The following is a 54,549-nucleotide window of genomic DNA, read 5'->3' as shown; positions in this document are numbered from 1 at the left end:
CCCGTTCCACGGTCACCCTCGCCGACGCCGCCAACGAGCCGTGGATCCTGGGAAGCCCCGGAAGCACCTACCACCACCTGGTGCGCACGGCCTGCGCGGCCGCCGGGTTCACCCCCGACATCGCCCACTACGCCGACGAGTGGGACACCGGTACCGCCCTGGTCGCCCACGACTTCGGCATCATCCTCGTGCCCCGGCTCGCCCGGCTCCACGAGAGCTGGCCCGTCGCGCGCATCCCCCTGCACGGCGACCCCGCGCCCGTCCGCCGCATCATCGCCGCCACCCGCCTCGGCAGCCGCGAGCACCCGGTTGTCACGGCCGCCCTGAACACCATCACCACCACCGCCACCGCACTGGACCCCTCACCCCGGCACCCCGGGGATTAGGTGTACTGACCACAGAGGTTGAGTACAGCCCGGACTGGGCTTGACAACAAGAGAGGGCCTCCGACATAGGTGTGAATCGACCAAGACCAACACCTGACGTAGGTCAGGGAGTGGGGTGCCTCGTGTTTTCCGGACAGAGTGCCAATACGATGGTTCTGAAAGGAAACGAGGGAAGCATTGGGCAAGGCAAACGCATATTCGCCGGAGTTCCGTGATGAAGCGGTGAAACATGTCATCGAGAGCCAACGCTCTATCAACCGGGTTGCCAACGAGCTCGGGATCAGCTCGGAAACACTACGGAACTGGGTGCGCAAATACAGGAAAGAAACTCCCGACGATGCACCGTCACTGGATACGACCGAGCGGGCCCGGCTGCGTGAACTGGAACGACTCAACCGCGAGAAGGACATGGAGATCGCTTTTTTGAAAAAAGCGGCCGCGTACTTCGCGAAGGATCGTCCGTAAGCGACATATACGAGTTCATCGAGACGATGCGGTTCGATGAACACGCGGAGTACGCTTTCCCCGTTGATTTCATGTGTGCATGCGTGAACGTCTCCCGGTCGGGTTACTACGAATGGCGGTCCCGGCCCGAATCCGCCACGTCTCAGCGCCGCCAACAGTTGCGGCTACTGATCCGCACCGCCGTAGACCACGCCGACGGCACCTACGGCCACCGGCGGATCCGCGCCCAGCTGCAACGCTGGGGCGTTGCGGTGGGAGTGGAGCTGGTGCGTCTGTTGATGGGCGAGATGGGGCTGCATCCCTGCCAACCCCGCCCCCGGCGCAGCTCGCTGACCACACCAGCGGATACCGGTGCGATCCCCGACCTCGTGGGCCGCGACTTCACCGCACCCATGCCCAGTGTGAAACTCGTCGGGGATATCACCTATATCCCGACATGGAGCGGGTGGGTGTATCTGGCCACCGTCATTGATTGCTGCACGAAAGAAGTCGTTGGTTATGCGATGGATGACAACTACCGGACTCCGCTGATCATCCGGGCTGTCGCTCATGCGACACGCAAGGGAAAGGTTCGTGCGGGGGCGGTGTTCCATTCGGATCGGGGGAGTAATTACACGTCCCGGGAGTTCGGTGATTACCTTGCTTCGGTCGGGATGACACGGTCGGTGGGGCGAACCGGGATTTGTTTCGACAACGCGATGGCGGAATCATTTTTCGGGGTGTTGAAGAATGAGCGTGTGAACCAGATGGTGTATCCCACGCGAGAACGAGCACGACGGGACATTACACGATACATCGAGCACTGGTATAATCACAGGCGTCTTCATTCCGCACTGGGATACAACACTCCATCAGAGATCTATGCGGAACATGAGAAACAGCGCCTAGCTGCGTAAAATCACCGGCTCACTCCCTGTCCGGAATCAGCAAGGCCCCTCAATCACTACCGGTTGGCCGCTTCCGGCCACGGGGTGTTGCCCGTTCCGCGCGCGGGGTACGGAGCGAGTGAACGGTCCCCGAGGCGTGGAGGATCAGTATGGATACCCGTGGCGGTCCGGATGGGTGAACAGACCCCAGCCGGACCGGAACGGTTGGCCGAACTCACCGACGACGACGCGTGGAAGCAGGCACTACGGGACGTGCCGCGACACATGTTCACCCCCGAGACCGCGCTGGCGTTCCCACCGATGGAATGGCTGGACCGAAGTGTGGATCCGGATGCCTGGTGGGCGGCGGTTTATCGGAACACCTCACTGATTACCCAGATCGATGACGGCGCGACCGAGTTAACGCGAGACTCAGCCACCCGCAAGGTGTGGGCGTGGTCGAGTTCACTGTCCGAACCTGGTGCGGTGCTGGCCTTTCTCGATCTCCTCGACCCTTATCCCGGCGACCGGGTGCTGGAGGTCGGCACCGGAAGCGGATGGACGGCAGGGCTCCTGTCGGCACGGCTCGGCAGTGACAACGTGACCTCTGTCGAGGTTGACGAACAGCTCGCCAAGACTGCCGCTGCCAACCTCGCCGAATCCGGTTTCGAACCCCACCTCAGGATTGGTGACGGGGCGCAGGGATGCGCCGAACAAGCACCGTTTGACCGGGTCCATGTCACCTGTGGTGTGGCGAGCATTCCCTACCCCTGGGTGGAACAGATGCGGCCGGGTGGAGTGCTCGTGGCGCCGTGGATGCATGGCGCGCGCGAAGGGTTCCGAGTGCGCCTGGTCAGCGTGGGCGATGCTGCCGTGGGACGAGTCTGTGGCGGAGCGTCCTACATGATGTTGCGGTCCCAACGTGCCCCCCTGTCACCGATCGAGGGCGATAAACGCAACGCGGCGACGCGTGTCGATCCCCGGCGGATCGATCAGGCGAACTCGGGATTCTCCCTGGCGCTGGCGGGATTGCTGCCCGGCGTCTCGATCAAGGGAGGAGTTATCAACCGCACCGATGACACGTTCCGCATGTCACTACGCGAGCTCCACAGTGACTCGCACGCGATAGTGATTCAACCCGCCTCGGGCGGAGAAGCCGAGGTTTCGCAGACCGGTTCACGCAACCTGTGGGACGAGTTGGAAGCGGCCTATCTGACATGGGTGGGCTGGGGTGGCCCGGACCAGGACCGGTTCGGACTCACCGTTGATGCCACTGGACAACACGTGTGGCTGGATTCTCCCGACAACCGGATAACGGAGGTGCAGTAATGGCCAAACACCGCCAGGAACCCGCGCCGTGCCCCGTGTGCGGCGGGAGCGGAGAAATAAGTTCCGGTCACGATGGTTCCAAGGGGCAAAGTTCGGAAACCACCCGGTGCGACGCTTGTAACGGCAAAGGAACTCAGCCGTAGAACGGCAGCAGCAAAGGATCCGCACAGACGAATCGCTAGCCTTTATCCTCCCAATGAGCTATCCTACTCTTGGGATTATCGAGTTTAAGAAGCCCCCGGCTGGCCACGGCCGGGGGCTTCTTAGGCTATGGATCAAAGGGGTTGATCTTCCTTGATCGCAGAGACCAAGGCCGCCCACTCAGAGGAGTTGAACTGAATAGAACCTAGTTCCCGGTTCTGTGTATCGCGCACAGCCGAAATACCAAGAACATCAGCAACCTCAACACAGTTTTGAGATTTGGCCTGACTGTACGTGGACTTGCGGAACAGCTCATCTGGGATCATCGAGTTTGTCCTAACCAATCATCTTGTGGAGGCGTTCGACAGTGCCTTCTGGGGACAACGCGGATATACGCACATGACCGAATATGTGACGGTAGCGTGCTACCTCCGCGTACTCTTCGAGGTACAGCCCACTAGTATCAGTTTCCAGATAGACCACTGACGGATCGATAGTGTTGGGGAAATTCATGATGACGAACGACCCCGCCATGCCTGGATTAAGGGTAGTGTGCGGCACCATCTGAATCGTAGTGTGGTCCGGCCGCTCGGCCGTTTCGATCAGGTGCTCGACTTGTCGGCGCTGTACATCTGGGTACTCCGAGAGGGCCAACAGGGCACCCTCTCCGAAGACGGCCCATAGCTCAGGTGGGTCTTGACCCAGGATGACCCGCTGTCGTTCGATGCGTGCATCGACGGTGCGTTGAATGTCTTCCGGATCGCGCACGAGTGACGCTTTGGCGATGATCTCGGTGTACTCCGGGACCTGCAACAGGCCAGGGATGACCAACGGTTCCCAGTTGCTGATGACTGACGCTTCGGTCTCGAAGCCGATGAAGCGTCCATGGAGAACGTCGCGATAGCGGGTCCACCAGCCGCGTTCACGAGACTGGCGACATAGAGTCAGGATCGCTTCACGTTCCTGAGTTTCGGTCACGCTGTAGGCGTCCAGCATCGCTTTGATCTCGTTGACCTGCGGACGCTTCTTCTCGCCAGACTCGATGTTGCTGATCGTGGTACGTGAGATCTCTGTCTCCGTAGCGGCGTCGTCCAGCGTCATGCGGGCTTGTAGCCGTCGACGGCGAATCTCATCAGACAGTCTGCGGCGGCGAACTGTCGGGCTGTACCTGTTCGTCATGGGCTCCCCTGCGTCACGTCTCACCTGATCATAGTTCCATCACAGTGGATGGGACATTTCGGAACTTCCACTCCCGTAGTTCAGGGTTGTATTGCAATCCTGAATTTCAGGATGCACTATGAGGTCAACTCGAAATCCTAGGTCCATCAGAGGTGGACCAACCGCACTACGAGGTGAGCTATGCGCAACCTCGCGTCCCTATGGACGCTGCTCCTGATGCTGACCATCGCCCTGGTCGCACCGACCCGTGGGCGCCATGAGCACCCGGTCCCCGTGTGGACACCGCCGCCCCCGCCCCGGCGCCATGCCACGGCGCGCCGGTTCACCGTCCCGCCGCCCCGATCGTCGGAAGTACTCCCGGAACCGGTCACAGACACGTTTCCCGAACCCGAACTGCTCGACCCCGAGGAGCACAGCCCCGTGCGGCCCTACGTGACCGAGCTCGAGCGCCTCCGCCAGGCGCGAGAGGAAGAGGGGCACTGCCCCGCCTGTGGTGCTGCCGTCCCCGCGCCGGACCCTTCCGCCCCGCCGGCATACGGCGACGGGTTGGACGACGTGCGCGCGGAACTGTCCCCGCTGGTGCGCCAGTGGCTGTCCCAGCGCGAGCAGGCGAACGCCGTGGGGGTGGTCCGGTGAGTACCCCCGAAAACTGGCCCTCTCAACTGCTTCGTCCCGGCGACGTGGCCGAGATGTTCGGCGTGACCACCTCCACCGTCAACACCTGGGTTCACCGGGGGCACCTGATTCCGGCGGTTGTGACCCCGGGTGGGAGCCGTCGGTTCGCGCCCGACCACGTCCAGGACCTGTTGGATACCACCCACCACCAGAACGGGGGAGGTGATGACACGTGAACCTCACCCCGCAGGAACGCCAAGAGCTACGTGACCTGGTGGAGCAGCTCGCCCAGGCCATGGACGGCAACGCCCTGTGGCCCAACCAGATCCGCGACATCCTCCGGGAACTGCACGCACGCGTGGTTGCCTGGCTCGGCGACGAGGACACGGAGACGGTTTCCCACCAGCACAGCGCTGGGGGAGGTGGTGGCCCGTGCGAGGAGTAGAGCCCGGGTGGGAGCCCGGCATGTGGGTGCGGTTCCCCCACGAGGAAGATGGCACCACCCCGTGGGATGTCGTCACACAGCAGGCTGACGGGATGCTGCGGATCGCTCCCCGCGACACGGTCGGCGACGCCCACACGGTCACCGTCCACCCCGACACGGTGGAGCGGCTCTCCAGCGGGGATCTGTCGTATCTGCAATGCCGGTGGCCCGTGGGGTTGCGGGTGCGGCTGCACGGGGTGGGTTCCACCGTGCACGTGGTCACCGGCCACACACCCCAGCCCGGCACGGATCAGGGTGACGTCCTCGTACGGCCCGTCAGGGGTGGCCCGGTGCGGCATGCCAACCCCCGCATCCTGACCGACTGGATCCCGGTCGAACTCCAGGAATAGAACCACCACGAAACGCGTGCCTTTTCTCGACCGGGCGCGCGACGGGGGTGTGCGTGGCGGCGCACACCCCCGTCCCCGGGTGCTGCCACCATCTCCCAGCACCCGGGGTCACACTCCACCCCGGGCGTCCTTCCTCTTCATCGTGCGTCCGGGAGCGGCCGGATGTCCGTGTTCCCATAGGGGCGTGTACACAGCGGTGGAACGGTATGGTCAGATCCTGACCGCATTCACCGGAATACCGGCCATGTGGAATCACAAAAGAATAACGCCGCGCATTACCGCAGGTCGTATTCGTGATCCCCACGCACGTGGGGATGGACCGCTTCGCCAGAACCCCGGGAAGTGGGCACGCATGTGATCCCCACGCACGTGGGGATGGACCGTGCATCTTGATCGCGGCCACGAGGTCCGGGATGTGATCCCCACGCACGTGGGGATGGACCGGAGTACGTGGGACGAGAGGAGGGCGCCGCGTGGTGATCCCCACGCACGTGGGGATGGACCGACGGTGTTGCACGGTGGGTGTGGTATCCCCACGTGATCCCCACGCACGTGGGGATGGACCGATCTTCAATGGAACGTCGGCCGCGATCGACTCGTGATCCCCACGCACGTGGGGATGGACCGAATTGCGTCGAATGTCCGCCTTACGGCGGCATGTGAGCCCCACGCACGTGGGGATGGACCGACGAAGCGGACGGCGCGGCCCCGACCGGACCGGTGAGCCCCACACACGTGGGGATAGGTGACGGCGGGAACCGGTCGGGCAGCACGCGAAAAGAGCGCCCCCGCCCAACCGTGAGGTGAGCGAGGGCGCTACGTCGTGCGGAACAGCTCAGGCTGCGACGTCGTAGCGGGGCTTGTGGCGTGAGGCCAGCATGACCCGGCCCACCCGCTGCCACCGCTGCGGCAGGTACTCCTCGGCGAACCGCGCCAAGCCGTAGTAGACGGCGGCGACGCCGGCCGCCACGACCGGGGTGACCACTTCGGTCAGCGCGCTCTCGGGTAAGTCGATACCGGCGTAGGCCCCACCGTCACCAGGGCACCCACCACATAGGGCACCACAGTGCGGATGCAACCCCTGGCGCCTGGTTTGGTGAGAGAGATGCAGCCCTTGTAGTAGTTGTCGGGTCCACCAAGACTCGATCTTTTCTACAAGGGCTGCTATGTCTGATTCTGCCATGACGCATGCCTGCGGTGCGCTGGCCGCGGGACACCTGGGTGAGTTGACCCAAGTCGTTTCGTTCGATCCCGTTGACGAGGCCCTGGCTTGTGGCGGTGGCCTGCAGCGCCGGACACGGCGGCTGCCCTCACGTGTGGCGGCGCCCCGCCGGGCGGGCCCCTACTCGTTCCGGTCCACCCGGGTCAGCACGGCCCCGTCCGCCGCGAGCAGCCGTCCCACCAGGTCGGGGTCGTAGTCGGCCAGTCCCGCGTCGTTGAGGACACGCATGTCGGCCGGGTGGGGAAGGACCTGGTGGGGGTGCGCCTGGCGGAGCTCGGCCACCCCGGCCTCACCCGCGGTGTCGTGCTCCAGCTCCCCGGTGGGGCACTGCCGCAGCGCGCGGTAGACGTGCAGTCGGACCTGGTAGGGCTGCCCGTCGTCGTGGCCGCGTATCTCGTAGATGCCGGTGGGCGCGAGGGCGCCGGTGCGGACGCCGGCCTGCCACGCCGCGTGGCGTCGCGCCGCCTGCTCGGCGCTCTCCTCCGGCGCGAGATCGCCGCGGGGCAGCAGCCAGTGGCCGGAGTGCACTCCGCGGTTGCGCAGGACGAACGTCAGGGTCCAGTCCGGGCCGGGGACGATGGCGGCCGCGGCGGTGGTCGGGCCGGACCCGTCCTCCTGGTTCGGGGGGATCGTCAACGGTGGGTTCCTCGGGCGGTTGTGGTGCGGAACGGTCGGGTTCTTACTGTGGTGCATCCCGGCGCTGAGTGGTAGGGGATGCGGTGGCGGGACGCGTCTCAGCCGCTCGTCGGCGGGGCGGTGCCCGCGCCGGACGGTTGCCGCCCCTCCTCGGAGCGGTGCGGGGCGGGCCGATCCCCGGCCGGGTCGTAGCGGCGCAGGACCAGCATGCCGGCCGCGGTCAGGGATGCGGGGAGCAGACTCATTCCGAGCAGGATAGCCAGCAGGGCGCTGTCGGGCTGCGCCGCGTCGGAGGCGGCGGTGGAGGGGACGAACCCTCCAACGGACAGGACCAGTGCGAACAGTCCGGCCCCGGCGGCCATGGCCAGGGTCTCGCCCGCGGTCCACAGTCCGGTGAACATGCCGGCGCGCCGCTTCCCGGCGTGGGCGGCGTCCAGCGCCATCGTGTCGGACAGCATCGAGAGCGGCAGCATCTGGGCCCCGGCGAAGCCGACCCCGACGACGAGCAGGCACAGGTAGGAGTACGGTGCCGTGTAGGGGTGGCCGAACAGCGGGGTCGCGGCCAGTGCGAGGGTGCCGGCGGCGAAGACGGCGGAGGTGAGCAGCAGCGCGGCGCGTTTGCCCAGGCGGCGGGAGGCACGCAGCCACAGGGGCATGGTCGCGACGAGCGGCGCCATCAGGCAGGCGTACAGCGGGGTGATCGCCCCCGCGTCACCCACGATGTAGGTGGCCAGGTACTGCGACCCGGCGAGCATCGTCCCGGCGTGCGTGGTGAGCAGCGCGTGGGTCACCAGCAGGCGCAGGAACCGGGGGTTCCGGCGGGCCACCGCCACCTGGGCGCGCAGCGAGCCGCTGGGGTCGAGCCGCTCGGGCAGGGGCGCCGAACGGGTGCCGAGGAACGTCGCCAGGGTGCCGACCAGCAGCACGCCGGCGAGGGCGGCCGCCATCACCCGGTAGGCGTCCACGTCCCCGCCGAGGTGACGCGCGAGGGCCGGCGCGCCCCCGCCGGCGAGAAGGATCGCGACCCCGGCGAACAGCATCCGCCACGACATCAGCACCGAGCGTTGGTCGCGGCTGCCGGTGATCTCGGCGGGGAGCGCGATGTGCGGTACCTGGAAGGCGGTGTAGGCGGTGGTGGCGAGCACGAACGCCACCGCGACGTAGCCGGCGGCGGCGTTCCCGGACAGCGGCGGTGCCAGGAACATCGCGGCGAACGTCACCGGAAGGGTGAGCACGCCGGCGAGGAGCCAGGGGCGGCGCGGTCCCAGTGCCGAGGAGGTCCGGTCGCAGAGGACGCCGGCGTAGGGGGTGATCAGCACGTCCCACACCTTGGGCAGGAACACCACCAGCCCGGCCGTGTGCGCGGGAACGCCGAGCACGTCGGTGAGGTAGTACAGCAGGACGAGCCCCGGAACCATGGTGAACGTCGAGGTCGCCAGGGCGCCCATGCCGTAGCTGACGTGCAGGGAGCGGGGGAGGGGTGGCTCTTCCGGCATCCGCGACATTAGACCACGTTCCGGGCGCCCTGTGGGACGCGCCTCCCGTGTGGGGGATGCCCGGTTCCGGAGGCGGAAGCCGGAACCGGGCACCCGGACTCAGATACCCGCTCGCGGGGTCACAGCAGAATCCGCATCGGGTTCTCCAGGACCTGGGCCAGGTCCCGGAGGAACTCGGCGCCGACGGCGCCGTCCACGGCGCGGTGGTCCACCGACAGCTCCAGCGCGATGGTGTTGCGCGCGACGACCTCACCGTCCCGCACCACGGGCTGCTGCTGCATCGCGCCGACAGCGAGGATCGCCGACTCGGGCGGGTTGATCACGGCCTGGAAGCTGTCCAGCCCGTACATCCCCATGTTGCTGACGCTGAACGTGCCGCCGCTCATCTCCTGGGGCTTGAGCTTGCCGTCCCGTGCCTTGGCCGCCAGGTCCCGGGACGTGGTGGCGATCGTCGACAGCGGGGTGGTGTCGGTGTCGTGCAGCACCGGCACCATCAGACCCGCGTCCGTGGCGACCGCCACACCGATGTTGACCCGGCTGTGCTGGAGCAGCTTCTCGTCCACCCACGAGGTGTTGACCTCGGGGTGCTGGCGCAGCGTGGTGGCGCACGCCTTGACGATCAGGTCGTTGAAGCTGACCTTGACGCCGGTGTCGGCGAGCTGCTCGTTGACCTGGCTGCGGAAGGACCGCAGCGCCTCGGCGTCGATGGTGCGCCGCAGGTAGAAGTGCGGGACCTCCTGCTTGCTCTCGGTCAACCGCCGCGCGATCACCTTGCGGATGTTGCTGACCTTGAGCTCCTCGGAGCCGCGCACCTCGTCCGCGCCAGCGGCGGCGGGCTGGCCGCCGCCCGCGGGCTGCGCCGCTGCGGGTTGTTCGGTCGGGGCCGGGGCCGCGGCCGGCTGCTGGCTGACCGCCGCTTCGACGTCGGCGCGCACCACCCGGCCCTTGGGGCCGGAACCCTGGACGTTCTCGATGTCCAGGCCGTACTCGCGGGCCAGCCGGCGCGCGAGGGGAGAGGAGCGCGGACGCACGGCACCGTCGGTGGACGGCGCCGCCGGGGCGGCGGCGTCGGCGGTCGCGGACCGCTGCTCGCCTGAGGGCTCCGGCTGGCTCGGCTCCTGGGGCGCCGGCTCCGGTTGGGCGGCCGGTTCGGGCTGGCCGGAACCGGACTCCTCGGGGACGGCGTCCGGGCTGTCGCCGAGGATCCCGATGACGGCGCCGATCGGGACCGTGTCCCCCTCGCTCACCGACTGTTTGACGAGGTAGCCCTCGTCGTAGGCCTCGTACTCCATGACGGCCTTGTCGGTCTCGATCTCGACGAGAACCTCGCCGGCGTTGACCTTGTCGCCGACGTTCTTGCTCCAGGAGCTGATGACGCCCTCCTCCATGGTGTCGGAGAGGCGCGGCATGTAGATCTCTGTCATTCGTGCGTATCCCCTCTAGCCGACCCGCCGGCCCACGGCGTTCAGGGTCTCCTTGATGGCGGTGGTGACCGATTCCACCGACGGCAGGGCCGCCGTCTCCAACGGTTTGGCGTAGGGCAGCGGCACCTCCGCCATGGCGACCCGGCGCACCGGCGCGTCGAGGAAGTCGAAGGCGCCCTCCTGGATGGAGGCGGCGATCTCGGCGCCGATGCCGTAGGTGAGCCAGTCGTCCTCGGCGATGACCGCGGACCCGGTCTTGGCGACCGAGTTCACGATCGTCTCCCGGTCGAGGGGGCGCAGGCTGCGCAGGTCGATGACCTCGACGCTGATGTCCTGCTCGGCGAGCTCCTCTGCGACCTGGGTCGCGAGCGCCGCCATGCGGGAGTAGCCGATCAGGGTGATGTCGCTGCCCTCGCGCAGCACCCCGGCGCGCCCGATCTCGGCGACCGGCCCGCTGTCGTCGGCGTAGTTGTCGGGAACCTCGCCCTTGGAGTTGTACAGGCCCAGGTTCTCCAGGAAGAGGACCGGGTCGTCGTCGCGGACGGCGGCGCGCATCATGGCGGCGGCCTCGGCGGGAGTGCTGGGTGCCAGTACCTTCATGCCGGGGATGAAGGAGTAGAACAGCTCGATGTTCTGCGAGTGCGTGGCACCGAGCTGCTGCCCCCCGCCGCCGGGGGTGCGGATGACCATCGGGACGCTGGTCTGGCCCCCGAACATCCCGTACACCTTGGGGGCGTGGTTGATGATCTGGTCGGCGGCGATCAGGGAGAAGTTGATCGTCATCAGCTCGACGATCGGGCGGAGGCCGAGCATCGCCGACCCGATGGCGGAGCCGACGAACCCCTCCTCGGAGATGGGGGTGTCGCGTACGCGGCGCTCACCGAACTCCGTGAGCATCCCCTCGGTGATCTTGTAGGAACCCTCGAAAACGCCGATCTCCTCGCCCATGAGGAAGACGTTCTCGTCGCGGTGCATCTCGGCGCGGATGGTCTCACGCAGCGCCTGGCGGTAGGTGATCACAGACATGTCGTCGAACCCTTCCTAATCTGCGAACACCGGGTCGGCGGGCATCCGGGTCGACTCGTTGGCGACCGGCGACGCGTAGGTGTAGTCGAACAGGGTGGAGGCGTCGGGGTGCGGGCTGTTCTCCGCGAAGTCGGCGGCGTCGGCGACTTCCTGGCGCACCGCGTCGGCGATCTCCTTCTTGCGGTCCTCGTCCAGCACGCCGGCTTCCTCGAGCTGGCTCTCGAACGCCGCCAGGGGGTCGTTGGAACGGGCCTCCTGCGCGTCCTCCTTGGAACGGTACTTGGCCGGGTCCACGACCGAGTGCCCCTTCATCCGGTAGCTCATCGTCTCCATGAGGAAGGGGCGCTGCTCGGAACGGGCGCGTTCGACCAGGTTGCGCGCCGTGTCCCGCACGGCGAGGACGTCCTGGCCGTCCACGCGCTCGCCCTCGATCCGGAAGGCGCAGCCCCGCTTGTACAGGTCGGGTTCGGCCGAGGACATGTCAACGGTGGTGCCCATGCCCAGGTAGTTGTTGATCACCACGTAGACGATGGGCAGGTTCCAGAGGGAGGCGATGTTCAGTGACTCGTGCCAGGCTCCGATGTTGGTGGTGCCGTCGCCCATCTGGCACATGACGACCTCGTCCCCGCCCCGGTAGGACACGGCCATGGCCGCACCGGTGGCCATGGGGAGCTGGCCGCCGACGATGCCCCACCCGCCGAGCATGCGGGCGTCGGTGTCGTACATGTGCATGGAGCCGCCCCACCCTTTGGAGGTTCCGGTGGAGCGCCCGTAGAGCTCGGCCATGACCCGGCGCGGTTCGATGCCCTTCTCGATCGCGTAGCCGTGGTCCCGGTAGTTCGCGAAGAGGTAGTCGCGCTCCTGCAACGCGGTCATCAGGCCGACGACGGTGGCTTCCTCGCCCAGGTTCAGGTGACAGTAACCACCGATGCGGGCCTGGGTGTAGGCCTGACCGGTGCGCTCCTCGAACCGACGGATGAGCAGCATCCGGCGGTAGTACTCGCGGAGCACCTCGGGGCTCTCGTCCGCTACGGCGGTGGGTGTGCCTTTCCGGCTGCGCCGGCGGCCGCCCGAATTCTTGGCGGCGCTGCCGCTTTTCGGCTTGGCCGTGTCAGCCATGGTGGTGCCTTTCTACGCGCTCAAGGCGGCCTCCCCGCGCCGGGTGGGGCGCGGGGACGCCGAAGCCGGGAACCGCTGTCGGGCGGCGCCGCGGCGTGCGCCACCACCCGGCTCAATGGCGGTGGCGCGGAAGTGGCTGTTTCGTGTTTTGTCCCGGCGGAGCCCGTACACGTTCGCTTCCCACTGTCGAGGAGCCCATACGTCGGTGGGCCGGGTGGTTCGCGGCGTGTCGTGACCCCTGTCGTGTGACGTGCGTCGCGCACACTCTACGTACTGATCGATGATCGATCAATACGACTTTATCGGGTGGTTTCGGAAGTCGTCCGCGTCCGGCCTGCGCAGCGGCTTCCCACCCGGTCAGTGGGTCTTGTCGTGGGAGCGCATCGCGGCGTGCACGTAGTTGAGCACATGGTCGCTGAGCATCCGCCCGACGTTGGGGTCGCGTTTCTCGAACGCCTGGACGATGTGGGCGTGGTCGACCGCCTTCGCGTGCAGCTCCATGTCGAGCCAGCGCACCGACAGGGCGGTCCAGATCTCCACCCCCAGCGACTCCCAGGTGTGCGACAGGGTGGCGTTGTCGGCGGCCAGTACGACCTCCCGGTGGAAATCCACGCTGTGTTTGATCTGACCCTCTATGTCGCCGGCCGCGGTGGCCTGCTTGAGCGCCTCGACCTCACGGTGGAGCGGCCGCGGGTCCGCCGCCAGCCGGGGGGCGGCGATCTCGGCCGCCATGAGCTCGAGGCCGGCCCGGACCGGGTAGATCTCGGCCATGTCGGCGACTCCGAAGTCGCGTACCCGGGCGCCCTTGTTGGGCACGGACTCGATGAGCCGCAGGGCGGTCAGTTCGCGCAGCGCCTCTCGGACCGGAGCCTGGCTGACGTTGAGCTCGGCCGCGATACGTCGCTCGACGATCCGTTCCCCGGGTTGCCAGCGGCCGGAGAGCAAACCGTCCACCAACACGCGCCGGATCTGCTCGCGCAGCGGATTGCGGGCCAACTGGGACGGGTCGTCCGGCCTCTCGGGGAGGTCGCCCATCAACGTCCTTTCTGGTTTCGCCTTGTGCGGTGTGGGAAGGGTCGCATGACAGGTGCTGGTCACAGTCCGCCCCGTGCACGAGGAGGGTGTGCGGCGCGCCTGAGCAACAGGTGGAGCGTGGGGCACGACGATCGTAGTCAATGGGTCGTCGGGTCGGGGCACGCGGCGGACCGTTATGGTTGATTGTCGAAAATGCTCAGCTAAAGCTAGCTAGCATGGAGCGGTGGTTCCCGTGCCGGTAACAGCGGATGGCGGGAGGCGCCGCTGTCCGCCCTGGCCACAGCGGCGAGGACTCCTGGCGGCGGATCACATCGACAATCCAGAAATCCCGGCTACGCGGACGCGCTCCTGCCCGTTCCGAGCCGTTCACCCCGATTTCAGCGGCGAGCTTTCCCCCCGACGCACGATCGTGCCGCAGGCCATACCACAATTTGTGAGACAGCACTGAGCACATGATGCATCCATCACGGATACGGCCACGACCGTCGGACCGGGCCGAGAAAACGAACATCTCCCCATACCGGGTCGGGGGCCCCGCCTCCCCGAAACGCCGCGACTCGGCGGAACACGAATCCGCGGAAACCGCGGACGCACACGGTTCCCGCCGGGCTGTCTGGCCCAGCGTGAGCGAAATCGCATGGGGACTGGCGTCGGACAAGATCGCGATCTTTCTCGCGGTGGCATTGATCACTCTGACCGTTCTCTCCGCCGGCCCCCTCCACCCCCTGGACAATTGGGTCAACACGGCACCGCGTCCATTGTGGGACGAGCTCCGTTCGTTTCTGATCCTGTGGGTCGACGTTGTCGCGTCCCGGTTCGTCGCGCTCCCGGTACTGGGAGTGACGGCCCTGCAACTGGCCTACTGGTTCCGTTCCTGGCGCCCGATCATCCTCGGCGTATGCGGCGTGTTCGGCATGATGAGCCTCGTCGCCTCGATGAAGCTCCTGTTCATGCGCAACCACCCGCGCTCCTACGACCCGTCGTTCTTCGGCGACGCCGTCTCCTTCCCGTCCGGCCACGGCGCCAACGCGATCCTGATCTACGGGCTGGTGCTGTTCCTGATCATCCGGTACTCGGTGGCGCGCCCGCACGTCGTGCACCGGCTGGCCTACTGCATTGTGGGAATCGCGTTACTCCAGGGGCTGGTGTCCTCCTATCTGCATTTCCACTGGTTCACCGACCTCCTCGTCGGCATGGTCGCGGGCGGATTCGCGTTACGGCTCACGATTCGGCTGGACCGGATCATTCCCCACGGCCGTACCGTCTACTGGTGGCCCTGGTACGGCCGTAAACTCTGGAGCGGGGAGCAACGGAAACCGGAAACGCCTGATTCCCGGTGAACGGCGCCGTCGCACACTCCCGCAATCGCTTTCCGTAACCGGATGGTTTCTCGCGGTAGTCCGCGTTTTCCCGAAAAACCACTCATGTTTTCCGGTTATGTGGGTAAAACGGTGGTAAAGAAAGACCATGTTCGGGTAAAAGAGCGGACATGGCTATTTGTTCATCCGAACGTGTCGTGCGCTACACGGCCCGGACGCTGGCTCTGGCACTGTCCACCCTCGCGGTGACCGGAGCCGGGGCGGCTGTGGGGGGTATGGCCCCCGCGGCGGCCGGCGGCGCCGTGGCCCACGCCGCGCCCTCCCCTGCGGATTCCCCCTCCGACCTGTTACTCAAGGGCGACTCCGGACCCGAGGTGGAAGAGCTCCAGGAGCAGCTGCGCTCCCTGGGGTACTGGGTCGGCCCGGTCGACGGCGAGTACGGCGAACTCACCGTCCAGGCCGTCTACGCCCTGCAGAAGACGGCCGGCATCGCCCGGGACGGCGTGGTCGGCCCCGACACCCGCGCCGCCCTGGACGACGGCACCGCCCCCGAGGCGACGGCGTCGGGGGACGTGGTCGAGGTCGACCTGGACCGCCAGCTCCTGCTCGTGGTCTCCGACGGCGAGGTGGAGCGGGTGTTCAACACCTCGACCGGCTCCGGCGAGATGTACGAGTCGCAGGGCGAGCTGCGCCGCGCGGTCACCCCCACCGGCGAGTACACCGTCTTCCGGGACGTGGACGGTGTGGACAGCGGCCCGCTGGGCGACCTGTACCGTCCCAAGTACTTCAACGGCGGCATCGCCGTGCACGGTTACTCCTCCGTCCCGCCCTACCCCGCGTCGCACGGCTGCGTCCGCGTCAGCAACGCGGCGATGGACTGGCTGTGGGACGAGGGCAGCCTCGACTACAACTCCCCGGTCCACGTGTACTGAACCAACCTCCCCCGCCGGCCGGGTCCCCCTCCGGCCGGCGCCCACCCACGATCATTCCGCCGCGCCGCCCGTGCCGCTTCCCTCCCCGCGGCCGCGGAGCACCGCCGTGGCCGTGCGGACCGCCATCACCGCGAACGGGACGAGTACCGCTGCGGGTGTCGCGCCCCACAGCAGGACCGCCTTCCCCAGCGAGGACGGTTGCAGGACCGAGGGGAGCGGCGCGGCCGCGACGAGCACCAGACCCGCGGCGCTCATGACACGCCCGCCCACGGTGTGGCTCGCGCGCCACGCTTCGGCCACCAGCCGCAACCGGGGGTGCTCCGGCAGCGCGGACGTCCGGGCGAGGACCGGAAGCACGGCCCCCAACGTCGCCAGGAACACGCCGAGCGTCACGAGCGCGAGCGGGAGAACGGGAATCGGCGCCCCCGCGTACAGGGCGGCGACGATGACGTGCAGTGCCAGGAACAACGCGGAGAGGAGCACGAGCACCAGTGTGAGCGTCCGCGTTTTCGCGGCGGTGTCACGCTCACCGAACTGCAACCCGGACCGGCGTTCCACGGCGCGTTCGGCCGGAGCGGCAGCGAGCACGACGGAGACGACGAACACCTCCGCGGCGGGGAGGATCGACAGGAGGACCCACCTGGGAACCTCGGCGGCCGCACGGTGACGGGTGGCCTCGCGGGTGGTGACCAGCTCGGGGATCCTGTCCCACGCGACCGCGGACACGGCGACCATGGCGAGCAGGCACAGCGCTACCGCGAACAGTCCGGCACGCGGCGGCTCCACTGTCCTGGGGCCGTCCGGTGGGGAAGCCATCCGTGGTGTTCTCCGTTCGCTCTCGTGGCGTCTCCGCCGGCCCTCGTGGTCGTTCTGCGCCGTGCCGGCAGTGGCGACGCGGCGGGGGCCGGGCCCTGTCCGACGAACAGCGTCCCTCGGACAGGGCCCGGGGCCGGGGGCAGGGGCGGCACTGGCCGACCGGTGCGGAACCGGCCCGTCGCGTGGCGACCGGCCCCGGAGAATCTAGGCAACGGACCGGATGCCGGACATCCCCCCGAAGTCATGGACACGTCAGGGGAACGGTGCCCGCGGAGAAGACCAGGGGCACAGGACCGCGCCGTGACCCCTCCGGTGTGTGGCGCCTACTGTCGCCCCATGGTGGCGAGCGCGTACAACCACAGCCTGCTCCACTGGTTGGAGTTCAGCGAGAACCGTCCACCCCGCATCCTCAGCGTCTTCTTCTGGGGAACGATGGCGCTCACGGCGCTGATGGTGACAGCGACGGCGATCACCAGCGGGACGCAGGAATGGGCGGGGAACGGGAAACTGCTCGGTATAGCGGTGACGGGCGCCGCGAGCGTGTGCGCGCTGTGGCTGGTGATCCCCTGGTCGCCGGCTGTCGCCCCGCGACGGAAGATCCTCTCCGTGCTCTTCCTCGTCGGAACCGTGATCAGCATGATGCTGGGGAACTTCACGGTTTTCGTACTGATGAGCCTGGCCATCGGGAACACGCTCATCGTCTTCGGAACGCCGGCCGCCATCGGCTACATCGCGGTTGTCGTGCTGTTCCACTCCGCGGCGAGTCTGGCCAACCCGAAACAGTCGCTCACCGACACCGTGTTCAACGCGTCGATGGCACTGTTCCAGTGCGCCGCGGTGGTTCTGGTGTTCCTCGCGTTGTTCGAGGCGTCGCGCAGTACCCGGGAGACACGGCGCCTGTACTCCGAGCTGGAGACGGCCAACATCCAGTTGCGGCGCTACGCCGACCGGGTCCAGGAGCTGACCGTGGCCGAGGAGCGCACCCGCATAGCGCGCGAGATGCACGACTCCATCGGGCACCACCTCACGGTGATCAACATGGGGCTGGAGAACGCCCGGCGCTTTCGCGCGACACGGCCGGAGGACGCGTGGGAGGAGGTCACCCAGGCGCAGCGGCTGACCCGGGAGGCGTTGGAGGACACACGCAGGTGGGTGCGGGCGCTGCGTCCGCTCCGGCTGGAGGGGCGCGCGGGCTCGGAGGCGATACGCGAGCTCGCCGAGTCGCTGTCGGGGGAGGAGACACGCGTCACGTTCACGATGCGCGGCACGTGGCCCCGACTCGACGACGAGGTCGAGGCCGCCTGTTACCGGGTGGCGCAGGAGGGGGTGACGAACGCGCTGCGTCACTCGGGGGCGGGACTCATCCGGGTCCGTGTGGAGGGCGGCGCCGAGGTGACGGTCGACGTCTCCGACGACGGCGCCGGCGCCGATCCGAAGACTCTGCACCACGGGCTGGGGCTGCGGGGTCTGCGGGAGCGGGTCGCCTCCCTCGGCGGGAGTTTGGAGGCCACCCCCTCGGGGCCGTCGGGCGGTGTGGTGCTGCGTGCCGTCCTCCCGGCGCGGGGGCGGAACCACGAGGACGGGCTGGCGCACCGGAATGTGCGGGAGGAGGAGCGGGGCTGAACCGGCGTCCCCGGCGCGGGTGCCCGTCCGGTTTCGGTCGGAAGAAAAACCTGGTTTCGGATTGGGTTTTTCACGTCGGAACCGGGTTCTCGTTCCCTTCGGTGGCCGCATCCGGCCAGGGCGGTATGGCGGCGGGCGCGCGCCGGGTACAGGGCGGTTGTAAGTCCCCCACAGCTGGAAGTCGCACCGGGTGCGCGGCGCGCGGGCGGCGGCCCCACGCCCGGTACGCCGGGAAGGTTTCTGCCGGATACGGACCGGCGGCGAGGAGGTTCCCCCGTGTCATGCGACCATGATTGGCAGAGTAATGGGCGATGCTGTAAGTGCGGAGCGACATACCCCGGCTAGGAGTTCCCTCGATGGCCGACAGCTCGACACGGCGGACGCAATGTATCCACGACTGGCAGGCCGACGTGCTCTGCTGCGCGTGCTGGCCGGGTGAGGGCCACCCGCACGACTGGCAACCCAACGGACGCTGCTGCCGGTGCGGTGCTGAGATGGAGGTCCCGCACTGGGAGGACGTCATGCCCATGCCGGAGTAGTTCCGGACGGTTCGCCCGCACCGGGATCGGCGACAGCCGCGTGTGCGCGGCGCGCGTGGCGCGGCTGGCACCGGGACCGGCGGTCGGGCGTCACTCCGGAGCGGGGGCGGAGCCCTCCGAACCGGGGAAGATCCCCTGGCCGGGGGTGAGGACGCTGGCGGGGTCGTGCTCCCGTTTCGCCTCGGCCAGCAGGGGCCAGCGCTCCCCGAAGTGCTCGCGCCAGTCCCGTGTCTCCATCGGGATGCTGCCCACCGGGTACTGCACCCCGCCGTGGGCGCGCACCCGCTCGTACAGCGCGCGGTTGGCGCGCACCATCTCCTGGGAGCTGGGAACGCCCGGCTCGGGGGTGGCGGTTCTCAACAGCGAGAACAGGAACACCACCGGTTCGTCCGGGACCCGGAGCAGCGGGGTGTGCAGCCGGTCGCGGAATAGCGGGTACAGCAGTGCCATGCCGGTCGGCCCGACGTCGGCGGGCCGCAGCCCGGCCATGGTTTCCGGCACGGCCGCGTCGACCGTGCTGTCCGGGAGGAACGCGTTCCACCACGGGTGCGGGTCGTGCCAGGCCCCCACCGACTCCAGGTAGGCCACGTCGGGCGCCATCCGGTCGGCGAAGTCCAGGTAGGGCAGGTCCTCCACCTCGTCCGGGCCGGGGCGGCACCCCAGGCCGGCCAGCTCCTCCTCGCCGCCCGGGGCACCGCTCAGCGGGGAGACCGCTTCGAGGGTGTAGCGCCACCCCTCGGGCAGTTCCGCATCCGGGTGGGCCTGCCCCTCCACGTAGGAGAACGCCCCACTGCGGATGAGCCGCCGCTGGGTGGCCGTCAGTGCCGTGGCGGACGAGTGCGGGATGCGGTAGCGCCGGACCGTCTCCGGGGCGGGAGCCAGGCGGAGCGTCGCGCGGGTGATGACCGCGCACTGGCCCAGACCCGCCAGGACGGCGCGGAACAGGCCGGGCTCGCGGTCGGGGGAGCACACCGTGCGCCGGCCGGAGCCGGTCACCACCTCCAGCTCCGTGACGGTGTCGGTCTGGGCACCGTGCTGGTGGGCCGCGCCACCGAGGCCACCCACCGACAGGGTCCCGCCCACGGAGAGCTCCAGGTAGTCGGTCAGTACCGGCGGGGTGCGCCCCTGCGCCAGGGTGGCCCGGACCAGCTCGCTCCAACGGGCGCCCGCGCCCACCACGGCGGTGTCGCCGTCCAGGTGGATGCTGTCGAGCGTTCCGGTGTCGACGACCAGTCCGCCGGGAGCCTGCGCCTGGCCGAACGTGGAGTGTCCCTGACCGCGGGGAGCGACGGGGATCCGGTTGTCGCGGCAGTAGCGCAGCATGGCGGCCACGTCGTCGGCCGAACCGGGGCGGAGCACGAACGAGGGGTGCCCGTGCGGGAGCCCACCGAAGTCCCCGGCGGCCGCCGCTCTCGCTTCCGGGGCGAGGGTCAGTTCCCCGTCCAGTTCCGGGATGCCTCCCGCTCCCGCGGCCGCCTCCTGGACGCTCCGGTACGCCTCCATGCCCGGTTATCCCCTTTTGTCTACTGGTTCGCGTGCTTCTTCCGGAGCATTCTCCCATGCCCCGCCTGTTCCTTATGAAGCACATCACAGCACAGTTGTATGCTCTGTGATAGTTCCACTGCTTTATTCGGGTATGCCTGCTGATGTGTGTGCGTGCCTGGGGCAGGTCCTGTTCGGCGGACAGTGTCCGTCGGAAAGGAGCCAGCACCGTGCGGCACCGGCGACCCAGACGAGGGAAACATGAGGATGACCGAGAACGACGCCGCGGGCGTGGAGACTCCGGATTCCGGCGCCATGTCCTGGGAGGAGCGCGAGTCCGCCCAGGCGGCCGCCTATGACGCGATCGGTGACCGCTACGACGAGGCGTTCCCGCACAAGGACGGCCAGATAGGGATGGTGGAGCGGCTGCTGCCCGACCTGCCGCCGGGGGCGCGGGTGCTGGACCTCGGCTGCGGGACCGGCACGCCCACCACCCGGCAGCTTGTCGACGGCGGGTGCCGGGTCACCGGGACCGACATATCCCCGCGCATGCTGGAGGTCGCCAAGCGCAACGTCCCCGAGGCGCGCTTCCTGCTCCGGGACATGGTCGACCTCGACCCCGAGCGGGAGACCTACGACGCCGTCGTCTCCTGCTTCTCGCTGCTGCACCTGACGCGGGACCGCATCCCGGTGGTGCTGGACCTGGTCCGGCGCGCGCTCGTGCCCGGCGGCCGGTTCGGCCTGGCCATGGTCGAGGCCGACGTGGACGACGCCCCCATACCGTTCCTCGGGCAGACCCTCAGGGTGACCGGCTACTTCCGGGACGAGCTCCGGGGGATGCTGCACAGTGCCGGGTTCACCGTCGAGCACGAGAGGACCCTCTCGTACGCTCCCGCCTCGACCCAGGCCCGTCCCGAGATCCAGATATTCATGATCTGCGGGAACGGGGAGGAGAGAGGAACAGCCTGAGACCGGAGAACCGACCCGCACCCGTCGCGCCGGGCCGGCGCGTCCGGGTGCCCGACGCCACGCAGGGAGCCTTGCACCGATGGATTCGTTGAGCGGATTCCGGGACGCCGTCCCCGGGGACGCCTCGGCGGCCGAAGCCACCCCGCACGCCGACGACGAGCGGCTCCCGCTCCTGCACGGTTCGCTCGCGTTCCTCAACGAGGCGACCGCGCGCATCGGTGCCAGCCTGGACAAGGACCACATCGTCGGCGAGCTGTGCGACGTGCTCGTTCCCAGGATCGCCGACTTCACCGCGGTGCACCTCACCGAGACCCTGGCTGCCGAGAACCAGCTCGACACGGTCTTCCCGGAGGTTCCCGACCCCCGGCTCGCGGCGGTGCGTCGGGTCGCGGTCGCCCACGACGGCGACCACCAGCGGTGGAACCCGGGAGCACCCCAGGGCGCCGTCCACATGTTGCGGTCCACCAGCCCCCTGCGGCGCGCCATGGTCACCGGGGAGTCGGTGCTGGTGTCGCGGGTGGACGTGGCTGCGGCGGCGGAGCTCGCCGAGGGGCACCCCACCGGTGACTCGGCGGCGCTGATGCGCGGCTGCTCCCTGCTGGCGGTGCCGCTGCGGGTCCGGGGGCAGACGTTGGGTGTCGTGTTGCTGCTGCGCCGCCCGGAACGCCCCCCGTTCCACGACACGGACGCGCTGATGGCCGGGCAGCTGTCCATGCAGGCCGGACTCGGCGTGCACAACGCCCACCTGTACCAGACGCAGAGCACGGTCGCCGATGCCCTGCAGCGCAGCATGCTGCCGACCCTGCCGTCGTGGCTCGCCGGGGTGGAGATCGCCAGTCGCTACCTGAGCAGCAGCGACACGGCACAGGTCGGCGGGGACTGGTTCGACGCCATCCCACTGCCGGGCGGCCGGGTCGCCTTCGTCGTCGGTGACGTGATGGGGCACGGTATCCGGTCGGCGGCGGCGATGGGCCAGTTCCGCACGGCGGTGCAGACGCTGGCCGCGCTCGACCTCCCGCCGCACCAGGTGCTGCGCCACCTGGACGACCTGGCGCAACAGCTCGGCGACGACTACCTGGCGACCTGCGTCTACGTCGTCTACGACCCGGTGGCCCGCCGGTGCACCTTCGCCAACGCGGGTCACATCCCGCCGGGGATCATGCACCGGGACGGGAGGGCGGAACTCCTCGACCTCCCGGCGGGTGCCCCGATCGGGCTGGGCGGGGTCGCGTTCGAACCGGTCGAGGTGCCGGTGGACGACGGGGACGTGCTGGTGCTGTGCACCGACGGGGTCGTGGAGGAGCGCGGCCACGACCTCGGGGACCGGCTGGAGCGGATGTGCGCGAGCCTCGGTGAGCCCGGCCAGCGGCTGGACGCGTTGTGCGAGGGGTTGCTGGAGGCGTTGCGCCCCGCTGACCGGGAGGACGACGCCGCCCTGCTCATGGCGCGGCTGCACGGCATCTCCCAGGGCAACGTGGCGCACTGGTACCTGCAACCGCGCGACAGTACACCCGCCCGGGTCCGGCGACTGGTGCGCACCACGCTGGAGGCGTGGGGGCTGTCGCTGTGCAGTGAGGTCACCGAACTGCTGGCCACGGAACTGGTCACCAACTCCATCCGGCACGCCTCCCGTCCGATCGAGCTGCGGCTGCTGCGTACGGACGCCCTGCTGTGCGAGGTCGCCGACGACGACCACCACCGGCCGGTGCTGCGCCGCGCGGACGCCACCGACGAGGACGGCCGGGGGCTGCAGCTCGTCAGCAACCTCGCGCGGCGCTGGGGAACCAGTGCCACCCCCACGGGGAAGGTGGTCTGGTTCGAGCAGGACATTCCGGAACAGGACACCGGCCTCTCCTAGGCCTCGGCGCTTCCCACCGGGGCATCGGCCTGGCGGAACGTCGCGGCCACCGCCAGCACCAGCAGGACGCAGGCCACCGCGGCCGCGACGAAAACGCCCCGGATGCCGAAGGGTCCCGCGAACGCCCCCAGCAGCATCGGCGAGGCGAACTGTCCCAGCAGCATCGTCGAGTTCAGGGTGGAGGCGGCCCGGCCCTGCATCCGTTCCGGTACCGCCTGACTGACCAGGACCGGAGCGGCGGGCATGACCAGCCCCGCACCCAGGCCGAACAGGACCGGCCCAGCGAGCAGCATCCACGGTTGGCTTCCGGCGGCGAGCGTCACGAGTCCCGCCAGGGGGAGCGCGGTTCCGGCGGTGAGGAGGGAACGGTAGCTCCGGTTGCGGCGCAGACGGCCGTAGAACAGGCCGATGACGCCGGTCGCGCCGGTCATCACCGAGATGAACACGGACACGGTCATGGTGTTGGACACGCCGAGCTGCGCCAGCCGCTGGGGGAGGAACACCACGATGCTGTACTGCAGCGTGGCCATCGCGAAGAGCAGCAGGTAGGGCCACAGCAGCGCCGGCTGGTTCCGCAGCAGGGTCCACACACCCGGCGAGGTGCTGGCTCCCCGGGTTTCGGACGTACTCGCGCGGTCCGGCGCGGAGGAACGCGTCTCGGGAACGAGCAGCGCCGTGCCCACCAGAACGAGCAGCGCCACCAGGTACACCAGGAACGGTCCGCGCCAGCTGATCTCGCCGAGCGCGCCGCCCAGCAGCGGCCACACCACACCGCCGATGCTGCTGGCGGTGGCACGGTATCCCATCACGGCGTCGCGGGCCGGCCCCTGCCACAGGTTGAGCAGGCTCACGGTGAGGCCGTTGACCACGCAGGCGGCGGCGACGCCGAACAGCGCGCGGGAGGCCAGGAGCAGCGGGTAGGTGTCGGCCAGTGCCGCCCCGCCGCCGAACAGGGCGTAGGCCAGCAGGCCGGTCATGAGCACCCGCCGGGTGCCGATCCGGTCGATGACGGTTCCGACGAGGGGGCCGGAGAGCGCGATCAGCAGTGAGTGGGTGGTGATGACGAGCCCGGCCTGGTCGGACGACAGGTCCAGGTCCTCGCGGATCAGGGCCACCACCGGGGAGATGACCGCTCCGGCCATCACCACGAGGGTGGCCGAGGCCAGCAGGGCGAACATGGTGCTCCTGCTGGGCGGGGGCGGGCTCGGCGGTTCCGGAGGCTCGTCGCGCGGGAGGGTGTGTGTCTGGCGCATGGTGGCTCCTCAGCCGGAGAGGAGTGGGGCCGGCGGTGGCCGCCGGCCCCACGGGGCGGGGTGAGGTCCGGTCGACAGGGTCCGGGTCCTGGTTGCGGACGCTTGTCCTGCTGCGCGTCGCCCCGGCGCACCGCCCGGCGGCGTTTTCGTCGGTCGACGGAGGATCCGCTCCGCATCCCGCCTCGGGGCCCGTGCCGGGCGGCACCGGAAGACGCCGCCCGCGGCGAACAGCGCCCGGCGACAGGACCTAGTCGTCGACGAACTCGAGCGTGTTGCCCTCGGGGTCCCAGGCGGTGAAACCGCGGCCGTTCTTGTGAGGGCGGAGTTCGCTTGGGCTGAGGTCGGAGAGGTCGGCGCGTGCCGCCTCCACGTCGGTGTCGGTGAAGCCCAGCCGGAAGGGCGGTTCGTCCTCCTGGCCGCTGAACACGAGCTCGCCTCCGTTGCCGGTACGCAGAACGGTGGCCTGCGGGTGTTCCTCCAGCACGGGGAAACCGAGCCGGTCGCGGTAGAAGGCGACCATCTCGGCGTAGTTCTCGCAGTGCACGATCGTGACGGAGAGGTTTCCGAGGGTGGGCATTGTCCGTGTCTCCTTCGCTGTGGTGGGGGGCGGCGGGTCACACGTCGTAGGGGTGGTCCCGCTTGGCGTCGCGCAGCGTGGTGCCCCACCAGACGAGCTGGTTGAGCATGGTCGTGGCCGCCGCCGCGACACCGTCCGGGTTCGTGGGGTTCCCGTCGGCGTCGAACTCCTTCCAGTAGTTGGGGAAGCTGACCGTGTCGCGCATGGTGACGGCGTGCAGCTCGGCGAACACGAGCCGGAGTTGTTCCACGGAGCGCAGTCCGCCCGCGAGGCCGCCGTAGGAGACGAACCCGACCGGTTTGGCGCGCCACTCCGGGTGCACCGAGTCGATGGCGAGCTTCAGCGGAGCGGGGAAGGAGTGGTTGTACTCGGCGGCGGCGACGACGAACGCGTCGGCGGCCGCGATACGGGAGGCGAAGGCGCGCACGTCGGGTGAGGGGTAGTGGCCGGTGTAGACCGGGTGGGCCTGCTGGACGGTGGGCAACGGGGTTTCGGCCAGGTCGATCACGTCGAGGGCGAGGTCGTCGCGCTGTTTCGCGTGGTCGACGAACCAGGCCGCCGGATTGGGGGCGAAGCGGTTCTCGCGGGTGCTGCCGACGAGTACGGCGGTGTTCAGTGGGGTGTCGGTCATGGCGGTCTCCAGGGGTGAACACGGGATCGTTCTCAATCCCGTTTCTTATGAAACTAAGTGTCAGATTAAACCAAGGATCTAAAGGTAGCAAGTAGTAAAAGGTTTCCTGTCTTTCTTGTTTCCCGGTGTCTCATCGATAGACTGGAGGGATGAAGGACTCCGAGGAACCCGTGGTCGACCTGTCCGCCCTGCCGCCCGAGGAGCGGGAGAAACTCACCCTGATGGGGCTCGGCCCGCCCAGCGAGTGCCTGCCGCTGCGGGAGCGCAAGAAGCTCCGCACCCGGCGCGCGCTCGTCGACGCGGCGATGCGGATGTTCCTCGAACAGGGGTTCGACGCGGTCACCGTCGACAACCTGGCCGAGAAGGTGGAGGTCTCCAAGAGCACGTTCTTCCGCAACTTCGAACGCAAGGAGACCGTGGCGATCGAGGGGGAGACCGTCATCTGGTCGGCCTACCTCGCCGTGCTGGCGGGGCGCCGGATCTCAGGCCCCGTACTGACGGAACTGCGCGCCACCATGACCGAGACCGTGGCCGCCCTGCCCGCGGAGTGGGACGAGCACTACGTCGCCACGCGCCGCCTCGTGAACTCCTGCCCGGTGGTGCAGGCCCACACGGCCCACTACCGGACCACCGTGCACCAGCGGATCGCCACCTGCCTGGCGGGGAAACTCGGGATGGCCCCCGATGACATGCGGCTAGCGATCCTCGCGGAAACGACGGCGACCGCCTGGAGCGTGGCCGCCCGTACCTGGGTGTACGCCAACGCCGAGGGCGGCAGGAACGCCCTCCTGCACCGGCTCGGGCGCGCTTTCGACGCCATACCCGAGAGCCTGTCGCTGTCGGGAACGGGCGAGAACCGGGAGTGAACCCGGTGCTGGTAAGAGACGCCGGTCAGGACGGCGGCCGGTTGATCCACACGTCCACGCCGTCGTGGTGGGAGCACGTGCCGCGCCGGTGGTCCGAGTAGGAGTAAGTGCCGTCGTTGCACCGAGCCGTCGCTCCGGCCGGATGCTCGGGTTCCTCGGGTTCCGGCTCCGGCGCGGGCTCGTCCCGCGTGTCCTCCCCGGAATCCGTGCCCGAGTCCTGGCCGCCGTTCTCCGGGGGCGTCTCCTCGTTCGGTTCGTCCGTCTCCTCCGCGGGCTCCGTAGTCTCGGTCTCCTCCGTGGCGGAAGCCGTGCTCTCCAAGGGAGAGGTGGCGGAGACGGAGGCCGACGGAGGGGCGGGGGAGCCCTTCGGGTCGTTCTCCGAGGAGTCGGACATCCCGCCGATGAGGGCGACCAAAGCGACGAGGAGGAAGACTCCGTTGAGGACCGTTCCCGCTATCGCCATCCCTGTCCGCGACGCCGTCCCTACCTGGCGTCCCGGATCCCGAGGGCACCGAGTACGATCCCGACGATCGGGGGGATGAACAGCAGGAACAGGCACAGGACATTGGCGAGTCCCAGGACGAGGCTCGCGACGGCGAGCCGGCTCCGGGGCGGTTGTGCCGTTCCGGCGAAATTCGGGGGATGGCTCAACGGTGCTCCAACCGTCGCGGATGTGGCGGAAGTTTAACGATGCGTGTGGCATAACGGAACGAATTCCGTTAAATCGTCCTATCCGTTGACACGGCACCTTGAAGAGTGACAGCACCGTGGCTCCACCCCACCTCGCCTTCACCAGGCTTCGGGAAAACTCTTCGGAATTTTTCCTCCGGGGGTGTCGAATCCGGCCGGGCGCGATCGACGCGTGGGTAACGAGCGGAAACGTTCCGCCGTGACCGGGCGGGACACGACACGAGAGAGGCGACGCGCCATGCGGTTCATGATGATGATCAAAGGGGACGCGAGCACCGAGGCCGGGGTCATGCCCACCCAGCAGGAGCTCGACGCCATGACCGCCTACAACGAGGAGCTGGTCCGGGCCGGCGTGATGCTGTCGGGTGAGGGGCTGCACCCCACGTCGGCCGGGGCGCGGGTGCGGTTCTCGGACGGGCAGGCCACGGTGGTGGACGGCCCGTTCTCCGAGGCCAAGGAGGTCGTCGCCGGGTTCTGGCTGCTGGAGGTGGCCTCCCGGAGCGAGGCCCTCGAGTGGGCGCGGCGCTGCCCCGTCGGAGGGGAGGGCGAGATCGAGGTGCGGCAGGTGTTCGAGGCCTCGGACTTCGGCGAGGAGTTCACTCCCGAACTGCGGGAACGGGAGGAAAGCCAGCGCGCCCGCATCGCCGACCAGCACTGAGCCGTCTTCAGGGCCGGCGGCGCCTCTCCGCGGGAGAACGGCACCGGAGCGCGGCCGGCCCGTCCCACGTCGTGGGTGTTGCTTTGCCGGGGTGTCCGTGCGGTTATATATCCGGTTGTGACTGATGACACTGGTGCGCGGGTCGAGGCGGTGTGGCGGATCGAGGCTCCCAAGGTCATCGCCGGACTCGCCCGTATGGTTGACGACATCGGGCTGGCCGAGGAGTCGGCCCAGGACGCGCTGGTCGCCGCGCTGGAACAGTGGCCGCGTTCCGGTGTTCCGGAGAACCCGGGCGCCTGGCTCATGGCCACTGCCAAGCGTCGCGCGATCGACGCGCTGCGCCGACGGCAGCGGTTCGACCGGAAGCTCTCCGAACTCGGCAACGAGCTGGAGACCCAGCAGCCGGACGTGGCGCGCGACGTCGCGGCCGCCCTCGAGGAGGAGATCGGCGACGACGTGCTCACCCTGGTGTTCACGGCCTGCCACCCGGTGCTGTCCACCCCGGCCCGGGTGGCGCTCACCCTGCGCGTCCTCTGCGGTCTGACCACCGGAGAGATAGCGCGGGCGTTCCTCGTTCCGGAGCCGACCGTCGCGCAGCGCATCGTGCGGGCCAAACGCACCCTCGTCGACAGGGGAGTGTCCTTCGCCGTCCCGTGCGGTCAGGAGCTCACCGACCGGTTGCCCGCCGTGCTGGAAGTCCTCTATCTGGTGTTCAACGAGGGGTACACGGCTACTTCCGGAAACGAGTGGAGCCGTCCCGAGCTGTGTGAGGAGGCGTTGCGGCTCGGACGGATGGTGGCCGAACGCATTCCCGGGGAACCGGAGGCGCACGGGCTCGTCGCGCTGTTGGAGCTCCAGCACTCCCGTAGCCGCGCACGCGTCGGGCCGGGCGGGGAGGCGGTGCCGCTGTTGGAACAGAACCGCGGCCGTTGGGACCAGCTGCTGGTCCGCCGCGGGTTGGCGGAGCTGGAGCGCGCGCACACGTTGGTCCGGAAACGCGGCGCCACCTCGGGTCCCTACGTGTTGCAGGCCGACATCGCCGCCTGCCACGCCCGCGCCCCGCGTCCGGAGGAGACGAACTGGCCCCGCATCGCCGCCCTGTACACGGCGCTCGCGGGTGTCGCACCCTCCCCCGTCGTGGAACTGAACCGAGCGGTCGCCCTCGCGATGGTTTTCGGGCCCGAGCGGGGGCTGGACCTCGTCGACGAGCTCGCCGGGGACCCCGCGCTACGGAACTACCACCTGCTGCCGAGTGTGCGCGGCGACCTCCTCGTCCAGCTGGAACGGTTCGGTGAGGCCCGCGCCGAGTTCGAACGGGCGGCCGACCTCACCCGCAACGAGCGGGAGCGCGCCCTGCTGCTGGACCGCGCCGCCGCGTGCGCCGCCGGAACCGCCACGTCCGCGGCCGCCCCGCCGCCCACCCCGTCTGACTAGACGCGGGAGGTGTCCCCTCGGTACGTCGCTGCTCCGGACACGAGCTGTCCGCGGGACCGTCGCCCTCTCCGCGTCGGTACGTCGGCGTGTGCCCGCGGCATCAGTCGGCCTCCCCGGAGGAGACCGGTTCCTCCCCTTGCGGGTTCGCGCTGGAGCGGTGGTGGCTCTCCCGCACGAAGCGCTCCAGCCCGGAGACGAACTGCTCGGCCTGTTCGCGCGGCCAGGAGGCGAGCTGTTCCCCGAACATCCCGGCGAGGCGTTCCCGCAGCAGCCCGACGACGCGTTCGCCCTCCTGGGTCAGGACGAGCAGGGAGTTGCGCGCGTCGTCCGGGTCCTGGCGCCGGTAGACCAGTCCACCCGTTTCGAGGCGGCTCGCGTGGCGGCTGACACCGGAACGGTCGAGTCCCACCTCGGCTCCGAGAGTTCCGGCTGTGACGGGGCCCAACCGGGCGAGGCCGCTGAGGATGGGGTAGGAGGTGATGTCCACCCCGCGGCCGATTCCCGCGACCAGCTCCTCGTAGAGGGTGACCCGCATCCGGCGTTGTAGCAGCGTCCCTAGGGCTGTCTCGCAGCGTTGTCCCAGTTCGTAGCTCATATTCCACCAACCTACTCCATGATGCGTGCAATCCGCACGGGTGTCGTGTAGCCTCAAATGCGTGCGAAATGCACGCGTTGGAGGAGGTTTGATGGCTCGGTACCGATCCGGGACGGAACCCGCTTCGTCAACCACGCGGTTGGACCCCGACACTCGTAGGCTCGTGGCGGTCTTCCTGGCGGGAGCGGTCCTTCCACTGCTGGACACGACGATCGTCAACGTCGCCCTGGACCGGCTCGCGGCCGTTTTCCACGCGCCGGTGTCCACGATCCAGTGGGTGGTCACCGGCTACGCCATGGCGACCGCGCTGGCGATCCCGGTGAGCGCGTGGGCGGTGCGACGGTTCGGCGGCAGGCGGATGTGGCTGTTCTCCCTGGCCACGTTCCTGGCCGGCTCCGTGCTGTGCGGCCTGGCCCCCAACGTGGGGATCCTGGTCGCCTCCCGGGTCGTTCAGGGGATCGGCGGGGGTATGTCCATGCCGGTGCTGCAGACGCTCCTGGTGAGATCGGCGGGCCAGCGGCAGGCCCGGCGCGCCATGGCCGCCATCGGCTTCCCCACCGTGATCGCTCCGGTGGTGGGTCCGGTCATCGGCGGAGTGATCGTCGACGGAGCGAGTTGGCGCTGGGTGTTCCTCGTCAACGTGCCGGTCTGCCTGGTCGCGCTCGTCTGGGCGTGGAGGGGCGTACCCCCGACCGAGTCGGACGGGAGCGCCCGGCTGGACGGTCCTGGCCTGGCCCTGCTCGCCCCCGGACTGGTCGCGCTGGTCTACGCCCTGTCCCGCGCCACCGGGCCGGAGGAACTGGCGGGCTGGCCGTTCCTGCTGTCGTTCGCCGTCTCCCTGGTGCTGCTGGCGGTGTTCGGACGTTACGCGCTGCGAACGGTACGGGAACCGGTCATGGACCTCCGGTTGTTCACCGTGCCCAGCTTCACCGGCGCGGCCCTGACACTGTGGCTGTCCGGAATCGTCTTCTACGGCAGTCTCGTGCTTCTTCCGCTGTACTACCAGCAGGTTCCCGGTTACTCGGTGCTCGGGGCAGGGCTCGTGCTCGCCTCGCAGGGCGTCGGGGCCCTGCTCGCGCGGTCGCTCTCCGGGAGGGGCACCGACCGGGTCGGGACGAGGGCCATCGTCCTGGCGGGCCTGGTCGCCGCGGTCATGGGGACGCTGCCCTTCGCCGTCCTCGACGGTGGCCTACGGGCCTGGCTTCTCGCCGGACTCGTCGTGCGTGGTGCCGGTCTCGGGATCGTGACCGTCTCGGTCATGGGGGCCGCTTACCACGACGTGCCCCGGGAATCGGTCGCGCACGCGAGCGCTGTCAGCCGCATCCTGCTGCAGCTCGGCGCCGCGCTGGGGGCCGCCGCTGTCACCACCGTGCTGGCCTGGCAGGTCGACGCCGGAACAGCGGCAGACCTGGAGCACGCCTACCAGGTCACGTTCCGGTGGCTGCTCGTGGCGACCGCCGTGACCGCCGTCCCCGCCCTGGCACTGCCCGGACGCCACCCGGGAGGACGGTGAGCGGGATTCGTGCGCGGGCCGGCACCGCGCCCGAGGCGGCGGAGGCGACCATTCCCGGAGGGGTGCGCACACGCCGGGCCCGGTAACGCGCGGTCGCGGTACCGGGCCCGGGCGCACCGACATCCGCGGTCAGATGTCCACGCCGAAGATCGTCTCGATCGTCTCCTCCACGATCTCGCCGGTGTCGCCCTCGGCGATGGCTTCGGCGAGTTCCGCCACGTCCTCGTTCTCCGGGTCCATAGTCAACCTCCCGCAACTGGGGCGTGTGCCGGGCGACCGGGACGGCCGCCGCGTCGCGTGCCGGTGTGCACTCTGCCACAGATCCCGCGTGTGCGGGAGAGCGCGACCGTCGTGACCGCGCGGGCCGGCGGGCACGGGAGCGTCAGGGGCGTTCGTCGATGCTGTCGACCACGCCGTAGTCCACTAGCGACGAGACCTGCTGCACCTCCTGCTCCTCACCGTCGACCTCCACGGTCGACGTGTCGCGCATTCCGAGGTACTCGTGGGTCTCGGCGTCCAACACGATGTCCGGGGTGGGGAACGTGCCCCCTCCCTCGCGAGTGATGCCGACGCCGGTCCTGCCCCGCGCGTCCACGGTCCCCTCCTGGAACGTGACGTCGGGTACCAGCGCCAGCGCGTCGAACGCGGCCCCGCGCAGGTCCTCCGGCATGACCTGCCAACCGTGCAGCAGGTAGATGAGGTTCGTGTACGCCATGTCGTAGTCGTCAGCGGTCAGCTCCGCGCCGTCCGGCTTGAGGGCGGTGATGTCGGGGTCGCGCAGCAGCTCCCCGGGATCGGTGGGGAGCTCGGCCAGCTTCCGGTAGTCCACGGGGGGAAATCTTCCCGACTCCTCCGGTAGCGGCTCGATCATCCGCGGATCGCCGCGTTCACTGACCTTCGACGGGTTGGCGTGCGGGTCGACGGCGTCCCAGTTCTCTTCCGTGAAGGTGCGGATCTCACCGCCGCCCACCGGCGTCTCCTCCAGGATCTCCTTGGTGTAGATGTACTGGTCCCGGTCGGGGACGGGAACGTGCTCCCTGTCCTTCCGGGCCTGGTCGGCGGCGTCCCGCAGGGCCTGTTTCGCGCTGGCCGTGGTCGCCTCCGTCCCGGTACCGGAGGTATCGGGGGGTGCGGCGGGATCGCCGCTCGCCTCGACGGCGACCAGGGCGCCACCGGCGACCACCGCCAGGGCCGCTGAGGCGATCGCCAGGCGCGGGGCGGTCCGCCGCGGCAGCAGACGGGACCAGCGACCGCGCTCCTGTCCGGTGATGGCGCGCGACAGCCGGTTGCGGGCGGTGAAGCGGGCCTCCGCGTCCATCGGCGGGGTGTCAGCGTCCATGTCGCGTAGCAGCCGCAGCTCATCCATGGTGGTCCTCCTCGTTGACGGCCGTGGGGTCGGTCTCGCCCAGTTCCGCGCGCACTTTCACGCGGGCGCGGTGCAGCCGGGAGCGCACGGTGCCGACCGGGATGCCGAGGGCTTCCGCCACCTCGGCGTAGTCCATCCCGCCCCAGGCGACGGCGAGCAGCACGTCGCGGTGGCGGGCCGGGAGCGCGGCGAGGGCGCCCGCCAGCCGGCCCCGCACGCTCGCGGCGCTCACCCGCTCCGTGACCCGCTCGTCCAGCTCCCCGGTGTCGGCCCCGGCGCTGGCGGTGCGTTGTATCGCGCGCCACCGTCGGGCCTCGGCGCGCCTTCGCTGCCGGATGAGGTTGGTGGCGATCCCGTACAGCCAGGGGCGCGCGTGCTCCCGTGCGGACTCGTAGCTTCCCCGCCGCCGGAAGGCGAGGACGAAGGTGTCGGCCACGAGGTCGTCGGCGGCTTCGGAGCCGAGCCTCCGCGCCGTGTACCGGTGGATGTCGTCGGCGTAGCGGTCGAACAGTTCCGCGAACGCCTCGGGTGCCTCCCGGGACCGCGCGATGATGTCGGCGTCCGTGGTGTGCTGGACGTCCGGGTACGGTTCCGCACTCACGCTCGTCCTTTCGGTGCCTGGGAAACCCGCCCGTCGGCGGGTGTCGTCACCCCGTGTTGGCCGCAGCGCCGGATCGGGTTCCGTACGGCCGGGAGGAGTGGCGGTAGGCCACGGGCCACCGTCTCGTTTATCTCCCGGCTACACGCGGTCCGCCAGGGTGCGCGGGAGACCGAGAGGGGAGAACGCCATGCGAACGATCGGGATGCTCGGCGGGATGAGCTGGGAGTCCACCGACTACTACTACCGGCAGCTCAACCAGGGGGTGCGGGAACGCCTCGGCGGTCTCCACTCCGCGCGCTGCATCGTGTACTCGGTGGACTTCGCCGAGGTGGCGCGGATGCAGGCGGAGGGGGAGTGGGAGCGCGCCGGCGCGTACCTCGCGGAGTGCGCCGCGCGGCTCGAGGCGGCCGGCGCCGAGTGCGTCATCCTCTGCACGAACACGATGCACCGGGTCGTCGGTGAGGTGCGCGGCGGTGTCTCCGTTCCGGTCCTGCACATCGCGGATGGCACCGCCGGGGCCCTGCGCGCGGCCGGCGTGGGTACCACCGCGCTGCTCGGCACCCGTTTCACCATGGAGCAGGACTTCTACCGCGACCGGCTCCGGGAGCACGGGATCAGTGTCACCGTGCCGGAGGCGGGGGACAGGGAACTGGTGCACCGGACCATCTACGAGGAGCTGTGCCTCGGTACGGTCGCGGATTCCTCGCGGGAGGCGTTCGAGCGGATCGTGGCGGACCTGGCGAGGGACGGAGCCGAGGGCGTCGTTCTCGGTTGCACCGAGATCGGTCTGCTCATCGGGCGGGAGAACAGTCCCGTCCCGGTGTTCGACACGACCCTGCTGCACGTGCGGGCGGCACTGGACTGGGCGTTGGAGTGAGCCCGCTCCCGGCCCACGGCCCGCAGGTCACCGTGGGCCGAGGCGGGGTGGGATCTCACCAGGAGCGGCGGCCGAGGAAGGCCAGCAGCCGGGTCTGCTCGTCGGCCTCCTCGGGCGGGGTGAGCTCCGGGCCGCACACGCCGTCGCCGCGCAGGGCGTCGCCGAACCGCTCCGCCTGCTCCGCGGCCCAGCGGACGTCCGCGGGCTCCATACGCTCGTCGCCGCCGGTGGCCCGGGCCACGTCCCACCGGTGCACCACGAGGTCGAAGCACAGGAACATGTTCACGGCGTCCTCGAACCTGGTGCGGCCCCACGCGCCGTCGAACTCCGCCGCGGCGCGGTCGGGGTCCTCCAGGTCGGACCGCACAACCGCGCGGACGGCGTCCCAGGCGGCGGCGGGGTCGTCGTCGACGGAGGGCGCCGGGCCGAGCTCCCGGCCGACGAGGCTGAGGAACATGCCTTGGGTGTGGACGACGTGGCGGACCACGTCCCGGGCGGTCCAGCCCGCGCAGGGAGAGGGGGAATCCCACTGCCGCGTGGGAACGGCGGTGAGAGTGGCGGCGAAGTCGTCGCCGAGCCGGGTGTAGCGTTCCGAGATGTCAGTCATGGAGTTCTTCGGCGTCTCTTCTGTGTCCGGGTGTCCTTTTCCTGGGTGGTGCGATCCTCGCTCGTGGGCGGGCCGGGCGTCTTGAAGAAACGCGACACTCCCCCCGGTCGCGACTCCGCTCTCTGTCGGCGCCCCGGCCTAGGCTGGACGCGTGGTACCGGATGTCACCGAGGACGCCCGGGGGATCATCGCTCCGGAAGCCGGCCGGGCCAGGTTCGACCTGCGGCGTTACGAACCGTCGCCGCGCGTCGCCCGGTTCGTCGACCGGTACTGGCTGGCGCGGTGGAACCTGGGTGAGCCCTACGTTCAGCGGGTGTTCTCCCACCCGGTGGTGAACGTCGTCGTCACACCGGACGGCGCCGCGGTGCACGGGGTGGCCACCGGCGTGACGAGCAGGCGTCTGGTGGGGGCCGGGTGGGCGCTGGGCGCCATGTTCCGTCCGGCGGGGTTCCGGCCCCTGCTGGGACGACCGATGTCGCGGGTCCGGGACGCGGCGTTCCCCCTCACCGAGCTGTGCGGTCCGCCCGGATCGGAGACGGCCGACGCCGTCGCCGGGGAGGCGTCACCGGAGGGAAGCGTGGCCGCGCTGGAGGAGCTCCTGGACGCGTACCTGCCCGCCTCGCACCACCCCGCCGAGGACACGGCCGCGCTCGTCGAGCGTGCCGCTGCGGACCCGGCCGCGTTCCGGGTGGAGACGCTGGCGGCGCGGGCGGGGGTGAGCGTCCGCCAGCTCCAGCGCCGCTTCGCCGACCACGTGGGGGTGGGGCCCAAGGCGGTGCTCCGCCGGTACCGCCTCTACGAGGTCGCCGAGCGTGTCCGCCGCGGCGGACGTCCCGACTGGCCGGCTCTGGCCTCCGAACTGGGGTACAGCGACCAGTCGCACCTGACCCGTGACTTCACCGCTGTGGTCGGCGTGTCGCCGCAGCGCTACACCGCGTCCCGCGCCGCGCGGCCGGCCGGCTGACGGCCCGACGGTCCCGATAGGCCGCCGGAAACGGCCGGTTTCGTTCCTCGGGCGCACCCCCGGAGCCCACGGACTTCAAAAAGTGATATCACTTTGCTAGATTATGGATAGCGAACACAGTCCAGGAACACTCCGGGAGAACAGGACACGGAATGAGTAACGACACACCCGAGGCCGCACCGGCCCCGGCGCGAACCGAGGTTCAGGAGCGGCCCGCCGCCGGGCTTCCCGGCTGGCCGGTCCTCATCGTCTCCGTCATCGCCCTGCTCGTCGGCGCCGTCGGGATCATCGCCGGTCTCGGCTTCGTCGCCAGCGCCGGCGACGGGGGAGCGTCCGGCGGCGTGCTGCTCGTCGGAGGGATCGTCCTGGCGCTGGCGGCCCTGGTCGCCATGGTCGGCCTGGTGCCCGTGGCCCCGCAGGAGGCCCGGGTACTGCAGCTGCTCGGCCGCTACACCGGAACGATCCGCACCGACGGGCTGCGCTGGATCAACCCGATCACCGACGGGCGGCACAAGGTCTCCACCCGCATCCGCAACCACGAGACCTCGGTGCTGAAGGTCAACGACGCCGCCGGCACTCCCGTGGAGATCGCCGCGGTGGTGGTCTGGCAGGTCACCGACACCGCCCAGGCGATGTTCGCCGTGGACGACTACGCCGAGTTCGTCAACATCCAGTCCGAGACGGCCGTGCGCCACATCGCCAACAACTACCCCTACGACGGTTCCGGGGAGCACCGGCTGTCCCTGCGGGACAACGCCGAGGAGATCACCGGCAGGCTCAACAGCGAGATCGCCGAACGCGTGCAGGCAGCCGGGGTGCGCATCATCGAGTCCCGGATCACCCACCTCGCCTATGCTCCCGAGATAGCGGGGGCGATGCTGCGCCGCCAGCAGGCGAGCGCGATCCTGGCCGCCCGCCGGGAGATCGTGGAGGGTTCCGTGGGTATGGTCGAGCAGGCGCTCACGCGGCTGACCGAGCACGACTTCCTCGAACTGGACGAGGAACGCAAGGCGTCCATGGTGAGCAACCTGATGGTCGTGCTGTGCTCCGACAACGACACCCAGCCGGTGGTCAACACCGGCTCGCTGTACCACTGAACCGCCGGATCGGCGATATGGGAACGACCAGGTGAGTGAACGCAAGAAGCTCCTGCTGCGGCTGGACCCCGCCGTGCACGACGCCCTTGCCCGCTGGGCCGGGGACGAGCTGCGCAGCACGAACGCCCAGATCGAGTTCGTGCTGCGGCGGGCTCTGGCCGACGCCGGCCGCCTGCCTTCCAGCACCAAGGGCGTTCCCCGGCGCGGACGCCCTCCCAAGCGGAACCGGACGGACGACCAGGAGTCCGGGGAGGTTCCGGACGAGGGCGGCCCGGACCCGGATACCGGCGACACCGTGTGACCGGGCGGCGCGACGCCGCCGGTGTCGTCCCGGCGAACCGCGGTTCCGGGCGCGGGGCGGCGCCTCGGCCGCCGGACGAGGGCCGTGGCAGCACGCCGCACCGGCCACCGCCACGCGCGGGTCGCCCCTCCATCGGGACGCCGCGGTTCATCCCGAGAGGAGGGACACCGTGCGTGAGGACAGTACGACACCAGCGAATAGGGGCGGGGCGCATCCCCGCCGTTTCCGCGCGGCATCCCGTCCCGTCCGTCACTGAGGAGGAACGCAGCCCATGCCCGCCGCACCCCCGTCCTCCACCACGACCTTCGTTGGAACACCAGTCGGCCACCTACCCCTCGTCCGGTTCGGGCTCCCGCTGCTGGGAACCGGGCTCGGCTGGGCGGCCAAACCCGTGGCGGACTGGACGGCCGCCCTGCCGTGGGCGCCGATGCAGGGGCCGTTCATCCTCCTCGCCTCGTTCCCCGACCCGCACGCCAAGCTCGCCTGCGCCGTCCTGGGAACCCTCGCCGGTCTGGTGGCGGCCTGGTTCGCCGACCGGCGCTACATCAGGGCGAGCGTCGGGGACAGCCGGCTCACCCTCACCCGCGGGGAGACCACCCGGACCGTGCCGCGCTCGTCCGTCGGGGCGGTGTTCCCGGACGGCGGCCAGGTCGTCGTGCTCGGCCACCGCACCGAGGAACGCGTCCGGATCGCGGGAGCGCTGGACACGCGCCACCTCGGGTCCGCGCTGCTGGCCCACGGCTACCCCTGGCGGGCGGACGGCGATCCGCACGCGGACGAGTACCGCCGCTGGGTACCCGACCTGCCCGGTCTCCCGGACGGCGCGGACGCGCTGTTCCGCGCCCGGCAGCGGGCACTGCGCGGCAGCGACGGGGAGGACGCCGAGGAGCTGCGCGCCGAGCTGGCCAGGCTGGGGATCGTGGTGCGCGACGAGGGCAGGCGCCAGTACTGGCGCCGCAGCCAGGAGCCCGGTCGCGCCGCCCCTCCCGCCGCGGTGCTCCCGGAGCCGGGAGAGTGAGCTGTGCCTCCGCTGCCGGGCGCAACGCGGAACGTCTCCGCCGTTCCCGCCACGCGTGTAGCGGGAACGTAGTATCACCGTGACGCGTGCACCGACGGGAGAGGAGCCGCGATGCCGTCCCTGGACGGGAAGACCGTGATCATCACCGGCGGCGCGCGGGGGATGGGCGCGGCGACCGCGCGCAGCTGCGTCGCGGCCGGGGCGCGCGTTCTCATCACGGACGTTCTGGAGGGGGACGGCCGGGCCACGGCGGAGCAGCTCGGCGACGCCGCCCGGTTCGTCCGGCACGACGTCACCAGCGAGGACGACTGGGCCGCCGTGGTGGCCGCCGCCCATGACACCTTCGGCCGCGTCGACGGTCTGGTGAACAACGCCGGGGTCGCCATGGGCATCACCATCGAGGACACCGAACTGGCCGAGTTCGAACGCACCCTGCGCATCAACCTCACCGGCACGTTCCTGGGGATGCGTGCGGTCCTCGCGTCGCTGCGGAAGGTGGGCGGCGGCGCCGTCGTCAACGTGTCCTCGGCCGCCGGTCTCACGGCCGTGCCCTACACCTCCGGTTACGGCGCCTCCAAGTGGGGGGTGCGCGGCCTCACCAAGGTGGCGGCGCTCGAGTTCGCGGCGGACGGCATCCGGGTCAACTCCGTCCACCCCGGCATGGTCGCCACCCCGATGACCGAGGAGTCGGGTGCGGTGACGTCCGACCGCGGTTTCCCGTCGGCGGCGGCAGGGCGGGTCGGAGTACCGCCGGAGGTCGCCGAGGCGAACACGTTCCTGCTGTCCGAGGCCGCCACCTACATCACCGGTGCCGAGCTCGCCGTGGACGGCGGGTGGAGCGCGGGCGACGCGGCCATGCTGCGCGGCGGCGGTCCGGACGGGACCTGACCGCACTGGCCACACCGCCGATCCGCCGCCTCACCCGGTACCGGGATAGCCCGGCAGGACCTCCGCCACGGGTTGGGTGTGCTCCGCGAGCAGACCGACCAGGAAGTCGCGGTCCTGCCGTGCCAGTGGTACCAGCGGACGTCGCAGGTACACGCTCCAGTTCTCCGGTTTCGGGAAGAGACGCAGGGAGTGCACGTGGTCGGCCAGCACCACGCCGGTACGGAACGGCGCCAGCTCCGTGATGTCCAGGGGGCAGCGCCACGGGTAGGAGCGCTCCCCGAAACGCACGGGTTCCTCGTCGCGCGTCGCCGCCGCGGCCACTGCCGCCCGGGCGACGATCCGCCCCCGGTCGCGGGTGGGATTGCCGAAACACCCGCGGGTGGTGTAAACGAGCAGCTCGTCGCCCGTCCGCAGCGATGCGGCGTCGCGTCGGCGCCGTTCGGGGAAGGCCGTCTGGCGGGTGGACAACACCCAACCCAGGGCGTCGCGGTCTCCCAGAACCATCAGGTACGTACTCGTCTCACCACTCACGTCCCCGAGCATAGGGCGTGGTTGACGGCCCCGTCCTGCTGCGGCCCGCTACGGTGCCGCGCCCGCGGCGATCCCGTCGATCGGCGGAGGATCCCGCCCCGCCGGTGAGTCAGGACCGGTCACGGGTGGGCGCCCCACGGTGATTCGCCCCACTACTGCGCCCGGACAGCCGGTGTGTGGCGGGTTGTGGACCCTGGCCCCGGAGTGGGGAAGGAAATAGCGGGGGCGGTGCGCGCGGTTGCGCGGGGGAGACCAGAGCCCGAACCGCCCGACCCGGGGTCCGGGCCCGCGCATCGTCAGGAAAGGCCGGTGTCCGTGTCCGTCCCGCTCTCGATCCTCGATCTCGCGCACATCGCGGAAGACACCACGATCCGTGAAACCCTCGACGCCAGCGTGGCCATGGCCCGCAGCGCCGAGGAGCTCGGCTACCAGCGGGTCTGGTACGCCGAGCACCACAACATGTCCACCATCGCCTCGTCGGCCACCAGCGTCCTCATCGGACACATCGCGAATCACACCAGCCGCATCCGGCTGGGTGCGGGCGGCGTCATGCTCCCCAACCACGCCCCGCTGACCATCGCCGAACAGTTCGGCACCCTGGAGACGCTGCACCCCGACCGGATCGACCTGGGGTTGGGACGGGCTCCCGGCAGCGACCAGAACACGATGCGGGCGCTGCGCCGCGACCCCTCCGCCGCGGACAGCTTCCCGCAGGACGTGCAGGAGCTGCAGGGCTACCTCACCGGCAACACCCGCATCCCGGGGGTGCAGGCCATCCCGGGCAGGGGGACCGGCGTGCCGCTGTACATCCTCGGCTCGTCCCTGTTCGGCGCCAAGCTCGCCGCCGCGCTCGGGCTGCCGTACTCGTTCGCCTCCCACTTCGCCCCGAACGCGCTGGAGGAGGCCGTGGCCGCCTACCGCAGCGAGTTCACCCCCTCGGAGCAGCTGTCCCGCCCCCACGTCATCGCCGGGGTGAACGTCACCGCGGCCGACACCACGGAGGAGGCCCGTTCCCAGGCGCACATCGCCCGGCGCCGCAGGGTCGCCCAGCTCCTGGGGCGGGGGCGGACCCTGACGACCGAGGAGGCCGAGGCCGCCATGGCCTCCCCAGCGGGACAGCAGGTGCTGCAGATGGTCCAGTACTCGGCGGTGGGCGACCAGCGCGAGGTGGCCGACTACCTCGACTGGTTCGCCAAGCACGCCGACGCGGACGAACTCATCGTCGCCTTCCAGGCGGAGGACCGCCAGGCGCGGCTGCACTCGCTCGCGCTGACCGCCGATGCCGTGGGACTGGAGGGGCGCGGCTGACTCCGACCCGGCTGCTGGACCCGTAACGCCGTCCGCCCACGGGCGGTCGGCGCGGGTGCGTTCGGGGCCGGTCCGCCGGTCAGACGACCGCGATCGCCTCGACCTCGACCAGGTACCCGGACTCGGCCAGCGTCTGCACCCCGACGATGGTGTCGGCGGGCTTGTGGTCACCGAACACCGCGATCCGGGCCTTGGAGATCAGGGGCAGGTACTCGGGCTTGTGGGACACCACGTAGATCGTGATCCGCGCCACCTGCTCCGGTGCGGCTCCGGCGGCGGCGAGGCACCGGCCGAGGTTGGCGAACGCCTGGTGGGCCTGGCCGGACAGGTCGCCGGGAGCGACCAGGTTCCCCTGGGCGTCGTCGGCCACCTGTCCGGCGACGAACACCATCCGGCTGCCGCTCGCGGCGACGACCTGGGTGTAGGACTCCGGGGTGGGCAACCCCTCGGGGTTGATGAGTTCCAGCGGCATCGGTTCCGGGACCTCCTCTGCGCGTGTGCTGACCGACGGGAGCGGGCCGTGTCTCGGCCGCTCGGGAACGGGAAATCCTACTCGGAGCGGCGTTGCCGGAGAAGCTGGTACCGGGGCGCGGTCAGGACGGAGGATCCACGGGCGGGACGCCCTCCTCCGGTGCGTCGTGGGGAGGCCGCCGCCGGACCGTACCGGACTGGGCCAGGAGGGCGCCGCCCAGGACCACCAGACCGCCGAGGCCCTGCACCGCGCTGAGCCGTTCTCCGAGGGCGGCCCAGGCGACGACGGCGGCGACGACGACCTCGAGCGTCGCGATCGTCCCGGCGACGGGTGGCGAGAGGACGCGGACGGCGGCGATGCCGGTGACGTAGGCGAGCACGGTGGTCACCAGGACGATCCACACCACCAGGGCCGCCACCGGAACGTGGAACCCGGACAGCTCGGCGTCCGCAGTGAGGATGTGCCAGGGCAGGTTCCACGGTCGGGCGAGGACTCCCACGAAAACGGCGCCGATCACGGTCCCTCCGGCGGCCAGGGCCAGGGTGTCGACCTCCTCGCTCGTGGCGTCCGACAGGAGGAAGAACGACGCCTGGCAGACGGCGGCGCCCAACCCCGCGGCCACGCCGAGCGGGTCCAGGCGGAGCCCGCTCCAGACCTCCACGACGACGGCGATACCGGCCAGGGCGACGAGGGCGCCGCCGAGCGCACTGCCCGGCAACCTGACCCGGCGCACCACGAGGAGCCAGGCGATGACCAGGGTGGGACCCAGGAATTCGAGCAGCAGCGCGATACTGACGGGAATCCGGGACACGGCGACGAAGTAGCAGACCTGGATCCCGGCGACGGAAAGCAGGCCGTAGCAGGCCAGACGCCAACGGTTGGCGCGCACCAGCCGCCCCAGGGCTTCCGGCCGGGTCAGCAGCGCTATGGGGAGGAGGAACACCGCCGCACCGGCGATCCTCAGCCACGTCACCTCCAGCGGGCTCAGCCCGGCGGCGATGGCGGCCTTCGCCGCCGGCCCCGAGCTGCCGAAGAAGACGGCGGAGGAGAGCGCCAGTGCCAGCCCCGTCAGTGCCCGCGGCGGTGCCGGGGCGGCAGCGCGGTGGTCGGTGCGCATGTCAGTCCCCCTTCCGGTGGGGCGGTCCGGCCGGGAGCACCGACACGGGTACGGGATGTGCGGTTCTGCCGGGAGCGGGTCCGCGTGCGGTCGAAGCCATACGGAGAACCCTCCTGGATTCCGTTCTCGTTGACCGGACATCGGAATTTTTTGGAAATCCGATTCCGTTTTCGGGGGCTGGATTTGTCGGCGGACGGTGCTTTGTCGCGCGAAAGCCCCGCAGCGCAGGGGCGGGAAAACATTACACAATCCGTTGGTGGACGCGTTTGCGCTGTCGTGGCCAGGGGCGCAAAATGTTCGCGTGAACAGGCAGAATTCCCTGGACGATGTTGATTACCTGCTGCTCGGGATGCTGCAGGAGGACGCGACACGCAGCCTGAACGAGCTGGGAGCCGCGGCGGGGGTGTCGGCGAGCGCGGTGCAGCGCAGGCTCGTGCGGTTGCGCGCCATGAACGTGATCGACAGCCAGGTCGCGGTGCTCGACAAGGCGGCGGTGGGGATCGGCTTCACCGCGGTCACCCTCGTCGAGCTCGTCGACGACGCCGAGGCCAACCACGGCGCCTTCCGGGAGTACGCGCGCGCCGAGCCCCAAGTGCAGCAGTGCTACGCGATCGTGGGGCAGTGGGATTACGTCGTGGTCCTGGTGACCGCGGACCTCGCGGCGAACCGGGAGCTGTCGCTGCGGCTCTTCGTCGAGAGCGGTCTCGTGCGCAGGTACGAGACGCTGCCGACCAGCGAGGCGGTCAAGTACGGTCTCGCGCTGCCGTTCCCCGCCGATCCCGACGGTCGGGAGACGGGAACGGCCTGAGTCCAGGGGTGGTTCCGGGAGAGGGGATCTCCGCCCTCTCCCGGAGGTGTCCCGTGTTCCGTTCGGCGGACGCGGCGAAAACCCTGGAGCACCGTTCGGCCCGGCGGTGTCCGGTGCGGCTCACCCCTGTCCGCCCGGGCTCTCCCGTACGGGGGCGGTAACCAGCCCGAGGCAGGCCTCCACCAGGTCCAGTGCCCATTCCTGGGGATCGTCGCCACTGGCGGTGGCGCCGCGCTGCTCCATCTCACCGGCGGTGACGTTGACCAGGCTGCGCAGCATCCGCATCCGGTTGCGCAGCACCCGCGGCGGGAGGTCGCCCAGGGTCTCGGTTATGGCGTCCCAGACCTCGCGCAGGGCGCTGGCCTCCTCCCAGTCGTAGGTGAGGCGGTAACCGGGGTCCGTGTGCAGGTGGGCGAGGAACCGGCCGTAGTACCCGCCAGCGACGATGCCCGCCGCCATCGGGAGGACCAGCGCCTCCAGCAGGCGGCGCGGGTCCCGGTCCTCGCCGGAGGAACGCAGCTTCTCCAGCATGTGTCCGCGGTGGGCGTTGATGGGCGCCATCCGGTACTCGAAGACCGCCCGCACCAGGGTGTCCTTGTCGCCGAAGTAGTAGTGCGCGGCGGAGGTGTTGCGCTGCCCCGCCGCCGCGCTGATCTCCCGCAGGGACACCCCGCCGATGCCGTTGGTGGCGAAGAGCCGCTCGGCGGCGAGGAGGAGCCGCTCCCGCGTGTTGGAGGCGGCGGGCTGCGCGCTGGCCATGGTCCTCCTCCGTCGGGCGGTCGCGGCGGGTCGGGCTCTGCGGTCCCGCGCCAACATACCTCTTGTCGCCTTAAAGCAGTTGCTTTAATGTGGCGTGCCACACATCAGGGCGGCTCCGCGGCGGGGCCGCAGCACGGCACCAACGCGGGAGGCCGACAGTGCGGACAGTGCGGGAGTTCGCCGACGCCTGCTGGCGCGGCGAGGTCAGGATGGGACGCGACCAGGAGACCGTCGACGTCGGGCAGCCGGGAGGGAAGTCAACCCACGGACAGGTGTGCGAGGGCGTGCTGGTCTCCACGGGCCTCGCCAATGCCTACGCGGTGGACACCGGAGACGGTCTCGTGCTGCTCGACACCGGACACGCGCGCGAGGCCGACACCCTGTACGCCCGTGTGCGCGAGTGGCGTCCCCACGCCCCGCTGCGCGCGGCCGTGTACTCCCACCACCACGTCGACCACGTCTTCGGCGTCGCCGTCTTCGACACCGAGGCCGCCGAGCGCGGGCACCCCGCCCCGACCGTCCACGCCCACGCCGACGTTCCCGGACACTTCCGCCGCTACCAGCGCACCCTGGGACTGAACACCGCACTGAACCGCCGGCAGTTCGGCATCGACGCCCCCGGTTTCCGGTGGCCGGACCAGTACCGCCACCCCGACGTCACCTACCGCGACCGGGCGGCGTTCCGGCACGGCGGCCTCACGTTCGAACTGCACCACGCCCGCGGCGAGACCGACGACGCCACCTGGACCTGGATCCCCGAACTGTCGGCGCTGCACACCGGGGACCTGTTCATCTGGGCCGTTCCCAACGCCGGAAACCCCCAGAAGGTGCAGCGCTACGCGGGCGAGTGGGCGGCAGCCCTGCGCGAGATGGCCGACCTCGGGGCCGAACTCCTGCTGCCCGGCCACGGCCCGCCCGTCTACGGCGCGCAACGCGTCCGTGCGGCCTGCACCGACACCGCCGAGTTCCTCGAGGACCTGGAGTCGCGCACCCTCGCCCTCATGAACGAGGGCCACCCGCTGGACACCGTGCTGCACGAGGTCACCGTCCCCGAACACCTCGCCGACCGTCCCTACCTGCAGCCCATCTACGACCACCCGCAGTTCCTCGTCCGCAACATCTGGCGCAACTACGGCGGGTGGTACGACGGCGAACCCGACAACCTCCTGCCCGCGCCCAGGTCCGACCAGGCCAGCGAGTGGGTGGCGCTGGCGGGAGGCGTGCCCCTCGTTCTGGACCGCGCGGCCGACCTGCACAACACCGGCCGTTCCCGGCTCGCCTGCCACCTGGTCGAGTACGCGGTGCGCGCGGAACCCGAGTCCCGGGCGGCCCACGAGCTGCGTGCCCGCATCTACGCCGAACGCGCCGCCGACGAACCCTCCTTCATGGTCCGCAACATCCTCGACCACGCGGCCCGGTCCAGCCGGGCCGGTGTGCGGGACCTGGCCAGCCGGAGCTGACCCCGACCGCTCCACAGGTGACACCCTCCGAGGGGAGAGGCCCATGGCACTACGCACCCGCACCGCCCGGGCGGTCGAGGCACAGCCCGGCTCCGCCCGGGCGTGGAGCATCGTCGGGATGCTCGTCCTGCTCATGGCGTTGAACTACGCCGACAAGCTCGCCTTCGGCCTGGCAGCCAACCCCATCATCGCCGAGTTCGGCCTGTCCGACGCCGAGTACGGGCTGGCCAACAGCGCCTTCCACCTGCCGTTCCTGCTGTCGACCCTGCTCGTCGGGTTCGTCGCCAACCGGATCCGCACCACCGGGATCCTGGTCCTCATCGCGCTGCTGTGGGGGGTCGCCCAGGTGTCGATGGCGCTGGCCACCGGTCTGGCGCTGGTCCTGTTCGCACGTGTCCTGCTGGGAGCATCGGAGGGGCCCACCTACCCCCTGGTCAACCACACCGCGTTCACGTGGCTGCACGACAGCGACCGCAGCCTCGCCAGCTCCCTGCTGTCCGCGGGCGGCGCGCTGGGGGTGCTGCTCGGCGCCCCGGTGCTCACCTGGCTGATCTTCGACCACGGGTGGCGCACCGCTTTCGTCGTCTCCGGCCTCATCAGCGTGGCGTGGTGTCTCGTGTGGTTGGCCGTCGGACGTGAGGGGCCGGTGAAACACGCCGGCTACGACCCGAACAGCCGGGCCCCCTCCGACGACGCGCTGGAGGACGCGCGTGTCCCCTACTGGAGGGTGGTCACCAGCCCCACGTTCGTGGCGGTGGCGCTGGGCGCCTTCGCAGCGAATTGGATGATCTCTGTCGGTCTGGCCTACGGGCCGCTGTACCTGCAGAACGTCCTCGACATGTCCCCGGAGGGGACCAGCAACTTCCTCGTGGTCCAGCAGGTGTTCACCGTGGTGGTGGTGTACGCCGCCCTCGGCTACCTCATCAAGCGCATGCTCACCCGCGGCGTCCCGGGCCGGCTGGCACGCGGGGTGTTCGGCGGGGCGTGCCTGGTCGCCGCCGGGCTGGCGACGGTCGCGTTCGTGCTGGTCCCGGCCCTCCCCATCAAACTCGGGTTCAACATCGTCAACTCGGTCGCGCTGATCGCTTTCCCCGTCGGCGGGACCATCTGCGGACAGATCACCCCGCCCCGGCAGCGTGCGGGGGTGCTGGGCACCTACGCGGCGCTGTACGGCTCGGCCGGGGTGGTGGCGCCGGCCGTGACCGGCTGGCTCGCCGAGAGCATGGGACAGACGCCCGGGCTCAACGCGGCCTTCCTCCTCATGGGCGGCCTCATCGCGGTCGTCGGCGCGCTGGTGCTGGTCGCCGCGCGCCCGGAACGCGACGCGCTGCGGCTGGCCCAGTACCGGCGCCCCTGAACACTGGGAAGGCCGGTACCGACACAGGGCAGCGTGTGTAGGTACAATGAGGGTAATGTAGGTACGCTCAGGGGAGGGAACATGAGTACCGTCTCAGTCCGGGAGTTCTCGTACAATCCCAGTTCCCTGTTCAGCCGGGTGGAGGAAGGCGAGACCATCCAGGTCACCCGGCATGGCAAGGTCATCGCTGTCCTAGTGCCGGGAGCGGGGACACTGGGACGCTACTCGGACCTGGTGGCCAAAGGGCTCATCAAGCTCACGTCGACCACGACCGGTGACCTCGGCCAGCTCACGACGTTCGCGACGTCTGGGGACGAGTCTCCTCTGGATGTCCTGCTGGCCGAACGGGCGGAGGACGAGCGTTGATCTATCTCGATGCTTCTGCCCTGATCACCCTGGTCACAGGGCGTGTTTACGCCGACGAGCTACGCGGGTTCCTCGCGGCCAGACCACCGATGCCGATGGGGACGAGCACGGTGGGTTTCGTCGAGGTCGTACGGACCCTGGACCGGTTGGGAGACTTCCCCAACGCGATGCGCGACCTACGAGGGGACTACACCGAGATCCTCCTCACCGAAGAGGTTCGGGATATGACCGTACTCCTGCCGGCCGGGGTGCGGACACTCGACGCGATCCATGTCGCGAGCGCGCAGGTCATCGGAGACGCTCTGGACACCCTGGTGAGCTACGACAAGCGAATGCTCGACGTCGCCCATTCGGTCGGAGTACCCACAGCGGCTCCCGGCCTGGTGTGACCAAGCGATACGGTCCGTGCCCTCTCCGGCGAAACGAGAGGACCATGTGGTCATCACCTATCCGCTTCGGCTCGGCGCAGGTTGCGAGTGGAGAGCATCCGGATAGGTTCCGTTGGCTGAGCAGCGGAAGAAACGCGTTGCGGCGTCCTCCCCGTCCCTGGCAGGTTGAGGGCCGTCGGCTCCGCACCAATCCCGGAGGTTGATCTTGGCGATCGTGGTCACCGGCACGGTTCCGGCCCGCGCTTCGGCGCGGGAGCGCACCACCGCCTGACCCGTTTGAGGCTTCCCGCCCCGGCCGTGAGCAGCGGCCGCGGGTGACGCGTGTCCAGCTCCCCGCGTCGAAGCGCCGCCGACGCAGCGCGGGCGGTGCCCCGCGCCCGTGTCCGTGTGGCGCCCACGGCGCCCTGGCTTCGACCTCTCCGGGAGTCACGCGTGTCCTCTTCCTCCTCCACCCCGGCCGGTTCGGCCACACCCACCCCGCCCCAGCGTGCCGGGTGGCGTCAATGGTGCGGTCTGGCCGTGCTGGCCCTGCCCACCCTCCTTCTCGCCGTCGACATGAGCGTGCTGTTCCTGGCACTGCCGCACATCAGCGCCGACCTGCGGCCCAGCGACACCCAGGCGTTGTGGATCACCGACGTGTACGGGTTCACGATCGCCGGTTCCCTCGTCACCGCGGGAACGCTGGGCGACCGGACCGGCCACCGGAGGCTGCTGCTGACCGGGGCCGCGGCGTTCGGCCTCCTGTCGGTGCTCGCGGCCTGTTCCACCAGCGCAGAAACGCTGATCGCCGCACGCGCCCTGCTGGGGGTCGCCGGTGCCACGCTCATGCCCTGCGCGCTGGCGCTCGTCAGCGCCATGTTCCGCGAGCCCGGGCAGCGCGCCGCCGCCGTCGCCGCCTGGTCGAGTACGTTCATGGCCGGCGTGGCTCTCGGCCCGGTGCTCGGCGGGATGCTGCTGGAGTTCTTCCGGTGGGGATCGGTGTTCCTGCTGGCTGTTCCGGCGATGGCGCTGCTGCTGGTGCTCGGGCCGGTACTGCTTCCCGAGCACCGCGATCCCGCACCCGGCCGGTTGGACCCGCTCAGTGTGGTGCTCTCCCTGACCGCGGTCCTGCCCGTCGTCCACGGTTTCAAGGAGCTGGCCAGCAGCGGTGGGGGCGCGCTGCCAGCGGCGGCCATCGCCGGTGGCCTGGCCGCCGGGGTCGTGTTCGCGCGTCGTCAGCGCGGTCTGGCCGACCCGCTGCTGGACCTGCGCCTGTTCGGCGACCGGGCGTTCGGCGCCGCGCTGCTGCTCCTGCTGGCCGGCTCGGCGGTGACGGGCGGTATGACCCTGCTCGTCACCCAGTACCTGCAACTGGTGGTGGGACTGCCGCCGCTGCGGGCGGGGCTGTGGCTGCTTCCGTCGGCCGGGGCGCTGATCGCCGGCGCGCTCCTGGCCCCGCCGCTCACCCGGCGCTTGCGACCGGGGACGGTCATCGGCGGCGGACTACTGGTGTCAGCGGCCGGTTACCTCACCCTCACCCAGGTCGGGGACGCCACCGGTCTGGCGGGTGTCGTCGCTGGTCTCACGCTCGCCTACGCCGGAAGCGGCCCGTTCGACGCGCTGGGTACCGACCTCGTGGTCGGGTCCGCCCCACGGGAGAAGGCGGGTGCTGCGGCCTCGATGTCGGAGACCGTCTCCGAGGTGGGGGTGGCACTGGGTGTGGCCGTGCTGGGCAGCGTGGCTACCGCCGTCCACCGGAACCGGGTGGCCGGCGACGCGTCCGGGATCGCCGCCGGGACGCTCGGTCCCGCGCGTGAGGCGCTCACCAGCGGTCTGAACACCGCCGCTGCTGTCAGCGCCGCTACCGTGGCCGTACTGGCCGTCGTCGCCGCGGTCGTGCTGCGCCGTCCCCGCTCGGGCTCCGGGTGATGTCGGTGGAAACCACCGCCGGCCGCCGATCCCGGCGTGGGACACGCCGGGATCGGCGGGTCAGGGACCGTCCCACCGGCGGAACTCGCGCGGTGTGCGCGGCCGGTATCCCGGGCCGTCGTTGCAGCAGCCGCACCGGGGGTGGAACGTCACCCCCGCCCGCAGCACTCCGGCCAGTACCCGCCAGCCGGCCCGGTCCCGGCGCGGCGGCACCGCCAGCTGCGGACCGGCGTCGACCATCGGCCCGCCGCAGCGGGGGCAGCGGTGTTCCCGCTGCGGAAACGGGTCGTGTTTGAACGCGGCCCGGCACGGCAGGCACACGAGGTGGGTTCGGCGGGGCATGAGGGTCAGCGTAGGCGGCGGACAGGCAGCCACGCAGCACCGGCGCCGGCGCCGGTGGGTCTGCCCCGCGTGTGACCTGGGTCGTGTCGCCGCGGTGCGCTGTCGGGTACGGTCACCGGGTCGCGAGCACGCCCGACAGAGAGGTGCCTATGGGCGGGGTCGTCACCGGGTTCAGCGTGATCGCTACGGTCATCGCCATCGGTTACGTGCTCGGCTGGCGCGGCGCCCTCGGGCGCGGCGGGCGCGAGGTGCTGACGAGGCTGGCGTTCTACGCCGCCACCCCGGCGCTGCTGTTCGATATCGTCTCCGGCGCAGACCTGTCGGTCTTCCTCTCGAGGTCGATCGTGGCGACCGCCGGGAGCGTGGCGGTGGTGGCGCTGCTGTTCGCCGCGGCCGGGGCGGTGTTCGGCTGGGGAGCGGGCGCCACCACCCTGGGTGTGCTGTGCTCCTGCTACGTCAACGCCGGGAACCTGGGCATCCCGGTCGCGGTGTACGTCCTCGGCGACGCCTCGGTCGTCGCCCCCGTCCTGCTGTTGCAGCAGCTCGTCATCACCCCGGTGGCGCTCACGGTGCTGGAGGTCAGCAACCGCCCGCCGGGCGAGCGCTCCGGGATTCCGCGGCTGGTGAGTGCCCCGGTGCGGACCCCCATCGTGCTGGCGTCGACGGCGGGCGCCGTGGTGGCGGCGAGCGGTTGGGTGCCGCCCGCCGTGCTCATGCGCCCGGTGGAGCTCCTGGGGGGCATGGCCGTACCCGCGGTGCTGCTGGCGTTCGGGATCTCCCTGCACGGCAGTGCCCTTCCCGCACGCGGGCCGGAGCGCGGCGCGGTGCTGTTCGCGGTGGCGCTGAAGTCGCTGGTGCACCCGCTGGTCGCCTGGGTGGCGGGGATCCTGCTCGGTTTGGACGGCGCGTCACTGTTCGCCGTCGTGGTGGTGGCCGCCCTGCCGACCGCGCAGAACATCTTCACCTACGCGTCGCGGTACGACGTCGCCACCCGGATGGTGCGGGAGTCGGTCCTGCTGTCCACGTTCCTGACCGTCCCGGTGCTGCTGCTGTTGGCGGTGCTGTTGGGGTGACCGGGGGCTTTAATCGGCGCAAGCTCCGGCCTTCAGGCCGGAGATAGCCGATCAGGAGTGGTTATGGTCGGTTCGCTGCGTAGGGCGTCGCTGGTTCTCCACGTACTGCCGGATGATGCTCAGTGGTGCCCCACCGCACGAAGCAGCGAAGTAGCTCGGAGACCAGAGCTTGCCACCCCGGGTACGCACTCGAAACTGCTGTTTCAGTCGCCGCGAGGACACGCCCTTCAGGCTGTTCACCAGTCGCGACACCGCCACCTGCGGTGGATATTCGACCAGTAGGTGCACGTGGTCATCCTCGCCGTTGAACTCGATTAAGTCTGCGTCGAAGTCGGCGCACACCTTGCTGAACACCGACTTCAGAAAGTCCAAGTGTTCGCTGGTGAGTACGTCCCGTCGATACTTCGTCACAAAGACCAAATGAACGTGCATACCGAAAACGCAGTGTCTGCCAGTGCGATAGTCCTCAGTGTCAGCCATAGACCAACATGATACAGTGGTTTCCGAAGGGAGGTGATCAGTCGTGCAGTTGCGGTACCGTTACCGGCTCTACCCCACCGAGCAGCAACGCCAGGCGCTGGCGCAAGCGTTCGGCAACGCCCGCGTGGTCTACAACGACGCGGTGCGCGCCCGCCAGGACGCGTACCAGGCCGGGGAGAAGTTCCCGACCGGAACTCAGCTGCAAAAGCAACTGATCACCAACGCGAAACGCACCGACGAACGCGGTTGGCTCGCGGAGTGCTCCAACATCGTGCTCCAGCAAGCCATCCGCGACGCGGATGCCGCCTACACGAACTTCTTCAACTCGATGAAGGGCAAGCGCGCCGGGCGACGTATGGGCGCTCCCCGGTTCAAGTCCAAGCGCGACCAGCGGCAAGTCATCCGGCTGCACACCGGCGGGTTCCGCATCCGCGAAAACGGCCGGTTGAACCTGGCCAAGGTCGGGGATGTGCGGGTGGCGTGGTCGCGGGATCTGCCCAGTGCGCCCACGTCGGTCACCATCATCAAGACCGCCTGCGGTCGGTATTTCGCGTCGTTCGTGGTGGAGACCGACCCCGACGGCCACGGCGAACATCTGGACCCGGTGGTCGACGACACCGGCGAGGAGGCCGAACTCGCCCTCGACCTCGGGTTGAACGCCTTCGCCACCGACCAACACGGCCACACCATCACTAACCCGCGCGTGCTGCGCCGAGCGGAACGGCGGTTGAAGAAAGCCCAGCGGGCGCTGTCCCGCAAACAGCGGGGCTCCACCAACCGGGCCAAGGCAGGTGCCCGCGTCGCCCGGCTCCACGCCAAGGTGGCCGACACCCGGGCGGACTGGCTGCACAAGGTCACCACCGACGTGGTGCGTGAGAACCAAACGATCTACGTCGAGGACCTCAGCGTGAAAGGCCTGTCCCGCACCCGTATGGCCAAAAGCGTGCACGACGCGTCCTGGGGCCGGTTTCTGGCCCTGTTGGAGTACAAAGCGGCCCGGTATGGGCGCACCCTGGTGCGCATCGACCGGTTCCACCCCAGCACGAAACTGTGCTCCTCCTGTGGGGCCGTGCAGGACATGCCGCTGTCGGAGCGGGTATACCGGTGCCCCTGCGGCCTCGTGTTGGATCGCGACCGCAACGCCGCGTTGAACATCCTCGCCGCCGGACGGGTGGAGAGGTTAAACGCCTGTGGAGCCGACATAAGACCTGCTACGCGGGCGGTTGGCGTGGAAGCAGGAAGCAGCGGGATCCCGCGAGGGAACACCGCCAGCGCGGCGTAGCCGCGTCGGAATCCCCGCCGTTCACGGCGGGGAGCACGTCAACGACACGGGTACAGGACCGGTCAGCCGCGGGGCGGCGCCGAGGTACGCGCGATGAGGGGCAGCGCCAGGGCGGCGAGCCCGCACCCGGCCCACAGCACACCGGCGGCGGCGACGCTGTCCACGATGACCCCGCCGAGCAGGGCGCCCAGCGCGATGGAGAGGTTGAACACGGCGACGTACAGCGACGAGGCGGCCTCCGTGGCGCCGGGGGAGGACCGGATGATCCACGTCTGCAGCGTCACCGGGACCGCGCCGTAACCCAGCCCCCACAGCACCAGCAGCGCGGCCGAGGAGGCAGCGGTGAGGTCGGTGATCGCGAACAGCGCCATCGCCGCGGCCAGGACGAGGGAGATCCCCAGGACCACGCGCCGTAGGTGGTTGTCCAGCAGGGCTCCGGCGGCGAAGTTGCCGCAGATCCCGGCCACGCCGAACACGAGGAGCAGCGTGCTGACCAGGTCGCCGCTCACGCCGTCGCCCCGCAGGAGCGGCCGCACGAAGGTGTAGGCGAGGAAATGGCTGGTGACCAGCAGGAACGCCGTTCCCGTCCCGACGCGTACGGCGGTGTTGCTCCGGAACACCGCGGGGAGGTCCCGCAGCTGGATCGTGCGCTGCGGCGGGATGCGGGGGAGGAGGACGAGCATGCACGCGAGCGCTGCGAGCCCGAGGGCGCCCACCGCGGCGAAGGCGACGCGCCACCCGGCGGTGTCACCGACGAGGGTGGCGGCCGGCACGCCCAGTACCAGCCTCCGGTCGAGGTTCCCCACCGCCACGGTGGTCAGTGGCGCCGAGGCGACGGCGACCAGGCCGGGGACGGTCACCATGAGTCCGGCGGTGCCCTCGGAGACGCCGAGGTCGGTGCTGACCGGGGTCAGCAGCCCCACGGGCAGCAGTTCCGACGTCATGAGGGCGAAGATGCCGAGCGTCACCGCCAGGACGGCGCACCAGCCCGTGACGGGGGACAGGGATGGGGAATCAGTGGAGGGTGTCGTGGTGCCCGCGGACACGGCGTCGCCCCGTTCCTGAGTGTGTGGTCCGTTCCCGGGGCGGGCGGCGGCACCGGTGCCGCCGCCCGCCGGTCGCGCGGATGGTCACCCGGTCTCGGGGGTCGTGCGGGTGGTCACGTTCATCCGGTTCCACACGTTGACCGTGAAGATCACCGCGGTGAGCTGGGCCAGCTCCGCGTCGTCGAAGTGCTCGGCGGCCTGGTCGTAGACCTCGTCCGACACCCCCTCCGGCAGCCGGGTGACCGCCTCGGTCAGGGCGAGGGCGGCCCGCTCCCGGGGAGTGAAGCTGCTCGACTCGTGCCACGCGCTGAGCTGGTGGATGCGTTCGTCCGACTCGCCCGCCTTGCGCGCGTCGACGGTGTGGTACTGGATGCAGTACGCGCAGTGGTTGATCTGCGAGGCGCGGATCTGCACCAGCTCCACCAGGGTCTCTTCGAGCCCGGCCCGCGCGGCCGTGTCCAGGGCGACGACGGCCTTGAAAACCCTGGGGGCGTTCTTCTGGAAGTCCATGCGTTCTGGTACCTGGAAAAATGTCATGTCGATGACCGTAGATCCCGAACCGACCGGAAACATGGTGCATTCGCACTTCGGATTCATGGGCCAA

Annotated in this window: 63 protein-coding genes and 1 CRISPR repeat array (2 of these 64 running past the window's edge); of the genes, 35 read left to right on the top strand and 28 right to left on the bottom strand. The window is 69.9% G+C overall.

Annotated elements, in window-relative coordinates; translation table 11 throughout:
• The 4 genes from FHX37_RS18935 to FHX37_RS18920 form a co-directional block, all read left to right on the top strand.
• On the top strand, positions 1-386 hold the final stretch of the coding sequence (locus FHX37_RS18935; protein ID WP_141925567.1) for a LysR family transcriptional regulator. The gene continues 544 nt to the left of window position 1, outside the view; the window shows 386 of its 930 coding nt (coding positions 545-930); its start codon lies off the left edge, out of view; it ends in the stop codon at positions 384-386.
• Positions 387-563: 177 nt separating this feature from the next.
• Entirely contained in the window at positions 564-851 is a 288-nt protein-coding gene (locus FHX37_RS18930; protein ID WP_141921957.1) for a transposase, read from the top strand.
• A gap of 5 nt (positions 852-856) precedes the next feature.
• Positions 857-1,747 (top strand): IS3 family transposase, encoded by an 891-nt coding sequence (locus tag FHX37_RS18925; RefSeq protein ID WP_141925566.1) that lies wholly within the window; start codon positions 857-859, stop codon positions 1,745-1,747.
• A gap of 195 nt (positions 1,748-1,942) precedes the next feature.
• Entirely contained in the window at positions 1,943-3,046 is a 1,104-nt protein-coding gene (locus tag FHX37_RS18920; protein WP_170181643.1) for a protein-L-isoaspartate O-methyltransferase family protein, read from the top strand.
• A 275-nt stretch (positions 3,047-3,321) separates the two neighbouring features.
• Here FHX37_RS18920 and FHX37_RS18915 read toward each other — a convergent pair whose 3' ends face one another.
• Entirely contained in the window at positions 3,322-3,513 is a 192-nt protein-coding gene (locus FHX37_RS18915) for a DUF397 domain-containing protein (protein WP_141925564.1), read from the bottom strand.
• A gap of 10 nt (positions 3,514-3,523) precedes the next feature.
• Complete coding sequence (locus tag FHX37_RS18910; RefSeq protein WP_141925563.1) at positions 3,524-4,366, bottom strand: helix-turn-helix domain-containing protein; 843 nt, start codon at positions 4,364-4,366, stop codon at positions 3,524-3,526.
• Positions 4,367-4,546: 180 nt separating this feature from the next.
• Here FHX37_RS18910 and FHX37_RS18905 point away from each other — a divergent pair, with 180 nt between their 5' ends.
• The 4 genes from FHX37_RS18905 to FHX37_RS18890 are packed head-to-tail and all read left to right on the top strand — an operon-like array spanning position 4,547 to position 5,815.
• Positions 4,547-5,002: a hypothetical protein gene (locus FHX37_RS18905; RefSeq protein ID WP_141925562.1), complete on the top strand. Its 456-nt coding sequence runs from the start codon at positions 4,547-4,549 to the stop codon at positions 5,000-5,002.
• The gene (locus FHX37_RS18900; protein ID WP_211351959.1) at positions 4,999-5,217 is read left to right on the top strand and encodes a helix-turn-helix domain-containing protein; all 219 of its coding nucleotides are present in this window, start codon (positions 4,999-5,001) and stop codon (positions 5,215-5,217) included. The genes FHX37_RS18905 and FHX37_RS18900 overlap by 4 nt, the downstream gene beginning before the upstream one ends.
• Positions 5,214-5,426, top strand: coding sequence for a hypothetical protein (locus FHX37_RS18895; RefSeq protein WP_141925561.1), 213 nt, complete (start codon positions 5,214-5,216; stop codon positions 5,424-5,426). The genes FHX37_RS18900 and FHX37_RS18895 overlap by 4 nt, the downstream gene beginning before the upstream one ends.
• Positions 5,414-5,815 carry a hypothetical protein gene (locus tag FHX37_RS18890; RefSeq protein ID WP_141925560.1) on the top strand — a complete coding sequence of 134 codons (402 nt, stop codon included), beginning with the start codon at positions 5,414-5,416 and terminating at the stop codon, positions 5,813-5,815. The genes FHX37_RS18895 and FHX37_RS18890 overlap by 13 nt, the downstream gene beginning before the upstream one ends.
• Before the next feature lie 293 nt (positions 5,816-6,108).
• A CRISPR array of direct repeats spans positions 6,109-6,503; the repeat unit is 29 nt; unit sequence GTGATCCCCACGCACGTGGGGATGGACCG.
• Between the two features lie 147 nt (positions 6,504-6,650).
• Here FHX37_RS18890 and FHX37_RS23745 read toward each other — a convergent pair.
• Positions 6,651-6,800 carry a hypothetical protein gene (locus FHX37_RS23745; protein ID WP_246062441.1) on the bottom strand — a complete coding sequence of 50 codons (150 nt, stop codon included), beginning with the start codon at positions 6,798-6,800 and terminating at the stop codon, positions 6,651-6,653.
• Positions 6,801-6,981: 181 nt separating this feature from the next.
• On the opposite strand from FHX37_RS23745, the gene FHX37_RS24160 reads away from it, so the two are divergent.
• Positions 6,982-7,233 (top strand): transposase domain-containing protein, encoded by a 252-nt coding sequence (locus tag FHX37_RS24160; RefSeq protein ID WP_141925559.1) that lies wholly within the window; start codon positions 6,982-6,984, stop codon positions 7,231-7,233.
• On the opposite strand, the gene FHX37_RS18875 is transcribed toward FHX37_RS24160, so the two are convergent.
• The 6 genes from FHX37_RS18875 to FHX37_RS18850 all read right to left on the bottom strand — a co-directional run bounded on the left by FHX37_RS18875 (position 7,158) and on the right by FHX37_RS18850 (position 13,773).
• Positions 7,158-7,673, bottom strand: a complete 516-nt coding sequence (locus FHX37_RS18875) for an NUDIX hydrolase (protein ID WP_141925558.1) — start codon at positions 7,671-7,673, stop codon at positions 7,158-7,160. The two genes, FHX37_RS24160 and FHX37_RS18875, sit on opposite strands and share 76 nt — an antisense overlap.
• A 98-nt stretch (positions 7,674-7,771) precedes the next feature.
• Entirely contained in the window at positions 7,772-9,169 is a 1,398-nt protein-coding gene (locus FHX37_RS18870) for an MFS transporter (protein WP_211351958.1), read from the bottom strand.
• Positions 9,170-9,288: 119 nt separating this feature from the next.
• Positions 9,289-10,593: a dihydrolipoamide acetyltransferase family protein gene (locus FHX37_RS18865; protein WP_141925556.1), complete on the bottom strand. Its 1,305-nt coding sequence runs from the start codon at positions 10,591-10,593 to the stop codon at positions 9,289-9,291.
• A 15-nt stretch (positions 10,594-10,608) separates the two neighbouring features.
• Positions 10,609-11,619, bottom strand: coding sequence for an alpha-ketoacid dehydrogenase subunit beta (locus FHX37_RS18860; RefSeq protein WP_141925555.1), 1,011 nt, complete (start codon positions 11,617-11,619; stop codon positions 10,609-10,611).
• 15 nt (positions 11,620-11,634) lie between these two features.
• Positions 11,635-12,738: a pyruvate dehydrogenase (acetyl-transferring) E1 component subunit alpha gene (gene pdhA, locus FHX37_RS18855; RefSeq protein WP_141925554.1), complete on the bottom strand. Its 1,104-nt coding sequence runs from the start codon at positions 12,736-12,738 to the stop codon at positions 11,635-11,637.
• Positions 12,739-13,095: 357 nt separating this feature from the next.
• Positions 13,096-13,773, bottom strand: coding sequence for a GntR family transcriptional regulator (locus FHX37_RS18850; protein ID WP_141925553.1), 678 nt, complete (start codon positions 13,771-13,773; stop codon positions 13,096-13,098).
• Positions 13,774-14,396: 623 nt separating this feature from the next.
• Between FHX37_RS18850 and FHX37_RS18845 the strand changes: the two genes are divergently transcribed.
• Positions 14,397-15,113 (top strand): phosphatase PAP2 family protein, encoded by a 717-nt coding sequence (locus FHX37_RS18845; RefSeq protein WP_246062440.1) that lies wholly within the window; start codon positions 14,397-14,399, stop codon positions 15,111-15,113.
• A gap of 149 nt (positions 15,114-15,262) precedes the next feature.
• A complete protein-coding gene (locus FHX37_RS18840; RefSeq protein ID WP_394344519.1) occupies positions 15,263-16,024 on the top strand; it encodes a L,D-transpeptidase family protein in 762 nt (253 codons plus the stop codon).
• A 51-nt stretch (positions 16,025-16,075) separates the two neighbouring features.
• On the opposite strand, the gene FHX37_RS18835 is transcribed toward FHX37_RS18840, so the two are convergent.
• Positions 16,076-16,840: a hypothetical protein gene (locus tag FHX37_RS18835; protein WP_141925552.1), complete on the bottom strand. Its 765-nt coding sequence runs from the start codon at positions 16,838-16,840 to the stop codon at positions 16,076-16,078.
• A gap of 336 nt (positions 16,841-17,176) precedes the next feature.
• On the opposite strand from FHX37_RS18835, the gene FHX37_RS18830 reads away from it, so the two are divergent.
• The gene (locus tag FHX37_RS18830) at positions 17,177-18,463 is read left to right on the top strand and encodes a sensor histidine kinase (RefSeq protein WP_170181641.1); all 1,287 of its coding nucleotides are present in this window, start codon (positions 17,177-17,179) and stop codon (positions 18,461-18,463) included.
• A 356-nt stretch (positions 18,464-18,819) separates the two neighbouring features.
• Positions 18,820-19,002, top strand: coding sequence for a hypothetical protein (locus tag FHX37_RS18825; RefSeq protein WP_141925550.1), 183 nt, complete (start codon positions 18,820-18,822; stop codon positions 19,000-19,002).
• Positions 19,003-19,092: 90 nt separating this feature from the next.
• Here FHX37_RS18825 and FHX37_RS18820 read toward each other — a convergent pair whose 3' ends face one another.
• Positions 19,093-20,505: an FAD-binding protein gene (locus FHX37_RS18820; protein ID WP_141925549.1), complete on the bottom strand. Its 1,413-nt coding sequence runs from the start codon at positions 20,503-20,505 to the stop codon at positions 19,093-19,095.
• Positions 20,506-20,751: 246 nt separating this feature from the next.
• Between FHX37_RS18820 and FHX37_RS18815 the strand changes: the two genes are divergently transcribed.
• Both FHX37_RS18815 and FHX37_RS18810 read left to right on the top strand, forming a co-directional pair.
• Entirely contained in the window at positions 20,752-21,453 is a 702-nt protein-coding gene (locus FHX37_RS18815; protein ID WP_141925548.1) for a class I SAM-dependent DNA methyltransferase, read from the top strand.
• 79 nt (positions 21,454-21,532) lie between these two features.
• On the top strand, positions 21,533-23,311 hold the full coding sequence (locus tag FHX37_RS18810) for a SpoIIE family protein phosphatase (RefSeq protein WP_141925547.1): 1,779 nt from the start codon (positions 21,533-21,535) through the stop codon (positions 23,309-23,311).
• On the opposite strand, the gene FHX37_RS18805 is transcribed toward FHX37_RS18810, so the two are convergent.
• The 3 genes from FHX37_RS18805 to FHX37_RS18795 all read right to left on the bottom strand — a co-directional run bounded on the left by FHX37_RS18805 (position 23,308) and on the right by FHX37_RS18795 (position 25,772).
• Entirely contained in the window at positions 23,308-24,564 is a 1,257-nt protein-coding gene (locus tag FHX37_RS18805; RefSeq protein WP_141925546.1) for an MFS transporter, read from the bottom strand. The genes FHX37_RS18810 and FHX37_RS18805 overlap by 4 nt on opposite strands.
• Positions 24,565-24,811: 247 nt before the next feature.
• Positions 24,812-25,141 (bottom strand): VOC family protein, encoded by a 330-nt coding sequence (locus FHX37_RS18800; RefSeq protein WP_141925545.1) that lies wholly within the window; start codon positions 25,139-25,141, stop codon positions 24,812-24,814.
• 37 nt (positions 25,142-25,178) lie between these two features.
• Entirely contained in the window at positions 25,179-25,772 is a 594-nt protein-coding gene (locus FHX37_RS18795; protein WP_141925544.1) for an NADPH-dependent FMN reductase, read from the bottom strand.
• Between the two features lie 149 nt (positions 25,773-25,921).
• Here FHX37_RS18795 and FHX37_RS18790 point away from each other — a divergent pair, with 149 nt between their 5' ends.
• A complete protein-coding gene (locus FHX37_RS18790; RefSeq protein ID WP_141925543.1) occupies positions 25,922-26,638 on the top strand; it encodes a TetR/AcrR family transcriptional regulator in 717 nt (238 codons plus the stop codon).
• A 25-nt stretch (positions 26,639-26,663) separates the two neighbouring features.
• Here FHX37_RS18790 and FHX37_RS23305 read toward each other — a convergent pair whose 3' ends face one another.
• Entirely contained in the window at positions 26,664-27,101 is a 438-nt protein-coding gene (locus FHX37_RS23305; RefSeq protein ID WP_211351957.1) for a DUF3761 domain-containing protein, read from the bottom strand.
• A gap of 20 nt (positions 27,102-27,121) precedes the next feature.
• A complete protein-coding gene (locus FHX37_RS18780; protein ID WP_141925542.1) occupies positions 27,122-27,289 on the bottom strand; it encodes a DUF4190 domain-containing protein in 168 nt (55 codons plus the stop codon).
• 277 nt (positions 27,290-27,566) lie between these two features.
• On the opposite strand from FHX37_RS18780, the gene FHX37_RS18775 reads away from it, so the two are divergent.
• Positions 27,567-27,986, top strand: coding sequence for a YciI family protein (locus FHX37_RS18775; RefSeq protein WP_141925541.1), 420 nt, complete (start codon positions 27,567-27,569; stop codon positions 27,984-27,986).
• A 117-nt stretch (positions 27,987-28,103) separates the two neighbouring features.
• Positions 28,104-29,420 (top strand): RNA polymerase sigma factor, encoded by a 1,317-nt coding sequence (locus FHX37_RS18770; RefSeq protein WP_141925540.1) that lies wholly within the window; start codon positions 28,104-28,106, stop codon positions 29,418-29,420.
• A 100-nt stretch (positions 29,421-29,520) separates the two neighbouring features.
• On the opposite strand, the gene FHX37_RS18765 is transcribed toward FHX37_RS18770, so the two are convergent.
• Positions 29,521-30,015, bottom strand: a complete 495-nt coding sequence (locus tag FHX37_RS18765) for a MarR family winged helix-turn-helix transcriptional regulator (protein WP_141925539.1) — start codon at positions 30,013-30,015, stop codon at positions 29,521-29,523.
• Positions 30,016-30,106: 91 nt separating this feature from the next.
• Here FHX37_RS18765 and FHX37_RS18760 point away from each other — a divergent pair, with 91 nt between their 5' ends.
• A complete protein-coding gene (locus tag FHX37_RS18760) occupies positions 30,107-31,528 on the top strand; it encodes an MDR family MFS transporter (protein ID WP_141925538.1) in 1,422 nt (473 codons plus the stop codon).
• A 382-nt stretch (positions 31,529-31,910) separates the two neighbouring features.
• On the opposite strand, the gene FHX37_RS18755 is transcribed toward FHX37_RS18760, so the two are convergent.
• On the bottom strand, positions 31,911-32,894 hold the full coding sequence (locus tag FHX37_RS18755; protein WP_141925537.1) for a CU044_5270 family protein: 984 nt from the start codon (positions 32,892-32,894) through the stop codon (positions 31,911-31,913).
• Positions 32,887-33,495, bottom strand: a complete 609-nt coding sequence (locus FHX37_RS18750; protein WP_141925536.1) for an RNA polymerase sigma factor — start codon at positions 33,493-33,495, stop codon at positions 32,887-32,889. The genes FHX37_RS18755 and FHX37_RS18750 overlap by 8 nt, the downstream gene beginning before the upstream one ends.
• 187 nt (positions 33,496-33,682) lie before the next feature.
• On the opposite strand from FHX37_RS18750, the gene FHX37_RS18745 reads away from it, so the two are divergent.
• Entirely contained in the window at positions 33,683-34,372 is a 690-nt protein-coding gene (locus FHX37_RS18745) for an aspartate/glutamate racemase family protein (RefSeq protein ID WP_141925535.1), read from the top strand.
• A gap of 55 nt (positions 34,373-34,427) precedes the next feature.
• On the opposite strand, the gene FHX37_RS18740 is transcribed toward FHX37_RS18745, so the two are convergent.
• The gene (locus FHX37_RS18740) at positions 34,428-34,979 is read right to left on the bottom strand and encodes a TIGR03086 family metal-binding protein (RefSeq protein WP_141925534.1); all 552 of its coding nucleotides are present in this window, start codon (positions 34,977-34,979) and stop codon (positions 34,428-34,430) included.
• A 151-nt stretch (positions 34,980-35,130) separates the two neighbouring features.
• Between FHX37_RS18740 and FHX37_RS23915 the strand changes: the two genes are divergently transcribed.
• The 5 genes from FHX37_RS23915 to FHX37_RS18715 all read left to right on the top strand — a co-directional run bounded on the left by FHX37_RS23915 (position 35,131) and on the right by FHX37_RS18715 (position 39,247).
• Positions 35,131-35,943 carry a helix-turn-helix transcriptional regulator gene (locus FHX37_RS23915; RefSeq protein WP_141925533.1) on the top strand — a complete coding sequence of 271 codons (813 nt, stop codon included), beginning with the start codon at positions 35,131-35,133 and terminating at the stop codon, positions 35,941-35,943.
• 152 nt (positions 35,944-36,095) lie between these two features.
• Positions 36,096-37,040 carry an SPFH domain-containing protein gene (locus tag FHX37_RS18730; RefSeq protein WP_141925532.1) on the top strand — a complete coding sequence of 315 codons (945 nt, stop codon included), beginning with the start codon at positions 36,096-36,098 and terminating at the stop codon, positions 37,038-37,040.
• Between the two features lie 31 nt (positions 37,041-37,071).
• Positions 37,072-37,341 (top strand): hypothetical protein, encoded by a 270-nt coding sequence (locus FHX37_RS18725; protein ID WP_141925531.1) that lies wholly within the window; start codon positions 37,072-37,074, stop codon positions 37,339-37,341.
• Positions 37,342-37,612: 271 nt separating this feature from the next.
• A complete protein-coding gene (locus FHX37_RS18720; protein ID WP_211351956.1) occupies positions 37,613-38,359 on the top strand; it encodes a YqeB family protein in 747 nt (248 codons plus the stop codon).
• 111 nt (positions 38,360-38,470) lie between these two features.
• Positions 38,471-39,247, top strand: a complete 777-nt coding sequence (locus FHX37_RS18715) for a glucose 1-dehydrogenase (protein WP_141925530.1) — start codon at positions 38,471-38,473, stop codon at positions 39,245-39,247.
• A 30-nt stretch (positions 39,248-39,277) separates the two neighbouring features.
• Here the strand turns inward: FHX37_RS18715 and FHX37_RS18710 are convergent, their stop codons facing one another.
• Complete coding sequence (locus FHX37_RS18710; protein WP_141925529.1) at positions 39,278-39,778, bottom strand: hypothetical protein; 501 nt, start codon at positions 39,776-39,778, stop codon at positions 39,278-39,280.
• A 309-nt stretch (positions 39,779-40,087) separates the two neighbouring features.
• Between FHX37_RS18710 and FHX37_RS18705 the strand changes: the two genes are divergently transcribed.
• Positions 40,088-41,086: an LLM class flavin-dependent oxidoreductase gene (locus FHX37_RS18705; RefSeq protein WP_141925528.1), complete on the top strand. Its 999-nt coding sequence runs from the start codon at positions 40,088-40,090 to the stop codon at positions 41,084-41,086.
• 79 nt (positions 41,087-41,165) lie between these two features.
• Here FHX37_RS18705 and FHX37_RS18700 read toward each other — a convergent pair whose 3' ends face one another.
• Positions 41,166-41,558: a RidA family protein gene (locus FHX37_RS18700; RefSeq protein WP_141925527.1), complete on the bottom strand. Its 393-nt coding sequence runs from the start codon at positions 41,556-41,558 to the stop codon at positions 41,166-41,168.
• 121 nt (positions 41,559-41,679) lie between these two features.
• Complete coding sequence (locus FHX37_RS18695; RefSeq protein ID WP_211351955.1) at positions 41,680-42,675, bottom strand: EamA family transporter; 996 nt, start codon at positions 42,673-42,675, stop codon at positions 41,680-41,682.
• A gap of 301 nt (positions 42,676-42,976) precedes the next feature.
• Between FHX37_RS18695 and FHX37_RS18690 the strand changes: the two genes are divergently transcribed.
• Positions 42,977-43,483, top strand: coding sequence for an Lrp/AsnC family transcriptional regulator (locus FHX37_RS18690; protein ID WP_141925526.1), 507 nt, complete (start codon positions 42,977-42,979; stop codon positions 43,481-43,483).
• Between the two features lie 120 nt (positions 43,484-43,603).
• Here FHX37_RS18690 and FHX37_RS18685 read toward each other — a convergent pair whose 3' ends face one another.
• Entirely contained in the window at positions 43,604-44,242 is a 639-nt protein-coding gene (locus FHX37_RS18685; RefSeq protein ID WP_170181640.1) for a TetR/AcrR family transcriptional regulator, read from the bottom strand.
• Between the two features lie 158 nt (positions 44,243-44,400).
• Here FHX37_RS18685 and FHX37_RS18680 point away from each other — a divergent pair, with 158 nt between their 5' ends.
• The 5 genes from FHX37_RS18680 to FHX37_RS18660 all read left to right on the top strand — a co-directional run bounded on the left by FHX37_RS18680 (position 44,401) and on the right by FHX37_RS18660 (position 49,722).
• Positions 44,401-45,702, top strand: coding sequence for an alkyl sulfatase dimerization domain-containing protein (locus FHX37_RS18680; protein ID WP_170181639.1), 1,302 nt, complete (start codon positions 44,401-44,403; stop codon positions 45,700-45,702).
• Between the two features lie 43 nt (positions 45,703-45,745).
• Positions 45,746-47,059 (top strand): MFS transporter, encoded by a 1,314-nt coding sequence (locus tag FHX37_RS18675; RefSeq protein WP_141925523.1) that lies wholly within the window; start codon positions 45,746-45,748, stop codon positions 47,057-47,059.
• Between the two features lie 81 nt (positions 47,060-47,140).
• Complete coding sequence (locus FHX37_RS18670) at positions 47,141-47,425, top strand: type II toxin-antitoxin system Phd/YefM family antitoxin (protein ID WP_141925522.1); 285 nt, start codon at positions 47,141-47,143, stop codon at positions 47,423-47,425.
• Positions 47,422-47,814 (top strand): type II toxin-antitoxin system VapC family toxin, encoded by a 393-nt coding sequence (locus FHX37_RS18665; RefSeq protein WP_141925521.1) that lies wholly within the window; start codon positions 47,422-47,424, stop codon positions 47,812-47,814. The genes FHX37_RS18670 and FHX37_RS18665 overlap by 4 nt, the downstream gene beginning before the upstream one ends.
• A 432-nt stretch (positions 47,815-48,246) precedes the next feature.
• Positions 48,247-49,722 (top strand): MFS transporter, encoded by a 1,476-nt coding sequence (locus tag FHX37_RS18660; RefSeq protein WP_141925520.1) that lies wholly within the window; start codon positions 48,247-48,249, stop codon positions 49,720-49,722.
• A 60-nt stretch (positions 49,723-49,782) separates the two neighbouring features.
• Here the strand turns inward: FHX37_RS18660 and FHX37_RS18655 are convergent, their stop codons facing one another.
• Positions 49,783-50,064 carry a deoxyxylulose-5-phosphate synthase gene (locus tag FHX37_RS18655; protein WP_141925519.1) on the bottom strand — a complete coding sequence of 94 codons (282 nt, stop codon included), beginning with the start codon at positions 50,062-50,064 and terminating at the stop codon, positions 49,783-49,785.
• A gap of 149 nt (positions 50,065-50,213) precedes the next feature.
• On the opposite strand from FHX37_RS18655, the gene FHX37_RS18650 reads away from it, so the two are divergent.
• Entirely contained in the window at positions 50,214-51,137 is a 924-nt protein-coding gene (locus FHX37_RS18650) for an AEC family transporter (RefSeq protein ID WP_141925518.1), read from the top strand.
• Between the two features lie 51 nt (positions 51,138-51,188).
• Here FHX37_RS18650 and tnpA read toward each other — a convergent pair whose 3' ends face one another.
• A complete protein-coding gene (gene tnpA, locus FHX37_RS18645) occupies positions 51,189-51,617 on the bottom strand; it encodes an IS200/IS605 family transposase (protein ID WP_141924848.1) in 429 nt (142 codons plus the stop codon).
• Positions 51,618-51,660: 43 nt separating this feature from the next.
• On the opposite strand from tnpA, the gene FHX37_RS18640 reads away from it, so the two are divergent.
• Positions 51,661-52,899, top strand: a complete 1,239-nt coding sequence (locus FHX37_RS18640) for an RNA-guided endonuclease InsQ/TnpB family protein (protein WP_141924847.1) — start codon at positions 51,661-51,663, stop codon at positions 52,897-52,899.
• 62 nt (positions 52,900-52,961) lie between these two features.
• Here the strand turns inward: FHX37_RS18640 and FHX37_RS18635 are convergent, their stop codons facing one another.
• Both FHX37_RS18635 and FHX37_RS18630 read right to left on the bottom strand, forming a co-directional pair.
• The gene (locus FHX37_RS18635; protein WP_246062439.1) at positions 52,962-53,945 is read right to left on the bottom strand and encodes an MFS transporter; all 984 of its coding nucleotides are present in this window, start codon (positions 53,943-53,945) and stop codon (positions 52,962-52,964) included.
• A gap of 84 nt (positions 53,946-54,029) precedes the next feature.
• On the bottom strand, positions 54,030-54,482 hold the full coding sequence (locus FHX37_RS18630) for a carboxymuconolactone decarboxylase family protein (protein WP_211351954.1): 453 nt from the start codon (positions 54,480-54,482) through the stop codon (positions 54,030-54,032).
• Here FHX37_RS18630 and pdxR point away from each other — a divergent pair.
• Positions 54,481-54,549: the 5' portion of a MocR-like pyridoxine biosynthesis transcription factor PdxR gene (gene pdxR, locus FHX37_RS18625; RefSeq protein WP_246062438.1), read on the top strand. The gene runs 1,416 nt beyond the window's last position; 69 of the gene's 1,485 nt are visible here — the first part of the coding sequence; its start codon is at positions 54,481-54,483; its stop codon lies beyond the right edge, outside the window. The genes FHX37_RS18630 and pdxR overlap by 2 nt on opposite strands.

The sequence above is a fragment of the Haloactinospora alba genome, assembly GCF_006717075.1.
GTDB lineage: Bacteria > Actinomycetota > Actinomycetes > Streptosporangiales > Streptosporangiaceae > Haloactinospora > Haloactinospora alba.
The sequence above is the reverse complement of the archived record's forward strand: the minus strand, read 5'-3'. Positions and strand labels throughout refer to the sequence as shown.

Bases quoted from the DNA above. Each gene is read 5' to 3' on its own strand.
- FHX37_RS18700 (WP_141925527.1), bottom strand. From the start codon at position 41,558: ATGCCGCTGGAACTCATCAACCCCGAGGGGTTGCCCACCCCGGAGTCC.
- FHX37_RS18805 (WP_141925546.1), bottom strand. From the start codon at position 24,564: ATGCGCCAGACACACACCCTCCCGCGCGACGAGCCTCCGGAACCGCCG.
- FHX37_RS18740 (WP_141925534.1), bottom strand. From the start codon at position 34,979: ATGACTGACATCTCGGAACGCTACACCCGGCTCGGCGACGACTTCGCC.
- FHX37_RS18755 (WP_141925537.1), bottom strand. From the start codon at position 32,894: ATGGATGAGCTGCGGCTGCTACGCGACATGGACGCTGACACCCCGCCG.
- FHX37_RS18830 (WP_170181641.1), top strand. From the start codon at position 17,177: ATGGTGGCGAGCGCGTACAACCACAGCCTGCTCCACTGGTTGGAGTTC.
- FHX37_RS18655 (WP_141925519.1), bottom strand. From the start codon at position 50,064: ATGCCCCGCCGAACCCACCTCGTGTGCCTGCCGTGCCGGGCCGCGTTC.
- FHX37_RS18825 (WP_141925550.1), top strand. From the start codon at position 18,820: ATGGCCGACAGCTCGACACGGCGGACGCAATGTATCCACGACTGGCAG.
- FHX37_RS18730 (WP_141925532.1), top strand. From the start codon at position 36,096: ATGAGTAACGACACACCCGAGGCCGCACCGGCCCCGGCGCGAACCGAG.
- FHX37_RS18840 (WP_394344519.1), top strand. From the start codon at position 15,263: ATGGCTATTTGTTCATCCGAACGTGTCGTGCGCTACACGGCCCGGACG.
- FHX37_RS18765 (WP_141925539.1), bottom strand. From the start codon at position 30,015: ATGAGCTACGAACTGGGACAACGCTGCGAGACAGCCCTAGGGACGCTG.
- FHX37_RS18695 (WP_211351955.1), bottom strand. From the start codon at position 42,675: ATGCGCACCGACCACCGCGCTGCCGCCCCGGCACCGCCGCGGGCACTG.
- FHX37_RS18815 (WP_141925548.1), top strand. From the start codon at position 20,752: ATGACCGAGAACGACGCCGCGGGCGTGGAGACTCCGGATTCCGGCGCC.
- FHX37_RS18870 (WP_211351958.1), bottom strand. From the start codon at position 9,169: ATGCCGGAAGAGCCACCCCTCCCCCGCTCCCTGCACGTCAGCTACGGC.
- FHX37_RS24160 (WP_141925559.1), top strand. From the start codon at position 6,982: ATGTCTGATTCTGCCATGACGCATGCCTGCGGTGCGCTGGCCGCGGGA.
- FHX37_RS18685 (WP_170181640.1), bottom strand. From the start codon at position 44,242: ATGGCCAGCGCGCAGCCCGCCGCCTCCAACACGCGGGAGCGGCTCCTC.
- FHX37_RS18910 (WP_141925563.1), bottom strand. From the start codon at position 4,366: ATGACGAACAGGTACAGCCCGACAGTTCGCCGCCGCAGACTGTCTGAT.
- FHX37_RS18630 (WP_211351954.1), bottom strand. From the start codon at position 54,482: ATGACATTTTTCCAGGTACCAGAACGCATGGACTTCCAGAAGAACGCC.
- FHX37_RS18835 (WP_141925552.1), bottom strand. From the start codon at position 16,840: ATGGCTTCCCCACCGGACGGCCCCAGGACAGTGGAGCCGCCGCGTGCC.
- FHX37_RS18670 (WP_141925522.1), top strand. From the start codon at position 47,141: ATGAGTACCGTCTCAGTCCGGGAGTTCTCGTACAATCCCAGTTCCCTG.
- tnpA (WP_141924848.1), bottom strand. From the start codon at position 51,617: ATGGCTGACACTGAGGACTATCGCACTGGCAGACACTGCGTTTTCGGT.
- FHX37_RS18760 (WP_141925538.1), top strand. From the start codon at position 30,107: ATGGCTCGGTACCGATCCGGGACGGAACCCGCTTCGTCAACCACGCGG.
- FHX37_RS18745 (WP_141925535.1), top strand. From the start codon at position 33,683: ATGCGAACGATCGGGATGCTCGGCGGGATGAGCTGGGAGTCCACCGAC.
- FHX37_RS18800 (WP_141925545.1), bottom strand. From the start codon at position 25,141: ATGCCCACCCTCGGAAACCTCTCCGTCACGATCGTGCACTGCGAGAAC.
- FHX37_RS18810 (WP_141925547.1), top strand. From the start codon at position 21,533: ATGGATTCGTTGAGCGGATTCCGGGACGCCGTCCCCGGGGACGCCTCG.
- FHX37_RS18790 (WP_141925543.1), top strand. From the start codon at position 25,922: ATGAAGGACTCCGAGGAACCCGTGGTCGACCTGTCCGCCCTGCCGCCC.
- FHX37_RS18860 (WP_141925555.1), bottom strand. From the start codon at position 11,619: ATGTCTGTGATCACCTACCGCCAGGCGCTGCGTGAGACCATCCGCGCC.
- FHX37_RS18675 (WP_141925523.1), top strand. From the start codon at position 45,746: ATGGCACTACGCACCCGCACCGCCCGGGCGGTCGAGGCACAGCCCGGC.
- FHX37_RS18865 (WP_141925556.1), bottom strand. From the start codon at position 10,593: ATGACAGAGATCTACATGCCGCGCCTCTCCGACACCATGGAGGAGGGC.
- FHX37_RS18905 (WP_141925562.1), top strand. From the start codon at position 4,547: ATGCGCAACCTCGCGTCCCTATGGACGCTGCTCCTGATGCTGACCATC.
- FHX37_RS18775 (WP_141925541.1), top strand. From the start codon at position 27,567: ATGCGGTTCATGATGATGATCAAAGGGGACGCGAGCACCGAGGCCGGG.
- FHX37_RS18650 (WP_141925518.1), top strand. From the start codon at position 50,214: ATGGGCGGGGTCGTCACCGGGTTCAGCGTGATCGCTACGGTCATCGCC.
- FHX37_RS18820 (WP_141925549.1), bottom strand. From the start codon at position 20,505: ATGGAGGCGTACCGGAGCGTCCAGGAGGCGGCCGCGGGAGCGGGAGGC.
- FHX37_RS18915 (WP_141925564.1), bottom strand. From the start codon at position 3,513: ATGATCCCAGATGAGCTGTTCCGCAAGTCCACGTACAGTCAGGCCAAA.
- FHX37_RS18720 (WP_211351956.1), top strand. From the start codon at position 37,613: ATGCCCGCCGCACCCCCGTCCTCCACCACGACCTTCGTTGGAACACCA.
- FHX37_RS18795 (WP_141925544.1), bottom strand. From the start codon at position 25,772: ATGACCGACACCCCACTGAACACCGCCGTACTCGTCGGCAGCACCCGC.
- pdhA (WP_141925554.1), bottom strand. From the start codon at position 12,738: ATGGCTGACACGGCCAAGCCGAAAAGCGGCAGCGCCGCCAAGAATTCG.
- FHX37_RS18715 (WP_141925530.1), top strand. From the start codon at position 38,471: ATGCCGTCCCTGGACGGGAAGACCGTGATCATCACCGGCGGCGCGCGG.
- FHX37_RS23305 (WP_211351957.1), bottom strand. From the start codon at position 27,101: ATGGCGATAGCGGGAACGGTCCTCAACGGAGTCTTCCTCCTCGTCGCT.
- FHX37_RS18850 (WP_141925553.1), bottom strand. From the start codon at position 13,773: ATGGGCGACCTCCCCGAGAGGCCGGACGACCCGTCCCAGTTGGCCCGC.